General features: G+C 64.0%; 47 protein-coding genes and 2 pseudogenes (2 of these 49 running past the window's edge). 19 read left to right on the top strand and 30 right to left on the bottom strand.

All coding sequences use genetic code 11. The annotated features are described in order from the left end of the window. A protein-coding gene (locus DAD99_RS15315) for a glycosyltransferase family A protein (protein WP_193342194.1) crosses the window boundary here: on the top strand, positions 1-173 show its 3' portion. It extends 688 nt beyond the left edge of the window; 173 of the gene's 861 nt are visible here — the last part of the coding sequence; its start codon lies beyond the left edge, outside the window; it ends in the stop codon at positions 171-173. A gap of 125 nt (positions 174-298) precedes the next feature. Then, positions 299-472 (top strand): annotated as a pseudogene (locus tag DAD99_RS15310) (integrase core domain-containing protein); the annotation flags it as partial. Between the two features lie 598 nt (positions 473-1,070). Here DAD99_RS15310 and DAD99_RS15305 read toward each other — a convergent pair. Then, positions 1,071-2,312, bottom strand: a complete 1,242-nt coding sequence (locus DAD99_RS15305; RefSeq protein ID WP_193342193.1) for an acyltransferase — start codon at positions 2,310-2,312, stop codon at positions 1,071-1,073. A 158-nt stretch (positions 2,313-2,470) separates the two neighbouring features. On the opposite strand from DAD99_RS15305, the gene DAD99_RS15300 reads away from it, so the two are divergent. Continuing rightward, entirely contained in the window at positions 2,471-3,604 is a 1,134-nt protein-coding gene (locus DAD99_RS15300; RefSeq protein ID WP_193342192.1) for a polysaccharide pyruvyl transferase family protein, read from the top strand. 57 nt (positions 3,605-3,661) lie between these two features. Here the strand turns inward: DAD99_RS15300 and DAD99_RS15295 are convergent, their stop codons facing one another. The 6 genes and pseudogenes from DAD99_RS15295 to DAD99_RS15270 all read right to left on the bottom strand — a co-directional run. Then, positions 3,662-4,564 carry a glycosyltransferase family 2 protein gene (locus DAD99_RS15295; protein WP_227008045.1) on the bottom strand — a complete coding sequence of 301 codons (903 nt, stop codon included), beginning with the start codon at positions 4,562-4,564 and terminating at the stop codon, positions 3,662-3,664. Beyond that, positions 4,561-6,204, bottom strand: coding sequence for a glycosyltransferase (locus tag DAD99_RS15290; protein ID WP_193342191.1), 1,644 nt, complete (start codon positions 6,202-6,204; stop codon positions 4,561-4,563). The genes DAD99_RS15295 and DAD99_RS15290 overlap by 4 nt, the downstream gene beginning before the upstream one ends. A 27-nt stretch (positions 6,205-6,231) precedes the next feature. Next, positions 6,232-6,963, bottom strand: coding sequence for an ABC transporter ATP-binding protein (locus DAD99_RS15285; RefSeq protein WP_193342190.1), 732 nt, complete (start codon positions 6,961-6,963; stop codon positions 6,232-6,234). Next, the gene (locus tag DAD99_RS15280; protein ID WP_193342189.1) at positions 6,963-7,829 is read right to left on the bottom strand and encodes an ABC transporter permease; all 867 of its coding nucleotides are present in this window, start codon (positions 7,827-7,829) and stop codon (positions 6,963-6,965) included. The genes DAD99_RS15285 and DAD99_RS15280 overlap by 1 nt, the downstream gene beginning before the upstream one ends. Then, entirely contained in the window at positions 7,826-9,013 is a 1,188-nt protein-coding gene (gene glf / locus DAD99_RS15275; protein WP_193342263.1) for a UDP-galactopyranose mutase, read from the bottom strand. Before glf ends, DAD99_RS15280 begins: the two co-directional genes overlap by 4 nt. A gap of 147 nt (positions 9,014-9,160) precedes the next feature. Continuing rightward, positions 9,161-9,528, bottom strand: a pseudogene (locus DAD99_RS15270) (acyltransferase); the annotation flags it as partial. Positions 9,529-9,845: 317 nt separating this feature from the next. On the opposite strand from DAD99_RS15270, the gene DAD99_RS15265 reads away from it, so the two are divergent. Then, positions 9,846-13,850, top strand: coding sequence for an FtsK/SpoIIIE domain-containing protein (locus DAD99_RS15265; protein ID WP_309233300.1), 4,005 nt, complete (start codon positions 9,846-9,848; stop codon positions 13,848-13,850). Positions 13,851-13,864: 14 nt separating this feature from the next. On the opposite strand, the gene DAD99_RS15260 is transcribed toward DAD99_RS15265, so the two are convergent. Continuing rightward, positions 13,865-14,302: a hypothetical protein gene (locus tag DAD99_RS15260; protein WP_375372246.1), complete on the bottom strand. Its 438-nt coding sequence runs from the start codon at positions 14,300-14,302 to the stop codon at positions 13,865-13,867. A 231-nt stretch (positions 14,303-14,533) separates the two neighbouring features. On the opposite strand from DAD99_RS15260, the gene DAD99_RS15255 reads away from it, so the two are divergent. Beyond that, positions 14,534-14,782: a WhiB family transcriptional regulator gene (locus DAD99_RS15255; RefSeq protein WP_003804966.1), complete on the top strand. Its 249-nt coding sequence runs from the start codon at positions 14,534-14,536 to the stop codon at positions 14,780-14,782. 162 nt (positions 14,783-14,944) lie between these two features. On the opposite strand, the gene DAD99_RS15250 is transcribed toward DAD99_RS15255, so the two are convergent. The 4 genes from DAD99_RS15250 to DAD99_RS15235 all read right to left on the bottom strand — a co-directional run bounded on the left by DAD99_RS15250 (position 14,945) and on the right by DAD99_RS15235 (position 23,302). Beyond that, a complete protein-coding gene (locus DAD99_RS15250) occupies positions 14,945-16,414 on the bottom strand; it encodes a sensor histidine kinase (protein ID WP_193342187.1) in 1,470 nt (489 codons plus the stop codon). A 28-nt stretch (positions 16,415-16,442) separates the two neighbouring features. Next, positions 16,443-21,296 (bottom strand): NAD-glutamate dehydrogenase, encoded by a 4,854-nt coding sequence (locus DAD99_RS15245; RefSeq protein ID WP_193342186.1) that lies wholly within the window; start codon positions 21,294-21,296, stop codon positions 16,443-16,445. 69 nt (positions 21,297-21,365) lie between these two features. Further along, entirely contained in the window at positions 21,366-22,661 is a 1,296-nt protein-coding gene (locus DAD99_RS15240; protein ID WP_193342185.1) for a chromosome partitioning protein, read from the bottom strand. Then, on the bottom strand, positions 22,658-23,302 hold the full coding sequence (locus DAD99_RS15235) for a hypothetical protein (RefSeq protein WP_193342184.1): 645 nt from the start codon (positions 23,300-23,302) through the stop codon (positions 22,658-22,660). The genes DAD99_RS15240 and DAD99_RS15235 overlap by 4 nt, the downstream gene beginning before the upstream one ends. A gap of 152 nt (positions 23,303-23,454) precedes the next feature. On the opposite strand from DAD99_RS15235, the gene DAD99_RS15230 reads away from it, so the two are divergent. Next, on the top strand, positions 23,455-23,670 hold the full coding sequence (locus tag DAD99_RS15230; protein ID WP_104062208.1) for a helix-turn-helix domain-containing protein: 216 nt from the start codon (positions 23,455-23,457) through the stop codon (positions 23,668-23,670). Positions 23,671-23,681: 11 nt separating this feature from the next. Here DAD99_RS15230 and DAD99_RS15225 read toward each other — a convergent pair whose 3' ends face one another. Next, positions 23,682-24,254 (bottom strand): hypothetical protein, encoded by a 573-nt coding sequence (locus DAD99_RS15225; RefSeq protein WP_193342183.1) that lies wholly within the window; start codon positions 24,252-24,254, stop codon positions 23,682-23,684. Between the two features lie 149 nt (positions 24,255-24,403). Between DAD99_RS15225 and DAD99_RS15220 the strand changes: the two genes are divergently transcribed. Continuing rightward, on the top strand, positions 24,404-25,237 hold the full coding sequence (locus tag DAD99_RS15220) for a LysM peptidoglycan-binding domain-containing protein (protein ID WP_193342182.1): 834 nt from the start codon (positions 24,404-24,406) through the stop codon (positions 25,235-25,237). A 43-nt stretch (positions 25,238-25,280) separates the two neighbouring features. Beyond that, a complete protein-coding gene (locus DAD99_RS21810) occupies positions 25,281-25,748 on the top strand; it encodes an Rv3235 family protein (RefSeq protein WP_227008044.1) in 468 nt (155 codons plus the stop codon). Between the two features lie 123 nt (positions 25,749-25,871). Here the strand turns inward: DAD99_RS21810 and secA are convergent, their stop codons facing one another. The 7 genes from secA to mtrA form a co-directional block, all read right to left on the bottom strand. Continuing rightward, the gene (gene secA, locus DAD99_RS15210; RefSeq protein ID WP_193342181.1) at positions 25,872-28,610 is read right to left on the bottom strand and encodes a preprotein translocase subunit SecA; all 2,739 of its coding nucleotides are present in this window, start codon (positions 28,608-28,610) and stop codon (positions 25,872-25,874) included. 47 nt (positions 28,611-28,657) lie between these two features. Then, positions 28,658-29,923 (bottom strand): winged helix-turn-helix domain-containing protein, encoded by a 1,266-nt coding sequence (locus DAD99_RS15205; RefSeq protein ID WP_193342180.1) that lies wholly within the window; start codon positions 29,921-29,923, stop codon positions 28,658-28,660. 32 nt (positions 29,924-29,955) lie between these two features. After that, positions 29,956-30,681: a ribosome hibernation-promoting factor, HPF/YfiA family gene (gene hpf, locus DAD99_RS15200; RefSeq protein ID WP_193342179.1), complete on the bottom strand. Its 726-nt coding sequence runs from the start codon at positions 30,679-30,681 to the stop codon at positions 29,956-29,958. A gap of 145 nt (positions 30,682-30,826) precedes the next feature. Next, positions 30,827-31,645 (bottom strand): ComF family protein, encoded by an 819-nt coding sequence (locus DAD99_RS15195; protein ID WP_227008043.1) that lies wholly within the window; start codon positions 31,643-31,645, stop codon positions 30,827-30,829. A gap of 255 nt (positions 31,646-31,900) precedes the next feature. Further along, positions 31,901-33,595, bottom strand: coding sequence for an LpqB family beta-propeller domain-containing protein (locus DAD99_RS15190; protein WP_193342178.1), 1,695 nt, complete (start codon positions 33,593-33,595; stop codon positions 31,901-31,903). Between the two features lie 20 nt (positions 33,596-33,615). Further along, complete coding sequence (mtrB, locus tag DAD99_RS15185) at positions 33,616-35,463, bottom strand: MtrAB system histidine kinase MtrB (protein WP_193342177.1); 1,848 nt, start codon at positions 35,461-35,463, stop codon at positions 33,616-33,618. Further along, a complete protein-coding gene (gene mtrA, locus DAD99_RS15180; protein WP_056343773.1) occupies positions 35,435-36,109 on the bottom strand; it encodes an MtrAB system response regulator MtrA in 675 nt (224 codons plus the stop codon). Before mtrA ends, mtrB begins: the two co-directional genes overlap by 29 nt. 329 nt (positions 36,110-36,438) lie before the next feature. Between mtrA and DAD99_RS15175 the strand changes: the two genes are divergently transcribed. From DAD99_RS15175 to DAD99_RS15150, 6 genes are read left to right on the top strand one after another with little or no spacing between them, the layout of a single operon-like run. Beyond that, on the top strand, positions 36,439-37,521 hold the full coding sequence (locus DAD99_RS15175) for a hypothetical protein (RefSeq protein ID WP_193342176.1): 1,083 nt from the start codon (positions 36,439-36,441) through the stop codon (positions 37,519-37,521). Beyond that, positions 37,511-38,167, top strand: a complete 657-nt coding sequence (locus tag DAD99_RS15170; protein ID WP_193342175.1) for a DUF4129 domain-containing protein — start codon at positions 37,511-37,513, stop codon at positions 38,165-38,167. Before DAD99_RS15175 ends, DAD99_RS15170 begins: the two co-directional genes overlap by 11 nt. Continuing rightward, the gene (locus DAD99_RS15165) at positions 38,164-39,429 is read left to right on the top strand and encodes a DUF4350 domain-containing protein (protein ID WP_227008042.1); all 1,266 of its coding nucleotides are present in this window, start codon (positions 38,164-38,166) and stop codon (positions 39,427-39,429) included. The genes DAD99_RS15170 and DAD99_RS15165 overlap by 4 nt, the downstream gene beginning before the upstream one ends. Then, on the top strand, positions 39,426-40,427 hold the full coding sequence (locus DAD99_RS15160; RefSeq protein WP_185261035.1) for a MoxR family ATPase: 1,002 nt from the start codon (positions 39,426-39,428) through the stop codon (positions 40,425-40,427). The genes DAD99_RS15165 and DAD99_RS15160 overlap by 4 nt, the downstream gene beginning before the upstream one ends. A gap of 11 nt (positions 40,428-40,438) precedes the next feature. Beyond that, positions 40,439-41,731, top strand: coding sequence for a DUF58 domain-containing protein (locus tag DAD99_RS15155; RefSeq protein ID WP_193342174.1), 1,293 nt, complete (start codon positions 40,439-40,441; stop codon positions 41,729-41,731). A gap of 41 nt (positions 41,732-41,772) precedes the next feature. Beyond that, the gene (locus DAD99_RS15150) at positions 41,773-42,486 is read left to right on the top strand and encodes a DUF4166 domain-containing protein (RefSeq protein WP_193342173.1); all 714 of its coding nucleotides are present in this window, start codon (positions 41,773-41,775) and stop codon (positions 42,484-42,486) included. 35 nt (positions 42,487-42,521) lie between these two features. Here DAD99_RS15150 and DAD99_RS15145 read toward each other — a convergent pair whose 3' ends face one another. From DAD99_RS15145 to mnmA, 7 genes are all read right to left on the bottom strand, one after another. After that, positions 42,522-43,532 (bottom strand): hypothetical protein, encoded by a 1,011-nt coding sequence (locus DAD99_RS15145; protein ID WP_193342172.1) that lies wholly within the window; start codon positions 43,530-43,532, stop codon positions 42,522-42,524. Next, complete coding sequence (locus tag DAD99_RS15140) at positions 43,523-43,909, bottom strand: chorismate mutase (RefSeq protein ID WP_185261039.1); 387 nt, start codon at positions 43,907-43,909, stop codon at positions 43,523-43,525. The genes DAD99_RS15145 and DAD99_RS15140 overlap by 10 nt, the downstream gene beginning before the upstream one ends. Before the next feature lie 121 nt (positions 43,910-44,030). Next, on the bottom strand, positions 44,031-45,746 hold the full coding sequence (locus DAD99_RS15135; RefSeq protein WP_193342171.1) for an ABC transporter ATP-binding protein: 1,716 nt from the start codon (positions 45,744-45,746) through the stop codon (positions 44,031-44,033). Further along, complete coding sequence (locus DAD99_RS15130; RefSeq protein WP_193342170.1) at positions 45,743-46,756, bottom strand: ABC transporter permease; 1,014 nt, start codon at positions 46,754-46,756, stop codon at positions 45,743-45,745. The genes DAD99_RS15135 and DAD99_RS15130 overlap by 4 nt, the downstream gene beginning before the upstream one ends. Beyond that, positions 46,756-47,838, bottom strand: a complete 1,083-nt coding sequence (locus tag DAD99_RS15125) for an ABC transporter permease (protein WP_185261042.1) — start codon at positions 47,836-47,838, stop codon at positions 46,756-46,758. Before DAD99_RS15125 ends, DAD99_RS15130 begins: the two co-directional genes overlap by 1 nt. Positions 47,839-47,933: 95 nt before the next feature. Then, on the bottom strand, positions 47,934-49,571 hold the full coding sequence (locus DAD99_RS15120) for an ABC transporter substrate-binding protein (protein ID WP_193342169.1): 1,638 nt from the start codon (positions 49,569-49,571) through the stop codon (positions 47,934-47,936). A gap of 174 nt (positions 49,572-49,745) precedes the next feature. Further along, positions 49,746-50,870 carry a tRNA 2-thiouridine(34) synthase MnmA gene (mnmA, locus tag DAD99_RS15115; RefSeq protein WP_185261044.1) on the bottom strand — a complete coding sequence of 375 codons (1,125 nt, stop codon included), beginning with the start codon at positions 50,868-50,870 and terminating at the stop codon, positions 49,746-49,748. A 207-nt stretch (positions 50,871-51,077) separates the two neighbouring features. Between mnmA and DAD99_RS15110 the strand changes: the two genes are divergently transcribed. Continuing rightward, a complete protein-coding gene (locus DAD99_RS15110) occupies positions 51,078-52,349 on the top strand; it encodes an NAD(P)/FAD-dependent oxidoreductase (protein ID WP_193342168.1) in 1,272 nt (423 codons plus the stop codon). Here DAD99_RS15110 and DAD99_RS15105 read toward each other — a convergent pair. After that, a complete protein-coding gene (locus DAD99_RS15105; protein WP_193342167.1) occupies positions 52,325-53,557 on the bottom strand; it encodes a cysteine desulfurase family protein in 1,233 nt (410 codons plus the stop codon). The genes DAD99_RS15110 and DAD99_RS15105 overlap by 25 nt on opposite strands. 55 nt (positions 53,558-53,612) lie before the next feature. Further along, a complete protein-coding gene (locus tag DAD99_RS15100; RefSeq protein WP_193342166.1) occupies positions 53,613-54,275 on the bottom strand; it encodes a metalloregulator ArsR/SmtB family transcription factor in 663 nt (220 codons plus the stop codon). A gap of 90 nt (positions 54,276-54,365) precedes the next feature. Here DAD99_RS15100 and DAD99_RS15095 point away from each other — a divergent pair, with 90 nt between their 5' ends. Beyond that, on the top strand, positions 54,366-54,791 hold the full coding sequence (locus DAD99_RS15095) for a hypothetical protein (RefSeq protein WP_193342165.1): 426 nt from the start codon (positions 54,366-54,368) through the stop codon (positions 54,789-54,791). A 9-nt stretch (positions 54,792-54,800) separates the two neighbouring features. Here DAD99_RS15095 and DAD99_RS15090 read toward each other — a convergent pair whose 3' ends face one another. Next, positions 54,801-55,511 (bottom strand): hypothetical protein, encoded by a 711-nt coding sequence (locus DAD99_RS15090; protein ID WP_309233297.1) that lies wholly within the window; start codon positions 55,509-55,511, stop codon positions 54,801-54,803. A 129-nt stretch (positions 55,512-55,640) separates the two neighbouring features. Between DAD99_RS15090 and DAD99_RS15085 the strand changes: the two genes are divergently transcribed. From DAD99_RS15085 to sigK, 3 genes are all read left to right on the top strand, one after another. Then, positions 55,641-56,606: a J domain-containing protein gene (locus tag DAD99_RS15085; protein WP_193342164.1), complete on the top strand. Its 966-nt coding sequence runs from the start codon at positions 55,641-55,643 to the stop codon at positions 56,604-56,606. A 15-nt stretch (positions 56,607-56,621) separates the two neighbouring features. After that, complete coding sequence (locus DAD99_RS15080) at positions 56,622-57,089, top strand: tRNA (cytidine(34)-2'-O)-methyltransferase (protein ID WP_193342163.1); 468 nt, start codon at positions 56,622-56,624, stop codon at positions 57,087-57,089. Between the two features lie 192 nt (positions 57,090-57,281). Continuing rightward, positions 57,282-57,671 carry the 5' portion of an ECF RNA polymerase sigma factor SigK gene (sigK, locus tag DAD99_RS15075; RefSeq protein ID WP_193342162.1) on the top strand. Its footprint extends 219 nt past the window's final position, so only the first 390 of its 609 coding nucleotides appear in the window; the start codon lies at positions 57,282-57,284; its stop codon lies off the right edge, out of view.

Raw genomic sequence — 57,671 nt, 5'->3', positions numbered from 1 at the left:
AGGCCATCGCCTTTCACGCGGAAATTGCGCGCAATCACCCAGGCCTCCTTAGTCACTTCGACTTGCTAGTCGGCAATGCCAAAGCAGTAGCAATGTCTTATGCTCGCAGGCTCGCTTACATACGGCTGCGGAAGCGTATGGGTCACGAGCACGCAGTCGAAAGCACCGTTTAGGGTCCTTCGTAGTTGTGCGTGGCAAGACGGTCTGTATCCCAGCGGAGGCGTTGGCGTTATTCGCGGGCGTGGTGCAGCGGGAAACAGGCCAGGGCCTCTTGAATTGGTCGCGACCAAGAAACCGAGTCGTGGTGAAAGGTGTGTTGACGGACAATGGGTCCTGCTACCGCTCCTACGCGTTTAAGGACGCCCTGGGTCCGGACAGCAAACACAAGCGAACCCGCCCGTACAGGCCCCAGACCAACGGCAAAGTCGAGCGCTACAACCGCACCCTGCTCGATGAATGGGCCTACGCCAAATGCTGACCACCACGGCGTTCTCGGGCGGTGACATGTAGAGGCCGACCACGTCCCGGAGCTTGGTCTCCAACTGCGGGTCTGTGGAGAACTTGAACGTCTCGAACCGGTGCGGCTGGACTTTCCATCTGCGCCAGATCCGGGCCACGGAGGAAAGAAAATCCCGAACCGCTCAGCCATGATGCGCGCGGACCAAAGCGAGATCCCCAGCTCCGCCGGCGGCTTCCCATCATTGACGAGGGTCTCGGCGATGAGCGCCAACTCATCGATCTCCGGCTCGCGGCCCGGACGCGGCGCATCACGCAGCCCCTCAACACCCTCGAGGAGATAACGCTCGGGCCACTTCAAAACCGTCGGCGCACAGAACCCCGTAGATTTCTCAATCTGGATATTCGGCAGCCCATCGGCGGCCAGCAACACCGTCCTGGCGCACAATGCCACCGTCGCCGAAGATGATTTCCCCCGCGTCAACAGCTCCAACCGCTCCCGATCGCCCTCACGCAACTCCAACGCCTTCGCCAGATAAACCATGAGTCAATTCTGGAATACAAACAAACCCAAAGGAATAACCGACACACTACACTGGATATGACGGGTCCGTTTAGGGCGTTTTAGAATCAGCCACGCCACGCTTCTGGGCATGGCCGACCGCAGGATCGTCTACGGCCCGCTCGGGGATGTGTTGCGTCGACATGACGCGCATTTTGCGGCGTGCAGGTTCCTCGAAGAACCGCCACAGGCAGTAGCCAAGCACGGACACTACCGCCGGCATCAGGATGAAACCAACCTTGGCCCCCAGCGTTCCCGCTCCAAGGGTTCCCGGAAAGGTCATCTGCAGTTTCCAGAAAATCTCAATCAGCGGCATGTGCACCAGGTAGATGCTGTATGAGGCCATTCCGCCGATGACGAGGGCCTTGCTTCCAAGAAGCTTCGCCACGTGCCGGTCAGCCATTCCAAGGGCCCCGACGATAACTACGAGCGCCGGTATCAGAAGGCCGACATATCGGGGCCGGGCGGTCAGATCCATCCAGTAGCAACCGGCGATAATCACAGATGTCGCAAGGACTATTACGTGACTGGCCATCAGTCGGTTGCGCCCCGTGTCGGGAACGCGCAGGACAATGTAGTACATCAGGGCGCCGGCCATAAAAGCGCACAGGATCCGGAGCAGCCACATCCATGGTCCGTAAAGGCCGAGCACGTAAGAGAAGAAAACGACCGGAAACAGCAGCACGCCAGCCATGACAACCAGGGAACGGGTGCTGAGGGACCTGTTCAGGCGGAAGATAAGGAGGACCATAACCGGAAACAAAAGATACGCGAAGGCCTCGGCCGAAACCGACCAAGCGGCACCATTCCAGGTCAATCGCTCAAAGCCGGGCTCTGTCCATTGCACCACCAGCGTGAGTTGGCGTACAAAGCTCCCGACACTGTAATCGCGCACCGCCACCGGATCATCACCTTGCCGTGCGAGCAGCAGCCCGTGCCATACCGCGGCGACCACAAGCATGAATACGTAGGCTGGCCACACTCTGGCTAGGCGCGCCCACCAGAATTTGACGGTTGCGTCACGATCCAGCCGCAGTCCCATGCGCTCACCGTAGTTGAGAGCCAGAACGTAGCCACTCAGGGCGAAGAATAGGTCGACACCAAGTTCACCGTGCGCCAGCACGGGTCCGATTGCCTCACCCAACCAGGGGAACTCGGAGGCAATGTTACCGCGAACGTGGAACAGCACCACCCACATTGCTGCCACAATGCGCACACCGGTCAATGCATGGACCTGTTGCACTACACGGGCAGCCCTCAGGGGCGGCGGCTGGAGCGTCACAATTTCTGGCATGCAGTTCCTCTGCGTCGTCAAGGCGGGTTCCCTTGGCACTCTCTCGGGGCGCGCTCGTAAAGGGCACTCTTTCTAGACTACCGGATTATGGCGGAGACGGTTTCCTCCGTGCCTACGACAGCCGCCAGACGCAGTCCCCACCGTGATAGTTTCGATTGATGGGAAATAGCATCTATCTCATTGCCTCAGGCGGAAATCCAAACTACGGTGATGACCTGGTCGTGGCTTCATGGCTCCGGTTCCTTGCCCGCGTACGGCCGGACGCATCTGTGTGGCTGGACTGCCCTCAGCCTGGCACGGCAAGCGCCCTCTTCGCCGGAATACACCCCGGCTTTCGTGCTACAAACACACTTTGGCGTGCGTGCGCCGACGCGCCGGACCAATCGGCTCACGCGGTCTGGGACCACGTGGCAGATAGAGTCGATCGTGGGGGCACTCCTATGTACGACATCGGTCTATTGGCTTTGGGGAACGCCGACTCCATACATATTCTGGGCGGTGGCTATGTCAACGGCGTCTGGCCTGACCATGTTGGTCTTGTTGCGGGCATGGCAGCCGTGCAAAAGCTAAACAGCTGCAGGCTAACAGCTTCCGGGCTGGGCCTGACGCCCCTGACCGAAAATGCCGAACAGTTGGCAAAAACGTTCGCAGAATTTTCGGCGATCAGCGTCCGCGACGATGCCAGCGCCGAATTTCTCGGCCTCAAAACGGGGTTGGATGATGTCTTTCTAGGCCTTCTCTCTGAGCTGCGCCGCAGCGTGGATTCGTATCGCGTTCAATCCCGCGCGCAGGATGTCATGTTGTGTATCCAAAGCGATATGACAGATGAAACGACATGGTCGGGGCTCAGAGACAAACTGCGGTATGTTGTCGAGATGTCACTCGCTAACGACCTCTCAGTCGGGTATGTCGAGGCGATTCCGGGATCGGATCGTCGAATGTTCGAGGCCCTTGAAGGGCTGATCCCGGAGAAGAACTTCGTCCCGTTCACACAGGTTTGGACTGACGGGTTGCCCGTCCGTCGGGGGCAGACTTGGTACACGACCAGATTCCACCCGCACATGATTGCCGCAGCCGCGGGCGCAAAGGGTGTCGCCATCGGCGTCCTCGACGGTTACTACGACATCAAGCACCGTTCCCTGCTGGATCTTGGGACCGGCTGGACCTATACATCCGCAGGCAGCGCCTCCGAACTGCCGGAGCCAACAGGCTCGCCCGACTTTGAACTCGCTGCGGCGCGATTGGCGGGCCGCAAGCGGGCCGAAGCATTAGCGTTATATCCGGTTCGGTGATTCTGGACATCACAGACAGGCCCAGCTTTTGGCGCGTATTGCCATAATGTCAAAGGATTAGCGAACGCTGCGGGCCATTTTCGGCTTCGGATCGAACTTGATGCCGGTAAGTATTTCCTTGGCAACTCGAAGCTGAAGACGTCGGCCCACCCCGCCCTTTACCATCCACGCATACGTAGTCACGACAAACTGCAACCAGGCCAGCTTGTCATCGTGGTGCCATCGATACGAAGATTCGTTGCGCGCTCCATAGAAGAACTTCCATGCATTCCCGGGGTTTAGGTCACCGAAGTTCACACCGCGGTTTTCCGGCATATCGTGCGTCACCACGCTGTCGAGAATCTGGACGCCGGGTCCTTCCGAGCTGATTCTAAGTGTGTACTCCATGTCGTCGAACCAAATGAAGTACTCAACCAGGGGCAACCCAAACTTGGCGATAGAGCGGCGGGGAATCAGTACGGACACGAATGAACAGTTGGTAATGAGAACCGCCCTCTGGCCCTGGGCGATCAACCGTCCCCAATCCCACGTGGGTACGGCGTTGTTCATTTCGCAAATGGCGCCGTCGGTATACCGGACCAGAGAACAGCTGTAAGGGACCTTGCGGCCCAGCTCCTTCTCCGCTTCTGCATGACCGACAAGGAGCCTTTCCAGGGCGCTCTCCTCGGTGTAGCAGTCATCATCCATTATCCACACCCAATCGGCACCGCGTTCATACGCACGCTCCATGCCGGCCGCAAAACCACCGGCACCACCTGTGTTCGATTCCAGGCGAACAATTTCGACGCGAGGATCGTCGTCGTAAGCAGACAGTAGCTGGGGTGTCGCGTCACTACTGGCGTTGTCAATAACAATCAAACGATCCACCGGACGAGTCTGAGCAAGGATCGAATCCAGCACTCTTCCAAGTTTATCCACTCGGTTATACGTAACTACTACAGCTGCGACATGATCGATCATACTTTCCATCCTTCATAGAGCTCTTTTGTCCACTCCCGCGCTTCCGGGAGTTCCTTGAGCGCAGCAATTTTCTGCCTTTGTTCTTCGACGATCTGCTCGCGCAACTCCTCCGATTCCATGATCGCCTTTGTGCACATGACGGCTTCCCTGATGAACGCAAGGGGTTGCCTCGGTACCAGGGCCCTGCCAGCCACTAGGGAGGCCTGAGAACCAACGTCGGTTGAAAGAACTGCGACATTGTGTGCAGTTGCCTCAAATGTCGTGAGCGTGAGCCCCTCGTTATCCGACGAAATTACCAACAGATCCGATTCCGCCAATGTGTCATCAACAGACCGTGGTGGCCTCCTTAATTCCAGGCAGTCAGACAATCCGTAACGGGCGACGAGGCGATTGACTTCGTCAATCAGGGCTCCTGATCCGTGAAGGATGAACCTTACCTCCTGGTCCGTGGACCGCCTAAGTTGCGCCGCATAACGGAGGAATAGGTAGGGACGCTTTTGCTGACTAAGCCGCCCCACAAATGAGACCGTGAAAGGTTCCGCACGGACAGGTTTAACTTTCGCGTTCATTTCGACGTCATTCAAGCCATAGAGCGGGGCAAGAGCTACGCGTTCCTTGGGCACGTCACGCTGCAGAACCATGTAGTCCCGAAGTTGGGGAGATATGACATGGTGCACATCAATTGCGTTCGACAATTTGACGGCAACTTCGACGAAACCGCCGGTTCTCCACTCAATGACATGCAAAGAATCTACGATTTTGATTCTATGGTCCATCGCCTTGAACCACGGGAGGCAATGATATAGCCAATCATTGTGGTGGACGTGGATGCCACGAATGGAGAACTTCAAAAACAATGCGAGTAAAAGATCGGATTCTTCCTTATCCGAAATCGGCAGGTTCATTGGCAGGACGAGTGCTCCGTCCAGCTCGGGCCGGGCAATCCAAGGATGGGCGGATTCCCTGTCGGTCAAAACGATTGGGAGGAAGCCTGCCTCACGGGCGAGCGCAATCGATTCGATGGCCCAACGCTCTGCACCACCCATCTCCAGCCAGTGCAGCCCAAAAATGATGGCTTGTTCGTTCTGTTCAGACGATGGGCGCGATGTCGGAGTGGATTCGAATGGAGCCATTCGGGGCGTGCGCCGCTTCGGCACGACACGCTTCTCGTAGTAATCGGTTAATCCCTGACGAAGTACGTCAAATGCGATCGGTGCCCCAAAGCGCGCAATGCTGAGGACCTTAGCTTTGCGTCCCGGCCGGTCGTAGAACGTTTTCCCACCTTCCGACCGCTCGCCCCCAAGATCGATAACGAGGGGAAGCAGAGCTGAATCGCCGATTATCGTCTGCGCGACTGTGCTCCGTACATCAACGGTACAGACAACGGTTCGATCTGGCTTCCACTCGTGGCGATGGCATTCATACCCGGTCAGCCGAGGAAACTCACCGGCAGGCGCTCGGAGTACGATGACTTTGAATTCGCGGCCTGGGTGCACGAGCGAGTGATAATTCATAGCACCCGCGAGCAGGCCCAACTCCCTGTCTGAGAGCCGACCTTCTCCGCCTAAAAGGCCGGAGCCGCCGTCGTCCACGACTTCGAATAGCTGTCGTGCCTTAATCATCAAAGCTGCCTTTTGCATTCATATTCAGTCTTCCCAGCATCATCTTCAGCCTTCCCGGAGAAGCCTGACAGCTTCTTCTATCGGCCCATCTGCAACTTTCTTTCCCTGGCGCAGCACGACGCCTCTGTTACATACCTTGCTCACCATGTCGAGGTCATGACTGACGACAACGAGGGTACAACCGGACTCTCTCAGTTCCTGGATGCGTGCCAAGCACTTCTTCTGGAAAGGCTCGTCTCCCACGGAGAGGATTTCGTCGATCAGGAAGACATCCGGGTTGGTGTGGACAGCGACAGAAAAAGCCAGGCGCAGGAACATGCCGGATGAGTAGAACTTGACCTCAGTGTCGATGAACTTTCCGATTTCGGAAAACTCGACGATTTCGTCAAAACGCGCTTCTGTTTCCTTCTCGGTCATTCCAAGAAGCACGCCGTTGAGGAACACGTTCTCGCGGCCTGTCAGGTCGGGGTGGAAACCGGCGCCCACCTCAATGAGGCCGGCGACCTTGCCGCGGGTCCTGATGCTCCCGCTGTCCGTACTCATGACGCCGGAAATGAGTTTGAGCAGCGTCGATTTGCCCGACCCGTTGAAACCGAGCAGCGCAACCGACTCCCCGACCCCAACAGTAACGTCCACACCGTCCAGCGCCATGAACGTCGAGGAGAGATCCCCGCGGCGTCCCTTGAACAGCCAAACAACGGTCTCCTTTAGGGACCGAGTGTGCCGAAGGTTAAAGCGTTTCGATACCTTTTCAACAATGATTGCTTCTGCAGCCATCACAACTCCTGCGCAAATCTGCCCTCAAGGCGACGGAATACGGTCTGGCCAACTGCGAGGAGCACCAACGAAATCAACAACCCGACCGGCAGCCACAACGAAATGAGGTTATCCGGCATTCTGGCGCCTTCGGCGGCACTCCGCACGGCCCCCGTGGGTGCCCAGAACGCAAAGTGGAACAGTTCGACGGCAATAGTCATCGGGTTGAGTTGGTAGAAAAAGTAGAACGTCTCTCCCAGAGCGTCCCGGACCAGGTACCAAGCGTAAAGGACAGGCGAAAGCCAAGTGGCCATCATGAGCATCAGGTCAACGATATTTTCTGAGTCTCGGAACATCACGTTGGCGGCAGCAAACAGCAGGCCGAGTCCAAGGGACAGCATGGCGACAATGACGAACGCCCCAACGGCACCAAGGATCTGCACGATGCTAGGGGTCCATCCAAAGAAAAAGCAGGCCGTGAGAAGGATTAGGAACTGTGGCAGGAAGTGCACCATGGCCACCCAGACGGACGCCACCGGAAATAGCTCACGCGGCAGGAATATCTTCTTGACAAGGGCCCCATTAGCAACAATGGACCTTGTGGCGTTGCTGAAGGCTTCCGAAAAGAAATTCACCAAAATGATGCCGGAGAACATGTAAATGACGAAGTTGGGCTGCTTGTTCAGGCCAAGGAAGACACCCAGTGCGAAATAGAAAACGATGAATTGAACGCCCGGTTTTACGTAGCTCCAGAGCAGGCCCAGCACCGAGCCCCGGTAGCGGACCTTGAGTTCCTTCCGCACGATAAGCCGGAGCAATTCACGGCGCCGAAACACGTCGAGGAGGCCGCCGCCTTTGTCGGGAGCAGCCAGCAGCTCAGCGCTCACGCGTCTACCCCTCCGCTTTCAAGCTTTGATCCACTCTCGAAATGCGGCCGGATCTGGTTGTCAAACATGGTCAGGGCCGAGCCGATGGCCATGTGCATGTCGAGGTACTTGTAGGTGCCGAGCCGTCCGCCGAAGAGGACGTCCTTCTCGGCAGCCGCGAGGTCACGATACTTGAGCAACCGTTCCCGGTCCGCGCCAGTGTTGATCGGGTAGTAGGGCTCGTCGCCCTTCTCCGCGGCACGGGAGAACTCGCGCATAATGACGGTCTTTTCCGTCTGGTAGTCGCGCTCGGGGTGGAAGTGACGCGGCTCAATAATGCGTGTGTAGGCCACATCGGCGTCGTTGTAGTTGACCACCGACGTTCCCTGGAAATCGGCGACGTCCAGGACCTCTTCTTCGAAGTCGATCGTGCGCCACGAGAGGTCGCCCTCTGCGAAATCGAAGTAGCGGTCAACCGGACCGGTATAGATCACGGGGATGTTCCCAACAACCTTGTTCTTGCTGTACTCGTGCGACTCGTCGAAGAAGTCGGCGTTCAGCCGGACTTCGATGTTCGGGTGTTCCGCCATCTTTTCGATCCAGGCCGTGTAGCCGTTAGTCGGCAGGCCCTCATACTTGTCGTTGAAGTACCGGTTGTCGTAGTTGTAGCGCACCGGGAGGCGGGAGATGATGCCCGCGGGCAGGTCCTTGGGATCGGTCTGCCACTGCTTGCCCGTGTAGTGCTTGATGAACGCCTCATAGAGCGGCCGCCCGATGAGCTGGATGCCCTTGTCGTTCAGGTTCTGCGGATCGGTCCCGGCGAGCTCGCCAGCCTGTTCCTGGATCAGTGCCTGCGCCTGGCCAGGTGTCAGGTTGGCGCGGAAGAACTGGTTGATTGTGGCCAGGTTGATGGGCAGGGAATAGACCTCGCCCTTGTGCACGCCATAAACCTTGTGGACGTAGTTCGTGAAGGTGGTGAACCGGTTCACATACTCCCACACGCGTTCGTTCGAGGTGTGGAACAGGTGAGCGCCGTAACGGTGCACCTCGATCCCGGTCTGCTCTTCTTTTTCGCTGTACGCGTTTCCACCGATGTGGTGGCGGCGGTCGAGGACAACGACCTTCAAGCCGAGCTCAGTGGCGGCCTGTTCTGCGATTGTCAGGCCAAAAAAGCCAGACCCTACGATGACGAGGTCAGCGGTCACAAAATCTCCTGGTTCGAATGCGGGCAGCGCAACGCAGTGCATTGTCTGCTGAATCAGCCTACCTGAGACCCCATCGCGACCTACTAATCCGGGGCGGCCGCCCCCATCCCAGCCGCCACAAACCGCCGCTAATCCCGCAACTCCCCGCAGGCCGCCGTCGTGCTCCTCGTAGCGGTTCCCGGTGCGCGGGCAGACCCACGATCCGTTGTCCTCACGCAGAGGAAGTCCCGCTTGGCCCACCCAGCCAATGCGTTTGGCGGGAACACCCGCCACCAGGGCAAAGTCGGGCACATCGCGCGTGACCACTGCGCTGGCGGCTACCGTGGCCCAGGCACCGATGGTCACCGGCGTAATGCATACAGCACGAGCTCCGATCGCGGCGCCTTCTTTGATGGTGACGCCCACTTTGTCCCAGTCGTCCTCGGTCTTGAGAGACCCGTCGGCGTTGATGGACCGTGGAACACGTCATTCGTCAGCACCACCGCCGGCCCGATGAACACACCCTCGCCAAGCACCCTTCGACCCCTTACCTATGTCCGAGCTGGCTGAAACGTCGGCGCTTGCTTCACTGAACTCAAGGGAATCGCTCCTGCTAATGGAGGGCTCGGACATTGCGTGCGGCGTAGTGCCACTGATCCAGACCGAGGCCCACGGCCTGCGGACAGGAGCCGGCGAAGAAGTCCGGTGCCCTTGTCCACATACGGCACCTCGCCCCGCGACACACCCCTGCCTGACGGCTAGCTTAGAAACAAGCTGACCGTTAGGACTTCACATCATGCCGCTGCACTGCACGCTCGTTCGGAGCCCGGGCGCAGCTCTCCAGGAACCTCCCGTGGAGCTGACCATCACGGGTCCACTCGGGGCTTCTGGCGCGGAACTCCAGGCCGCGCTGACGGCAAAATTCGGGACCGGGATTGTCTCTGTCGACAGCCAGCCTGTAACTGAGCTCACGCTCGGACAGCCTCCGCTGGTCAACGGAGCCACAGTCGTTGATGGAGCGGACCTCACGGGTCGCAGATCCAGGCAGCGCACCTCCGAGCCGCCGGCGTCATTGGCCTTGGCGGTCCACAGTGGTGCCGGTGCGGGGACGGTTGTGCACCTGCGGCGGGGCACGTACATCATCGGCCGCAGCCATGCAGACATACGTATCCCCGACGCCGACCTTTCCCGCGCCCACGCACGCCTGGTGGTTAGTGAGACCGCCATCACGATTGTTGATCTCGACAGTGCCAACGGCACCGACGTGGACGGCGAGCGCGTACGGAATGCGGAGATTTCGACCGGCTCCAGCATTCGTTGCGGCAACTCCACCATGTCGTTGGTGTTTCTCGAGCGTTCCGGTGACGGACTAGCCGACGCGGGGATGGATGTCCACGAGCCGTTGGTTATCGGCCGCCGCGACGATCCAACGAACCGCGCGGCCCTGCTCCTGACTGCTGTGCTTCCATTGGTCATCGGCGTGGGCCTTGCCGTCCTAACCGGAATGTGGATGTTCCTGGCCTTCACCGCCGTCTCCGCAATCTCCATCCTGGTACCGGTGATCGGCGGGCGCCGGCAACGCCGCGAACTCGCTGCCGCCGTCAGTGCCGCTGTCACCCATGACCAGGAACGACGACGGCGGGCCGCGCCGCCGCTCTCGGACCTGACCATCGGGGGCACCACAGTGAAGGACCGGGCCGGGCCGGTCGCCAACGAGGGCATCTGGCTGCGGCTGGGCCAGGCCATTCAGCCAGCCAATCTCCGGTTTCAGCCCACGGATCCGGGCCGGGCCATTCCTTCGGCCGGTACACTGCCGCTCACGCTCAGCCCGGCCAGGCCCCTCACCACCATCAGCGGGCCACGCGCCGCCGTCAACGGGCTGGTGCGCTCACTCCTGATGCAGCTCGCCGGCTATCCGCTGGGCCGGAATACCCGGGTGGTCATCCACGGCAAGGCGGAGCATCTCCCCCTCGCCGCACGCTTTCTGGACGGCGTCACGCTTACCTGTCAGTCCAGTGCCGTTGGGACGCTGCTCGAACAAGGCTTCGGGCCGGTACATGGACACGGGCTGCTCCTTCTCATGGATGGGACGGAGTCCGCGGCCAAGATCACCGCCACCGCCTTGGAACACGGGTGGCAGGTCATTCATGCCCCCGCCGGCGCGACCGTGCCGACAAAAGCAGACGTAGAACTCGGTGAACGCTCGTCCGTGTTCAACGCCGGTGACGAAAGCATCCGGTTCGCTCCTGATCTGGCGCCCATTGATGTCTTCGACAGGTTCTGCCACCGCCTGGCGCGGGATGAGGACCGGACAGGCGGCGCGGGACGGACCATACCCCCAGCCTGCCGGCTCGCAGAGCTGCTCCCCCACTCCGCATCTGAAACATCCAGGCGATGGTCAGCAAACAGGAGCCGTCCCGGGCTTGCCGTTCCCATCGGCCGCGGTCTTGAGGGTGTCCGGACACTCGATCTCCAACGCGACGGACCGCACCTGCTGGTCGCCGGGACCACCGGCTCGGGCAAATCCGAACTCCTGCGCGGCCTGACTGTGGCCCTCGCCCTCAGCTTCGCGCCGGACCGCATCAACTTCCTCTTTGTGGACTTCAAGGGCGGCTCGGGACTCGGACCCCTGACCGGGCTCCCGCACTGCGTGGGAATGCTCACCGACCTGAGCAGCCATGAACTCGATCGCGCCCTCCAGTCCCTTCGCGCCGAGATCAAATTCCGGGAAGAGCGCCTTGCTGCGGTTCAGGCACCGGACCTGACCGCATTGCTGACAACGTCGGCTGGCCGGGCTTCGCCGCTCGCCCACCTGGTGATTGTCATCGACGAATTCCGGATGATGGTGGAGGATGCGCCCGAATCCCTCAGGGAACTCATGAGGATAGCCGCCATCGGCCGTTCCTTGGGCATCCACCTGATCATGGCCACGCAACGGCCCCAGGGAGCACTGACGGCCGACATCCGTGCCAACGTCACCACCAGCATCGCGTTGCGCGTCCAGTCAGAGATGGAATCGGTGGACATCATCAATTCCAAAGCCGCGGCGGGTATAAGCGTCGATACTCCAGGCCGGGCTTACCTGGCCCGCGGAACGGAGGCTCCCCTGGAGTTCCAGGCCGCATCGCTGACAGCCGGAGCCACCCGGAACGAACCGGCCGGAATATCGGTGTGGTTGGCCGCCGAGTACATCGATGCCCCCGCCGTACCGGAGGATTCCGGCTCTCCCGGCAGTGATCCGACTCCTGCCGAGGCAACCGCCCCGTTGATGGCTTCCATGTCCGGGTTGTGGGAGGCTATGAACCGTCCGGCAATTCGGAAGCCGGTTGCTGCACCACTTCCCAGTCAACTCCCCCAGCCGTTCGGCTCGGCAAATCCCGCGGCCGCTGACAGTGCCGGTACCCGCGCCCGTGACCGCACGAAGGCCGATGGCTGTGGTGCCAGCTGGTCCGTAGCGCTCGGCCTGATGGACCTGCCTGCCGAACAACGAACTGCCCCTTTGATCTGGGAACCTGCCGGCCACGGACACCTGGCACTCGTCGGCGGACCGGAATCAGGAGTGCCCGAGGCCATCCGGCTGGCAGTCCTCGGCTTGGCATCCCACGCCCGCGAATCCCACTTGTATGTGCTGGACCCGGACAGTTCGTTCGTGGGGTTGGCTTCCCACTGCAGGGTGGGCGCCACGGCAGGACTGCACGAGCTTCGCCGTGCCGTACGCATCCTGGAGCGTCTGGCACGGGAGCAGTCACTCCGCCTGGGACGTCCCGCCGCTGACAACGACATACCGCTCGTGCTCGTGATCGCTGGCTGGGGATCCTGGCTCTCGGCCTTACGTGCCGGGCCGTTGGCGTGGGCCGAGGACGTTCTCCATGACGTTGTCCGGGACGGAAGCCGGGCCGGCATCACGGTGATCATCTCGGGACAGCGGGAATTGGTTACTTCCAGGTTCTTCGCGGCCATTCCCAACCGCGTGTACTTCCCGACCGGGTCCAGCGACGACAGCCGGATTGCCTGGCCGAAACTCCCTCCGACAGCGCCCGCGGTGGGAAGGAGCGTAGCTGTGGGCGCGCTGTCGGGTGGAAGAACTGCAGTCTGCCAGTTCTACACCGCTGCCGGCGCTGAGGACGCAGATCCGGGGATAGCCCACGCGCCGGAGCTCTCCCTGCGGCGTCGACCATTCCGAGTGGAGCCCCTGCCGGCCGTGGTTTCCGCGGCCCAGATCCTGAACCGGGCGGCCCCTCAGCTCCCGGCTCAACTGAAAGGCAGGATCCCACTGGGGCAGCGCGTCCTCCGCATCGGCGTGGGCGGCGACGAACTTCAACCGATATCCGTCCGGGCGCCTGCAGGTGGAGTGCTGGCCGTGCTGGGCGGCCCTTCGTCTGGCAAGTCGTCTTTTCTCCGGCTCCTGCCAAAGATCAACCCTGAAGCAGGACCGTGGCTTATGCCGGAGCAGGACACCGACCCGGGTGCCTATTGGTCCGGGATCCTGCGCCAAGCGACGGCGGGCGGTCTGGAACGGAACTCGGTGGCATTAGTTGACGATGCGGACCTGTTGCTGCAGGACGTCACCCGTGACCTTGCCGACCTCAACACGTTTGGAATCACGGTGGTGATGACCGCGGGATACAGTCCGATACTCGCCCAGCGGGTTCCACTGGCGCTCCAGGCACGCAACTTGGGCTGCGGCATCCTGATCGCGCCCCGGACCTTCCTGGACGGCGACCTCTTAGGGGTCCGGTTCGAGGCGGAACCCAACCCGCCACCGGGACGGAGCATTCTCATCCAGAACGGCCGCGCCACCGCCGTCCAACTTGGCTGGGTACCGCTTGATCAGTCGAAGGACGGATTGGCCGCCTAAAGTGCCGGTGGCGCCTAGAATGCCGGAGGCGAATCGCCTGTCCGGGATGCGTAGCTGATGACGCGTTTGTCGAAAAGGAGCACTATCGCAGCAAGTGCCGGCACCACCATGGCAATCCCCGCCCAGATAACACCGCCGGTAAGGGTCGGGATGCCGATAGTAAGGACAAACAACTGAGCCACCAGCGCCGCTGCCCGCGTCCACCGGCGCCCGCGGAAGAGGAAGTGCCCCACCGAATAGAGCCAGGCCGAGAACGCGAGCAACAGGCCCAACGTAAAAACGGCTCCCCAAAAAGACAAGACCGGTGCACCGGTCAGGAGTTCGTAGCCGTACCAGGCGGCGGCAACCAACAGCGCGGTGGCCTCGGCGGCAACAACAAGAGCTATCGCCACAATGCCGCGCGGGCGCGTGGATGGCGACGGGTCTGCAGGGTTCATGGGGGGTCTTGACACACTGGCACCCTACCGGAGATAGTCGGACAGTGGCGGGGGTCGGCAATGCCCGTGTGATGTATCGCTCAGCTATCCGGGGATTTCAAGCTCTATTACCCCTTGTTTACACAGCGTTAACATGACAGGCTTGACTGAGATGACCAAGGGGGCCCCTGAGGGCCCTTTTCCTTTGTAGCTACTAGTGAATTATTTCACAAACGGCTTATCCCAGAATTGGAGCAACTGATCAGCATGGATTGGCGTAACCGCGCGGCGTGCCTCGACAAGGACCCGGAACTGTTTTTCCCCGTAGGAAACACAGGGCCTGCCCTCCTCCAGATTGAGGAAGCCAAAAGCGTCTGCCGCCGCTGCCCCGTCGTTGACACGTGCCTCCAGTGGGCGCTCGAGTCCGGCCAGGACGCCGGCGTCTGGGGCGGCATGAGCGAAGACGAACGCCGCGCCCTCAAGCGCCGCGCCGCACGCGCCCGCCGCGCCTCCTAGGTTCGGTCCATCCAGGTTTGGTCCCACGGGCCCAGCCTGACCGGGCCCGGTCCTAATAGGCCAAGCACCAACAGCCTCACATGCCGATGGCCGCGTCCCTTCCGGGTTGCGGCCATCGGCAGTTAAGTCAGTGACGGTCAAGTCACCGGTCAGGTCCCCGGGCTACCTGGGCGCCAGGCTGAGCCGGATCTGGACAGCCGTTCCGCCGCCTTCGCGCGGGTGCCACGCGATGGTGCCGCCCAGCTCACTGGTGACCAGCGTGCGGACAATCTGCAGTCCCAGTCCCTCGACGTGCGGCGTATCCGGGAGTCCCACACCGTCGTCGGCAATGGTGACGGTCAGCAGTTCCTCGCCGTCCTCCTCTTCGGAACGGTCGGCGATGAGCCACACCGTGCCAGTGCGTCCTTCGAGGCCATGCTCGACGGCGTTGGTCACCAGTTCATTGATGACCAGAGCCAGCGGGGTGGCGAAGTCGCTGGGCAGTTCGCCAAACAATCCGGCGCGCTCGGTCTTGACCTGCTGCGACGGCGAAGCGACCTCCGCGGACAGCCTGAACTGGCGGCCGATCAGCTCGTCGAAGTCAACGCTCTGCGCCAGGCCCTGTGACAGTGTCTCGTGCACCAGTGCGATGGTCGCCACGCGCCGCATCGCCTGCTCCAGGCCTTGCTTGGCCTCGTCGCTGACCATGCGGCGGGACTGCATACGCAGCAGGGCTGCAACGGTCTGCAGGTTGTTTTTCACGCGGTGGTGGATCTCGCGGATGGTTGCGTCCTTGGTGACGAGTTCCATCTCCCGGCGCCGCAGTTCGGACACGTCCCGGCACAGCACCAGCGCACCAAAGCGCTGCTGCTCATCCCGCAGCGGGATGGCCCGCAGTGACAGGCTCACACCACGGGATTCGATCTCGCTGCGCCACGGCATCCGTCCGGTCACCACCAGCGGCAGCGTCTCGTCCACGAGCCTCCGGTCCTTCAGCAGGCCGGCGGTCACCTCGGCCAGGGAACGGCCTTCCAGTGACTCGCCGTCGCCCAGCCGCCGGAAGGCCGATACCCCGTTGGGGCTTGCGTACTGCACAATGCCTTCGGCATCGAGCCGGATCAGCCCGTCCCCCACACGAGGCGCGCCGCGGCGCGAACCGGTGGGCGAGGCAAAGTCGGGCCACAGTCCCAGCGTTCCCATCCGGAGGAGATCGTAGGCGCACTGCCGGTACGTCAGCTCCAGGCGGGACGGCATCCTGGAACTGGACAGGTCCATGTGAGTGGTCACCACGGCAAGGGTCCGGCCGTTGCGGACCATCGGCACAGCCTCCACCCGCAACGCCATGTCCGTGCTCCAGTTGGTCTCGCTGGACCGTTCGATGGCGCGGCTGCTCCAGGCCTTGTCGACCAGCGGCTGCAGTTCCTGCCGGATGGGCTCGCCCACAAAGTCGCCGTGGAACACGGTGTGCGTGGTGGACGGCCTGACGTGCGCCAGCGCCACATAGCCGTGATCCGGGTGCGGGAACCACAATGCCAGGTCGGCGAACGCCAAGTCAGCGACCATCTGCCAGTCGCCCACCAGGAGGTGCAGCCATTCGGCATCGCCCGGCCCGAAATCAGCGTGTTCCCTGATGGGGTCCGTAAAGATTGCCACTGCACCTCCAGTTACGACGCCGGGATTCCTAGCGTCGGACGATTGACCTCAAGAGCCTCAATGCTACCGACAGTGACGCCATATCGTCGGCTTCGAGCGAGTTGACCTCGTCAAACATGCTCTTCGCCCTGCCCAGCTGCTCGGCATTCTGGCGTTCCCAGTCCTTCAGCCTGTCCTCCGCAGAGTCCCCGGACGTTGTTGACTCGAGTACCGCCGTCGTCATGTCCGAGACGGTGGAATAAAGGTCATCCCTGAGTGCGGCCCTGGCCAGCGCCTGCCACCTGTCCTGGCGCGGCAGGCTGCTGATCCGTTCCAGCAGCGAGTCAGCGTGGAAGCGGTTGAACACGGTGTAGTAAACCGCCGCAATCTCTTCCACCGGCTCCTTACGGGCATGCACGATCTTGGCGATGTCCAGCAGGGCAAAGCTCTCGAAGAGCTCCGCCCACCTAATGGCAAGCCCCTCCGGAAGGTCCCACCCGCGCGCGGTCTCCAGCCAGTTGTCAACGCGGTCACGGTCATCGCCGCGGAGATAATCCAGCAGCCGCGCGCGCATCGGGTCCAGGAGCGGCTTGAATTCGGCCACGGTCTCCGCGATGGGCCGGGACGTGCCGCCCTGGGCCAGCAGCCACCGGACGGCGCGGTCCAGCAGGCGGCGGATGTCCAGGTGGACGGTGCTCCAGTGTTCGGTGGGGAACGACGCCGGCAGGCTGTTCAGCTCCGCCACCATGGTGGTCAGGTCGAAGATCTCGCGGAGCGCCACGAAGGACTTGGCCACAGCCACCTCCGTGGCCGAGGTTTCCTCCATGGTGCGGAAGGCGAAGGTGATGCCGCCCATGTTGATCATGTCGTTGGCCACCACCGTGGCAATGATCTCGCGCCGCAGCGGATGGGTGTCCAGTTCGGCGTCGAACCGTTCCCGCAGCTGCTGCGGGAAGTACGCTCGCAGCGTCGCTCGGAACCACGGATCGTCGGCGAGGTCGCTGTCACGCAGTGCCGATGCCAGTTCGATCTTCGCGTAAGCCGCCAGCACCGAGAGCTCCGGTGACGTCAGCCCCTGGCCCTGGCTTAAGCGTTCCCGCAGCGTTTCGGTGCTGGGCAGCGCTTCAAGGTCACGCTTCAGGTCAGCCGACTTTTCCAGCCAGTCCATCAGGCGCTCATAGCTGGGGCTCCACTCGGCCACGCGCATCCGGTCGTTCAGAAGCAGGATGTTCTGGTCCACGTTGTCCTCAAGGACCAGCCGCCCCACTTCGTCCGTCATGGAGGCGAGGAACCCTGCCCGTTCCTCCGTGGTCAGTTTGTCCGCAGCCACCATCCGGTCCACAAAGATCTTGATGTTCACTTCATGGTCGGAGCAGTCGACGCCGGCCGAGTTGTCGATCGCGTCGGTGTTCAGGATGACGCCTTGCAGGGCGGCTTCGATGCGGCCGCGCTGCGTCATGCCCAGGTTTCCGCCTTCGCCCACCACCTTGACCCGAAGGTCCTGGCCGTCCACGCGGATGGAGTCATTGGCCTTGTCACCTACGGACGCGTTGGACTCGGTGCTGGCCTTGACGTACGTTCCGATCCCGCCGTTGTACAGCAGGTCGGCGGGGGCGAGCAGAATGGCGCGGAGAAGTTCCGGCGGGCTCAGCTCGGTGATCGCCTCCGGCAGACCCAGCGCCGCCCGGACCTGGCGCGAGACCGGAATGGATTTGGCCTGGCGGGCGTACACGCCGCCGCCTTCGCTTATGAGGGATTTGTCGTAGTCATCCCATGAGGACCGCGGCAGTTCAAACAGCCTCCGCCGTTCCACGAACGACGATTCCGTTTCCGGTGCGGGGTCCAGGAAGATGTGCCGGTGGTCGAAGGCCGCCAGCAGCCGGATGTGCCGGGACAGGAGCATGCCGTTTCCAAACACGTCACCGGACATGTCGCCCACGCCCACCACGCTGAACGGCTGGGTCTGGGTGTCCACGTCGAGCTCGCTGAAGTGGCGTTTTACCGACTCCCAGGCGCCACGGGCCGTGATGCCCATGGCCTTGTGGTCATACCCCACCGAACCTCCGGAGGCGAACGCGTCACCAAGCCAGAACCCGTATTCAGCGGCAAGCCCGTTGGCGATGTCGGAGAACGTGGCCGTCCCCTTGTCCGCCGCCACCACGAGGTAGGAATCGTCGTCGTCGTGCCTTACAACGTCCGACGGCGGCACAACAGTTTCGCCCTCAGCTCCGGCGACCAGGTTGTCAGTGAGGTCCAACAGGCCCCGGATGAACGTCTTGTAGCTTTCAACGCCCTCGGCCATCCACGCCGCACGGTCCGCGGCGGGGTCGGGCAGCCGCTTGGCGAAGAAACCGCCCTTGGCGCCGGTGGGAACAATGACCGCGTTCTTGACGGTCTGCGCCTTCACCAGGCCAAGGATCTCCGTCCGGAAATCCTCGCGCCGGTCAGACCAGCGCAAGCCGCCCCGGGCCACCTTGCCGAAGCGGAGGTGGACGCCCTCGACCCGAGGGGAATAGACCCAGATTTCGAACATCGGCCGCGGGAACGGCAGCCCCTCAATCCCGGCAGGATCGAGCTTGAAGCTCAGGTGCGTCTTGTACTGGTAGTAATTGGTGCGTAGGGTCGCCTCGATCAGGTTCGCCAAGGTCCGCAGCACACGATCGGCGTCGAGCGTTGCCACCTCGTCAATGGCAGCCGACAGCTCGCCGCGGACCTTCTCCTGCGCCGCAAGGCGCTCGGTCCCACTCAGTGCGGGGTCGAACCGGGCCGCGAAAAGAGCCGTCAGGGCCTTGGTGACCTCGGGATTGGCGAGCAGAGTGTCCGCCATGAAGCCCACCGAGTTGGTGTTCCCCATTTGCCGCATGTACCGGGCGTAGGCCCGCAGGACCGTGATCTGGCGCCACTGCATCCCCTCACGCAGAACCAGCCGGTCAAAGCTGTCCGACTCAACGGCGCCGGATACGGCGGCACCGAACGAGTCGGCCAGCAGCTGTCCTGTGGCCAGCGGATCAATGCCGACAGGATATTTCAGCCCGAGGTCATAGAGGAAGAAGTCCCGCTGGTCAGCTGTCTCGATCTCAAAGGGCCGCTCATCCAGCACCTCGAGTCCAAGATTGTGGAAGAACGGCAGGATCTGGCTCAGACTCTTGGGCTCCAACATGTACAGCTTGACGCGGGCATCCTCTTCGAGGACTTCACCGGCACCCTTGGGCAAGTACACGTGGACGCCCGGCCGTTCCTGCTTTGCACCGGCTGTGCGCTCGGCTTCAGCCCCGTATTTCTCGAAACGGGCGATGTCCTCCAGCGCGTCTTCGACTTCGTAATCCACCCGGTAGCCGGCCGGAAAAGCCTCCGACCAGATGGCTGCGAGCTCCTTCGCCTGCTCATCCGCGCCGCGTTCCCGCAGGACTTCAGCGATGCCCTCACTCCACGAACGGGCTGCCCGGACCAGCCGCGCTTCAAGCTCATCGGCGTTAACGTGGCTGATCTCAGCGCCCTTGGGCAGGCGGATCCGGAAGAACAGGCGGGCGAGGGCCGATTCGGTCATCCGCGCCTCGTAGTCGATGGTCTCCGCCTGGAACGTGGTCCGCAGTTCTTCCTCGATGCGGAGGCGGACATTGGTGGTGTACCGGTCACGCGGAAGGTAGACCAACGCGGACATAAAACGGCCGTAGATGTCCGGCCGGAGGAACAGGCGGGTCCGCCGCCGCTCCTGCAATCTCTGGATGCCGGTTGCGGTGGCCGCCAGGTCCTCGGTCTCGATCTGGAACAGTTCGTCGCGGGGGTACGTCTCCAGGATCCCCAAAAGGTCCTTGCCGGAGTGGGAGTCCGGCGGGAAGCCCGCATTGCCCAGCACGGCGTCCACTTTTTCGCGCACGATGGGGATGTTCCGGACGGATCCGGCGTAGGCACTGGTCGCGAACAGGCCGATGAAGCGGCGCTCGCCGTTGACGTTGCCTACGGCGTCAAAACTCTTCACGCCGATGTAGTCAAGGTACGCGGGACGGTGGACCGTGGACCGCGAGTTTGCCTTGGTGATTACCAGCGCCTTCTTTTCCCGCGCCTTTTTTCGGCCGGCGTCGGTGAGGTGCTGCATGTGCGGAGCGCCCGGCTTCGCCCGGAGCAGTCCGAGACCGCTGTCTTCACGCAGCTCCAGCACATCTTCACCGTCGACGGTGACCAGGTCGTACTCGCGGTATCCGAGGAAAGTGAAGTTGCCATCGTCGAGCCAGCGCAAAAGGTCCTGCGCCTGCCGCAGTTCGGCAATCTGGGCCGGGTGGGACACCTGGTCCAGACTCGCGGCAATCTGTTGGGCCTTGTTTCGCATCTTGGGCCAGTCTTCGACGGCGGCGCGCACGTCTCCCAGAATGCGGTCCAGCCCGTCCAGCAACGACGCCTTTGCCTCGTCGGAGACGCGGTTGATTTCCACGGCGATCCACGACTCCATGTGGGAGGCGTTTTCGCCTTGCGCAATGAGGTGCGACAACATGGGCATCGCCGCCGTATCACCGCTGGAGAGACCAATGTGGGACGGGACCCGATCAACCTTAACCAGCTGCCCCGTTTCCCGGTTCCGGGTCACCACGAACAGCGGATGAAGGACAAGTCCGATGGCGGCGTTCTGGCGCACAAGCTCGGCGTTGACCGAGTCAACAAGGAAAGGCATATCGTCCGTGACGACATAGACGACGCTGCTGTCTTCCTCGTTGACGATGGAAACCTGAGCCTGGCCCGGCTGCCGGTTCGCGGCGACACCGCGGTGGGTTTCCGCCCGGCTGGCCAGCACCTCCGGGGAATACGTCCGGGCATCCTCTTCGGCAAGATGCTGGTAATAATCCGCCAGGAACCCCTCCCGGTCACCAATAGCCAAGGCTTGATCCTCCACGCTGGATCCAGACGACATCAACAAACGCCTCCATCACAAGTTTGATGCTGCACCGTTGCAGCTCCTACGGTGAGCCTAGCCCTTTCGCTAAAGCCTCGGTGTGGAAGAAAATACAGAGGATCGGGAAGATCGCTGGACAGGTGCACAAACCAATTCGGCGAGCGCCTGCCTGAGCTTGGAATCCGGCGCCGTTTCGAGCAGCAGCGAGCCGCCCAGCAGCGCCGCATCGGCTGCGGGGCTGTCGGCCGGCAGGAAGGCTGCGATCTGCGACGACGGGCCATACCGCCCCCACGCATCCTTCAGCTGGCGTTCCGGGGATCTCCCCACCGCCGCCGCCCGGACCTTGTTCATCACCACAACAGGCGACACCTGCGGTACTGCCAACTCGAGCTCCGCGAGGCCGCGGACAAGCCGGGGAACCCCCACCGGATCGGCGGCGCCCACGGCATAGACGGTGTCCGCCAGTTCCAGGCTCCGCAGTGTCGCGGCGTTCCGGCGCGGAGCCATCGTGTCGAAGCTGAGTTCCTCGTCCGCCTCCAGGCAGAAGCCGGTGTCCACAACCACGACGTCGGCAACCTCCTTCGCGCGTTCCAACACCAGCGACAGGGCTGCTGCCCGCAATTCCGTCCACCTGTCCGCCCGCGTAATGCCGGTCAGGACCCGGAAAGTACCAAGTTTGGTGGTGACAGGGGTGGCCACCTTCAGCAGCGCATCGGCGTCGAGCAGTCCCTGGTCCGCAAGCCGGCAGGCCTGTGCGATCCCGGCAGATTCATCCAGCAGGCCCAGGACTGCCGCCATGCTGGCCCCGTAACTGTCGGCGTCGACGAGGAGCACGGATTTGCCATCCGCAGCCAACTCCCCCGCGATGTTGGCCGCAACGAAGGTCCGGCCCGGCGAACCGGCGGGACCCCACACGGCAATGATCTTGCCCGCCCCGGAGGCCGGCGGCACATCCGGCTGATCCGCGGGACGTTGACGCAGCGCAGCACTGCTATCCCCCAGCCCGCTCCCGGGCGTCGCAACCGAGGCAGTGCCGGTCAGCTGGGCAACCGCTTCGGCAATCCTGCCGGCCAAGGCGGCAGACTCCACTCCGGTCAGTGCGGACGCCACGCCGATCCCCCGCAGCCTGGCGGCCTCGTCGGCGTCATCCGTGAGGGCGACGATCGCCACGCCCACGGCACCGAGCCGGTCAACGAGCGAGGCAGTCAGGCTCTCGCAACCGTCGGCCACAACCGCAGCCCGTGCCAGGCCGCTCTGGCAGGCGGCCAGCAGTTCGGTCAGTTCGGCGCAGCGACGGACCACAGTGACGGGACCGTGCAGCCGCTCCAACCCGCCCACCACATCCTCGCGGGCCTGTCCCACGGTGACCACGGGGATGCTCATGAGGCCCCGCCGCCCGGGTTCCACACCACTGAAATCTTGGCCTGGTTCGCCTGCGCGCCGAGGAGGGCCGGCATGTGGCTGTCGGCAACCAGCAACATCAGCACCGTGTTGCGGGAGGACCCCAAGGCCGTGGAGCCAGCGGTCACCTGGGCAATTTCCGCGCGAGGCAGCAGGAGCTTTGGCTCACTGAAACCGTTGCGTGCATCCGGCAAGGCAACCCAGACATCCACCCGGGTCCCGGCCACTGCCTGCGGCGGCAGTGCTTCATCAACGGTCACGGCCACGGGCTTGCGGTCCAACGCATCCACAGTGGCCAGGCTTTCCTTCGGCACCAACTGGTTCTTCCCGATTCTCTGGACTGCCACCAGCCCGTCCGGCAGCCCTGCTTCAACGGTGACGTAATGTTGTTCAGTCTCACCCAGGCGGACCTTGGCCCGGACCACATTGTCCGCTGTCAGCTTCTCACCTACCGCAATGGAGTCCCGGGCGGCGTAAACCTCGGTGGTCTGATCGGCGCTGCCAACCAGGGAGATCATTCCCACCACCGATGCCAGGACCAGCAATACGCCAACCAGCAGGCGGGGATCCTTCCACGACGGCGGTTTCAACCTGGCACCCGTAGTAGCTGCATCGTGACTCATGCTTTTCTCCCCCTTGCTCCGGCCCAGTCGGTTGGCTGCGCCCGGACACCTCATTGTTACGGCATGGGCCCCGGAACAAAAGTCAAACGGCTAAACAACATCAAACTGTGGATAACCGCACTAGATGGCACCTTCAATGGCAAAATGGAACCATGCCCAGATTCCTCACTCTTGCCGATGTTGCTGAACAACTGCAGATCAACTCGCCGGCGGCTTATGCCCTGGTTCGCAGCGGAGAATTGAAAGCCATCCAGGTGGGTGGACGGGGGCAGTGGCGCGTTGAGGAAAAGATGCTGGAGCAATACATCGAAGAGCGTTACGCCGAGGCCAGCCGCATGATCCAGGAAGCCAAAGCCAAGCAGGGCTGACCCAGGCCCCGCTAGAGTTCCCCTGCACTCCATGACCGGAGTGCCCCCAGCGCCGCAAACGGAATCGTGGCAACCTGCCGGACCTGCGATGCCCGCCGGGACTCGCCGGGGGTGACCAGTGCCAGGTCCAAAAAGTCACTTCCTACCCTGTCAATGACTCCGGCCAGCCCAGAGCCTCTTTCCGGCGCGTGGCGCAGAGTGACGGCCAGTTCGGCCCGGTCACGCGCGAGGCCCCGCAGCGCATGTGCCAATCCGATCCGGCGCCGTACCTGCGACGTCTCGGCCACGGAGACCCGCCCCAAGCCCGCGTAGCTCGCCACTGCGCCATACGGGATGAGCACCTGGTGACGCGTCTCGTTCAGGACCAGGGCGTCGGCGCCGGCATGACTCAAGGTTCCTTCGAAGACGCGTCCACACACCAGGTGCACTGCCACGTGACTGTCCAAGGAACCGCGCAAGCGGTCAGCCAGGGCTACGGAGGCTGTTTCCGCTCTCGCCCGCTCAGAGATCTCGGCATCAAGCCCCAGCCGCTCGCCCTCGGCGAACTGTGCCTCCATGTCACTGAACAGAGCATCCCAACGCATGGGGCCAAGCGTAGGGCGCGGCTTCATCCGGGGTCAATTCATCGAAGACTTCACTCCAGTCTCTGGACAAACCCGGCACGGTTGCGTAAAACTGGTCCTATCTTTATCAAATGACATCAAACTGCATCAAACCTAAGATAGGAACCACCATGGCGGCAGGTACAGCACGCGGGCTCCGCGCAGACGCCGTTATGGCGGCGTCCATCCTTCTGTTGGGATTCTTCCTCTGCATCGCCGGCGGGGGCATGGTGGATCGGTGGCAAGTATCAACAGCCCGCCGGCAAGGCCCGGAACTCGATGATTTGCTTGGTGCCGTGGCCGTTGCCGCAGGACTGGCCATCGTGGCCTGGTGGATCCTCTCGATGATGGTGGCGGCAACGGCTGCCGTGCTTGAAAAGTGCGGCAGGCGGCGGGCCGCCGACAGGACAGGCAAGTGCTGCCCGGAGTTTATGCGTCGGCTTGCTGTGGCCGTACTGTCGGTGCAACTGCTGTCGGCACCGCTGGCTCACGCGGCCGCACCACCGGCCGGACCTGCCTGGGTACCTACACAGGAAGTGGCCGTCCAGGACGTACCGGTCCACGGCGTAGCCATCCAGGCGCAGTGGTCCCCCACCAGCGGCCACCCGCAGATCCCGGAAGCAGAGGGCACAGCTCCCGGGGACCCAGGAGACCAGACCAGCCAAGCTCCTGCGCCTGCGGTCCGGCCCGACTGGCGTCCCAGCCCGCCGGTTCTGGACCCCGGCCTGATGGCTGCCCAGCCCGTCCGGGCGGAGCAGACCACACTGCCGGCGTTGAGTGAGGTCACGGTGCTGGCCGGCGACACACTGTGGGACATCGCCTCCGGCCACTTGGGCCCGGCTGCGTCGGACGTGGATGTCGCCCTGCACTGGCCCCGCTGGTATGAGGCCAACAAATCCCAGATCGGCGAGAGCCCGCACGTCCTGCTGCCCGGGCAGATATTGAAAGCACCCTCCGCGGCCTGACCCACGTTCCGACATTCATCAGCTCACGACTAAGGGGAATCACATGTACGCAGTTACGCCAATCCGCTCCGCCCCGGTTAACCCGGGCCGCGCGGAAGCAGTCCGCCAGGCACCTCCGCGCACCACTTCCGCGCCGGTCGCGCCCCTGCGTGCTGCAGACGAGACCTCAGAAATCCTGGCAATCACCCGCAGCACCGTCCAGGCGGCCATGGAAGTCCTCGCCGGCATCCGGCCGATCCACCAGCTCGCGCGGCGCCTGGATCCGCGCTGCCTCGCCGTTCTGCAGCACCGCTCGGCCCTGATCCGCCGCGAACAGGGCCGGTCCGCCTCGCCATCCCTGGCCCGGCTGCACAGGAACTCCATCGTGCGCTCGGTCCGCGCCTGCGAGGTCGCCCCGGGCATTTATGAGGCAAGCGCCGTGGTGGTCGACGATGTCCGGGCCCGGGCGGTGGCGGTCCGCCTTGAACGCAGCAAGCAGGTCTGGCGCGTGACCGAGTTTATGGTCGGCTAACCGTTTGCCCACAATCGGCAGCCAAGCGGTCACAGACGAAGAAGTGCCCGGAGCTAAATTGCTCCGGGCACTTCTTTTGTCCGGCTACGGCCTACAGGGTTTTACCTGGAAACCGTGACTGGATCAGCGGCGCTTCTTCTTGGCCGGACGCTTGGTGGCGTCCTGCGCTGCAGCTTTGGCCGGGTTGCCGGACTTGGACGAGGAGCGGGCTTCCACCCGGGTCTCGGATGCGCCGTCTTCACGGGGAGCCGTGTACTGCAGCTGGGCAGGCTTCTCCGGCGCTTCCAGGCCGGCGGCGTGGATCTGCGGCTCAACGTGCTCGGTGTGGCCGCCGGCTGCGTCCGGAACCACCACATCCTGGGCCGGAGTCACCTCAACTTCAAGGTTGAAGAGGAAACCGACGCTTTCCTCGCGGATGGCCTCCATCATGCTCTGGAACATGGTGAAGCCCTCGCGCTGGTATTCCACCAGCGGGTCACGCTGTGCCATGGCACGCAGGCCGATGCCTTCCTTGAGGTAGTCCATCTCGTAGAGGTGTTCCTGCCACTTACGCCCGATGACTGACAGCACCACGCGGCGTTCCAGCTCGCGCATGCTTTCGGAACCGATGGTCTCTTCCCGGGTCTGGTAGACCACGCGGGCATCGGAGAGCAGTTCTTCCTTGAGGAATTCAACAGTGAGCTTGGACTTGCCACCGGCTTCCTCAATGATCTCTTCCGCTGTGACGCTGACAGGGTAGAGCGTTTTGAGGTTGGTCCACAGCTGGGTGTAGTCCCAGTCGTCGCCATTGCCTTCGGCCGTGGCGGAGTCGATCAGGGCGGTGATGGTGTCCTCGACGAAGAACTGGACCTTCTCGTGCAGGTCGTCACCTTCGAGGATCCGGCGGCGGTCACCGTAGATGGCTTCGCGCTGGCGGTTCAGGACGTCGTCGTACTTCAGGACATTCTTGCGCTGCTCGGCGTTGCGGCCTTCAACCTGGCCCTGCGCCGACGCGATGGCCCGGGAAACGAGTTTCGATTCCAAAGCCACATCATCCGGAACGGAACTGTTCATCAACCGCTCGGCTGCGCCGGAGTTGAAGAGCCGCATCAGGTCATCGGTCAGGGAGAGGTAGAAGCGTGATTCGCCGGGGTCGCCCTGGCGGCCGGAACGGCCACGGAGCTGGTTGTCGATGCGGCGGGACTCGTGACGCTCAGTTCCCAGGACATACAGACCGCCGAGGTTCAAGACTTCCTCATGTTCGTCCTTCACGGACTGATTGGCGGCCTCCAGGGCAGCAGGCCAGGCGGTTTCGTACTCTTCGGAATTCTCTTCCGGGTCCAGCCCGCGCTTGGCGAGGTCGGCCACCGCGGTGAATTCGGCGTTGCCGCCCAGCATGATGTCCGTGCCTCGGCCTGCCATGTTGGTGGCCACCGTAACAGCACTCTTGCGTCCGGCCTGCGCAACGATGGCCGCCTCACGGGCGTGGTTCTTGGCGTTCAGGACTTCGTGCCTGATGCCCTCCTTGGCGAGCAGCCCGGAGAGGTATTCACTCTTTTCGACACTTGTGGTGCCCACCAGGATGGGCTGGCCCTCCTCGTGACGCTCGGCGATGTCCTTTACGACGGCGTCGAACTTCACCTTTTCGTTCTTGAACACGAGGTCTGACTGGTCGAGGCGCTGCATGTCCCGGTTGGTGGGGATGGCCACCACGCCGAGCTTGTACGTGCCCATGAACTCGGCGGCCTCAGTCTCGGCCGTCCCGGTCATGCCTGCCAGCTTGGAGTACATCCGGAAGTAGTTCTGCAGCGTCACCGTGGCCAGCGTCTGGTTTTCGGCCTTGATCTCCACGGCTTCCTTGGCCTCGATGGCCTGGTGCATGCCCTCGTTGTAGCGGCGCCCGGCCAGAATACGGCCAGTATGTTCGTCAACGATCAGCACTTCGCCGTCGAGGATGACGTAGTCCTTGTCCCGCTTGAACAGTTCCTTGGCCTTGATGGCGTTGTTCAGGAAGCCGATGAGCGGAGTGTTGGCGGATTCGTAGAGGTTCTGGATGCCCAGGTAGTCCTCCACCTTTTCGATGCCGCTTTCAAGGACGCCGACGGTGCGCTTCTTCTCGTCCGCCTCGTAGTCCTCGCCGGCCTTCAGCCGCTGCACTACCTTGGCAAATTCGCTGTACCACCGGTTGGTGTCGCCCTGTGCCGGGCCGGAAATGATGAGTGGTGTGCGGGCTTCGTCGATGAGGATGGAGTCGACCTCATCAACAATGGCGAAGTTGTGGCCGCGCTGGACGAGTTCTGACTGGTCCCACGCCATGTTGTCGCGCAGGTAGTCAAAACCGAACTCGTTGTTTGTGCCGTAGGTGATGTCCGCGGCGTACTGCTGCCGGCGCACCGCGGGATCCTGGTTGGACAGGATGCAACCGCTGGTCAGGCCAAGGAACCGGTAGACCCGGCCCATGAGGTCAGACTGGTATTCGGCAAGGTAGTCGTTCACCGTGATGACGTGGACGCCATTGCCGGTGAGGGCGTTGAGGTAGGCGGGCGCGGTGGCCACGAGCGTCTTACCTTCGCCGGTCTTCATTTCGGCGATGTTGCCGAGGTGGAGGGCAGCGCCGCCCATGAGCTGGACGTCAAAGTGACGCATGCCCAGGGTCCTGGATGAGGCCTCGCGCACCGCGGCGAAAGCCTCCGGCAGGAGATCGTCCAGCTGCACGCCGTCCTGGTGGCGGGCGCGGAGGTGGTCAGTTTCCTCGCGGAGCTCTGCATCCGTGAAGGTTTTGAACGAGTCTTCGAGCGCATTGATGGAATCGGCATAGTTCCGCAGTTGCCGCAGGGTTTTTTTGTCACCCGTGCGGAGAAGTTTTTCGATAAGTGATGCCACGTGAAGATACTCCCAGTCTTATGCTGCCGAATTCTGGCGTTTTTAGTCTACGGGAGAGACACAGGCCACGCGGCCGGTGTTCCCTGAGAGCGGAGCGGGCCCGCACGGTGGTGCAGGGCCCCCGTGAGGGACTCCGCCAAGTCGCCGACCGGGCTGACCACAATGTCGTCCAGCTCCAGCCATCCGGCCATCAGCTCCAGCTCGGCGGCGAGTTCGACGGCGGTACCTGGCGGTGCGTCCGGCTCACCGTACGCGGACCTGACCATCAGTTTTCCTGCCGCACGGTCCGCTTTAAGGTCCACCCGCGCCACGATCGTCTCGCCCAGCAGGAAGGGCAGGACGTAGTACCCGAAGCGCCGGAGGTGCGAGGGCGTGTAAATCTCGATCCGGTAGTGGAACCCGAAGAGCTCCTCCAGCCGGCGCCGTTCGAAGACAAGGGAGTCAAAGGGGCTGAGCAGGGCCCGCCCATCTGCCCGCCGCGGCCTGGCTGCGGCGGCATGGACATATACCTTTCGGTCCCAGCCCACGACAGCCACCGGCTCCAGCCTCCCCATGCTGACCAGATGGTCCACCGAAGCAGCTGCCGCCTTGACGGGCGTTCGGAAGTAGTCCGCGAAACACTTCACGGTTCCGATGCCATGGGCCTGCGCGGCGGCGTCGATGAGCCGATGCATGGCCTCAACAGGGTTCGGCGTGACTTCGAGGGCAAGCCGGCGCGGCAGTACCTTGGCCGTCAGCGTGTATTTTCGCTCGAATTGTTCGGTTCTGGACGCCGCGGAGATGGTGCCGGCCTCGAACAGGTCTTCAAGCACGCGTTTAACGGCGTTCCAGTTCCATCCCCAGTTGTCGTCCCGCCGGTCCTCCACATGCCCGATGTTCGCCGTCAGTTCCACGGCTGTCATGGGCCGCCCTTTGGCGAGGGCGCCGAGGATCTTTCCGGCCACGGCGTCGCGCAGTTCCGGGTCCATGTCAGATGCCCCCACCCACGTGCGTTTCTGCCACAAGCGGAGGTCCTGGAAGTGCTCGGGCCGGATGAAACTGGCCTCGTGCGCCCAGTACTCCATCATTCGTCTGGGAGGCGAGCTGGCCATCCGCTGAAGTATGTTGCGGTCGTAGTTGCCGAGCCTTGAAAAGAAAGGCAGAAAGTGACTGCGGGACAACACGTTGACGGAATCGATCTGGACGAGCTGGATCCGGGCAAAGGTACGGCCCACCGTCCGTAGGGTCACGGGGCCGGCGGGCCGTCCTTTGTCGAGTCGCTGAGCTGCCAAGGCGATCCGCCGTGCCTGGTTAAGGCTCAGCGTCGCTGGCACATCAGTCCTTTCATTGAGAGGCGTAAAGCGACCTAGATCTTTGCAGCCTCGTCATCGGAGCGGTAGGCGAGGATTTTTTCTTCGACGGCCGTTTCCCCTGGCTCGCATTCGTGGTCCAGGGTAATCACTCCGTAGGTCCAGCCACGGCGCCGGTAGACCACCGAGGGCGTGTTGGTGGCTTTATCCACAAACAGGTAGAAATCGTGGCCCACGAGCTCCATGTTGTCCACAGCATCGTCAAGGGTGAGGGAGGCCGCAGGGAAGACTTTGCGCCGGATCAGTACAGGAGAGTCCCCTGCCGGGATGTCGTTCTCGACCTCGTAGGGCGATCGTTCAACAGGTGCTGCCTGGGGTTCGCTGCGATGGCTCGCCTCGACGTAAATGGGCTCGCTGGTACTTGCGGGTTCCAGTGACGCGGTGGCCTCACGAACTGCCTTGGGTGTGTGACGCCCGTGATGGACCTTTTTGCGGTCCTTGGCGCGGCGGAGACGTTCAAGGAGCTTGGTGTAGGCGAGATCGAACGCAGCGAATTTGTCTGCGGCGCTGGCTTCGGCACGGATTACGGGTCCCCGGCCCAGAACCGTCACTTCAACGGTGAGCTGGTCGCCGGTCTGCCGTGCATTCGTTTCCTTGGAAACCTTCGCATCTACCCGCTGGACCTTGTCGCCAAGTGACTCGATCTTCGAGATCTTTTCACCGGCATATTCGCGGAATCGGTCCGAGACCGTGAGATTTCGTCCGCTGATCATAAACTCCATGGTGCCCTCCAAATGACTTCGGTGACACGACGGCGACACTTCCCATGGGCCGATCTGATTGACAGTCAAGCCCCTTTCCGAGCCGCCATCGAAAGGTACAACTTGTTCTTGGTACCCACAACCGACGTTAGTTCATGGTCACCTGTTATTCATCCTTTCTTCGTTTATTTTTTTCTAAGACGGGCCGCTTTCCGCCGGCTCCCGGGCCGGGCGATTCGCCGCCAGCTGAATCCGGCGGGCGTGTCGCTGCGAGGACCACAGCCCCCACCACCACGGCGCCGCTGAGGTGGAGCGCGCGGGCTGCTTCCGCCACTGTGGCCCCTGTGGTGAGCACGTCGTCGACAATGATGCACATGCGGCCGGACACTCGTGCGCCCTGGCGTCCCGGGACTTTCAGGGACCCCCTGACCCGGCTCGCCCGGGCACCAAGGCCGAGTCTCTTTTGGCCTCCAGGCAGCCGTTCCAGTGCGGCGCGCCGCACTGATTTCCGGATCACGTCAACGACCGGCACCCCCGGAAGGGTGGTCCCCCGCCGCAACTCTGCAAGCAGGAGGTGGACCGGGCTGAAGCCCCTCTTGACGTAGCCCGCCGTACTGCTGGGCACCGGAACCAGGCAGACGCCGTCGACGCCGGCCACGGCCGCGGCGATGCTCCGCCCCAGACCCCGCGCCAGGACAGACGTGAGCTGGAGCTGGCCATGGCTCTTGAACGACAGCACGGCCTGTGCCAACTCCTCGCGGTACACCCCCGCCGCCACTACGGGAAGGATCAGGCCGCCGTCGACCTTCATCAGGGCCGGCGCCTGTTCCTCTGCCCGGAACGGGTGACTGGTCAGCAGGCGCACCTGGCGTTCGCACATGACGCACAAGGCCAGGTCCTCCGCGCCACAGCAGACGCAGTCCACAGGGATGGCAAGTGCCAGCAACTCCGCGGCGGCGGCTCCCATCTGTTCGGCGGCCCGCAACCAACGGCAACTGTAGCCGCCGCGATGTTTGGCGTGCACCGCAGGGGGCAGAAGGTCCGGATCCAGGCTTGCAGCACTTCTGGCAGGACTGTCCTCGGCGCGACTGGCAGCACCGCCCTCGGAGCTGCGCGCAGGAGAGCGCAGGACAGGAAGGTGCCGAGCGGGAGGACGTGCGGGCTGAGCTTCGGTCACACCCCATGGTGGCCTCTCGGCCGCGGCCCCGGAACCCCCAGGCCGCGCTATGTGGACAGCACGCTAGCCGGGGAATGATGGGTCGATGGGACCCTTGAGCTGGGGCGACCAGCCGTTGCCCAGACGCTGGAAAATGCCCTCGGCCGACTGGCCGTAGATTTCCTCCAGCCCGTTGCCGGCGCTGAGCCACACCAGGCCAGGCCAGGGCGCCAGCTGCTGGGGTTGCCCGGAGGTGAGGGACAGCAGCTCCGGCGTAACGTTCGAGCCTGCCGATGACTTCATCACGGCAACTGTGGTGTCGTTCACCCAGACGCCCTGGTCCGGGTCGCCGGAAGCCACCAGGGTGATGGGGGCAGTCAGTTCCCGGGGAGTCCCGTCGGCATTCCGGATGATCCCGGCAATCTGCACCGTCGTTTTGCCGTTCTGTTCCGAAATGACCAGCGCCCGGACACCCTCACGGGAAATCCTCAACTCCTTGACAATTCTTCCGTCCAGCCAGGACGGCGTGAGGGTAACGGTGGGAACAGCGGCGCCTTCGGCCACCCCGATGGGCCGGTAGGCGACCACCTCAGTGCCCCCGGTGGCTCCCGGCCCTGCGGCCCACACCCAGTCATGAAGACTGAAGGAAGGGTGCGTGATGGTGGTGCGAGTTGTCAGCGCCCGGGCCGGCTGTCCCGGCACCATGCTGAAGAGCGTCGTCCGGCTGTCGTTAAGGAAAGCCACGGTCTGGGACACCGGAGATTCCGCCGGGTAGCGCGGCCCGAGCGCGGACACAGGCTGCATACCCGGCAGCGGGGACACCCTGTTGTTCTCGTAGCGAACCAGCTCATTGCCGCTGACGGCGATCTCGCGGACCGGCACGTTTTTGTCCCGCACCGGGGGCAGCACGGAGCCGTTGTCTTCGACCCGGACCAGGTCCTGGTTGGCGTGCAGCTCCACATTAACGACGTCGGGCTGGCTGCGGAATGTGAGTGCAAGCTGTGTCTGCATCCGGAGCCTGTCCTCCGTGGACGCCTCCGTGAGTTCCTTGGCGGTGAGGTCCACCTGCGCGGCTCCTGATACCACCGGAACCGATTCGCGGGCAAGCTTGATGCCGGACGGGAAGGCGCTCACCACGGCACCGCGAAGGTACGGCGCGGGGCCGGCAAGCAGGGCGCTGGTCATGGCTTTGACGGTCTTGTTCTTGATGAACCAGCGGACGTCGGGCACTGCATATGTGAAGCTGGGATCGTAGAAGTAGATGGGGTAGGCCCCGTAGATGACCTTGAAGGTTTCCTCCGGTATCGCGGTTCCGTCCGGGATGGCTGAGATCCGCCATTCGCCGTCCACCTGGGTGAGCGTGGCCGGGATGTTCTCGATGGTGCCTTCGGGCATCTGGGTGGCGATGCCGTCAATATCTACGCTGTAGGACACGTCCAGCTGGTAGTTGTAGACGTTGTCGACGCCGGTGCCCACCACTTTCGCCTCGCGGTAGACCAGTGCGCGCTGGTCCGGTTTCCAAGACACTGACGCTGCCTGCGTCAGGTATTCGCGGGCCACCGCGTAGTCACCCTCGTAACCGGTACCGGCACGGTAGAAGTAATCAATGATGTTTTCCGGAGTAGCGCCGGCCTGGGGCGCGGCCGGGAGGAATACCGGTGCATTGACGTTTCCGGCGCTGCCTTCCGCACTCTTCCCCACCGGCCCGGCAGTGGGAATACGCGCGCACGAAGCCAGCAGCAGCACAACAACGAGCAGCACAACGCTCCTCTTCAGCATTATGCGCACTCCTCGTCCCATCATGAAGACTCCTTCGGCGTTCCTGGTCCCAGGACCAGCACGTTCTTGGCGTGAGGAAGCTCGGGGAGGATGATGTCCTCCGGCTCAAGTTGTACGGGTGACCGGTCGATCTCCTCGCCCTGGCGCAACGGAATGGTCAGCCGGAAGTTAGCCCCTCTGCCCTTGTTTCCCCATGCCTGCAGCCAGCCATTATGGAGCTTGGTGTCCTCCATGGCGATGGACAGGCCCAGGCCGCTGCCTCCGGTGGTGCGGGCCCGGGCCGGATCCGCACGCCAGAACCGGTCAAACACACGGGCGGCCTCGGCAGGAGTCATGCCGATCCCCTGGTCCCGGACAGCTACCCCCACCGCTGACTGGTTGGCCGCCACAGTCACGATAACCGGCCTGCCTTCGCCATGCTCCACAGCATTCAGGATGAGGTTCCGCAGGATCCTGTCGATCCTCCTGGCGTCCATTTCCGCGACAATTCCCTCGGCGGGCGCCCGGAGGATGATCTCAGAGCCGTATTCGGCAGCGACGGGCGCCGCCCCGTCGATGACGTGGGCAATCACCTGCAGGATGTCCTCGGGCTCGGCGTCGAGCATGGCCACGCCGGCGTCGAAGCGGGAGATCTCGAGAAGATCGGCCAGCAGGGATTGGAACCTCTCCACCTGGTTGTACAGGAGTTCGGCGGAGCGCTTGTTGATGGGGTCGAAGTCGTGGCGGGCGTCGTACAACACCTCCGCGGCCATCCGGACGGTGGTCAGGGGCGTGCGGAGTTCATGCGAGACGTCGGAAACAAAGCGCTGCTGCATCTGGGAGAGCATGGCCAGTTGGGTGATCTGCTCCTGGAGACTGGCGGCCATGTGGTTGAACGACGCCCCGAGGCGTGCCACCTCGTCCTCGCCCTTGACCACCATCCGCTCCTGCAACTGGCCGGCCGCGAGCTTCTCCGACACCAGGGCAGCGTGGCTGACCGGGCTGACCACGTTGCGGGTGACGTACCAGGCGATGGCCCCGATCATCAGCACCAGCACCGCGGCGCCGGCCAGGAGGACACCCTGGATTTCGTCGAGCGTCTGCTGAGCCGTGTTGACGTCATAGATCAGGTACAGCTCATACACAGTCCCGTTGAATGTCACAAGGTTGCCCACGGCGATGCCCGGCCTGTCCTCGGTACCTACCGGAATCACGGTGGATGCCCAGTACTGGTCCTTGCCTGATGCCTGGACTGCCGTACGGAGTTCAGGCGGGATGACGCTGACGGTCAGCTGGTCCGACGCCCGCGACTCCACCCAGCGGTTCCTGGGCTTGGTCTGCTCGGGTTTGGCTTCGAAAACGTAGCGGCGCTGGATGACGGAGCCGCGGCCTTCCACGGCGTTCAGAGTGTCATAGACCAGGGTGATGACGCTGGACTGGTCCGTGACCTGGGCGCCGTCGAACGTCTCCTGGACCTGCTTGACGTAGTAACGGGTTTCGGATTCCGCCTGAGTCAGGCGCTCCTGGAAAAGGTTGTTGGCGATCTGGTTGGACAGGTAGGCGCCCACGGCACCAAAGGATGTCACAGCCAGCAGCAGGGTGGTGAGGACGGTCCGGAACTGCAGGGACCGGCGCCAGCGCCGACGCATGGACCGCCCGACAAAACGGACCGCAGGGAAGAAACGGGTCACACCGATCTGGACAAGGCGGCCCACCCGCAGCCCCACGATGACTCCGCGGCGCCGCCAGATCCGTGCCCGGAACGGCAGCGTTGCCAGCTCCGCCGGCAGCGCATCAGTATGCTCCGGGCCCTTCGCAGCGGGAAGGTCCGGGGCGCGGTGCCCTTCTGGTCCTGAGGGCTCAGGAACCTGCTTTGTAGCCGACACCACGAACCGTCAATACAACTTCGGGAGCTTCCGGATCCCGTTCAATTTTTGACCGGAGGCGCTGGACGTGAACGTTGACCAGCCGGGTGTCCGCCGCATGGCGGTAGCCCCAGACCTGCTCCAGGAGCAGCTCGCGGGTGAACACCTGCCATGGCTTCCGGGCCAGTGCTACGAGGAGGTCAAACTCCAGGGGCGTCAGCGAGATCCGCTCATCGGCACGCTTCACGGTGTGGCCGGCCACGTCGATGGTGATGTCTGCGATCCGCAGGGTTTCAGGCGCCTTCTGGTCGCCGGGCCGCAGGCGGGCACGCACCCGCGCCACCAGTTCGGCGGGTTTGAAAGGCTTGGGCACGTAGTCGTCTGCGCCCGATTCAAGGCCGCGGACGACGTCGGACGTATCCGACTTGGCGGTGAGCATCACGATGGGCACGTCCGATTCGGAACGGATCTGCCGGCAGACCTCGATTCCGTCCACGCCGGGAAGCATGAGGTCAAGCAGCACGAGGTCAGGCTTCGATGAGCGGAAAATATCCAGCGCCTGGCTGCCGTCGGCGCAAAAGACCGGCTCAAAGCCGTCATTGCGCAGAACAATCCCAATCATTTCGGCCAGCGCTTCGTCATCGTCAACTACCAGAATGCGTGCCTTCATAGTTATATGTTCCCTTATTGAACAGGGTTTGTCCTGTTCAACGGGCCTTACGGCATGGCGCCACGCTATGACCTCCGACGGCGGAACTATAGGCTGGCAATACGCGGACAGTCCCGCACGGGGGAAGGAACAGGGTGCCCAACCAGGATCCGAACATGCAGCAGCCGAATCCTGCCGGCGAGGCTGGGAGGAGCCAGCCGCCGGGGAGCCTGCCTCCGTGGGGTCCCCCGCCAGGTCCGGAACAGCATTCCTGGGGCGGTCAGCCGGTTTGGGGCACACCTCCGCACAACCCGTACGGCGGCCCGCCGCCCTTCCAACAGCCCCGCTACGTGGCCCCGCCCAAACCCGGCATCGTTCCCCTGCGCCCGCTGATGTTCGGCGAGATCCTGGACGGCTCCTTCCAGGCGATCCGGCGCAATGCCAAGGCCATGCTGGGCGCCGCGCTGCTGGCGCAGACACTCGCCGCAGTGCTGACGGCAGTCCTCACGGCATTTTCCGCCACGTCGGCGGCGTCGCTGGAAACCTGGGCGGAGGGACTGACAGAGCAGGATCTGGTGCCGGTGGTGCTCACCTTCGCGTCCGGCGTCGTGCTGGTCTCGGTGCTGACCGTTTTCCTGTCGGCGGTCCTGCAGGGCGCCATGGTGGTTCCGGTCGCCAGGTCCGTCCTCAACCGCCCCACTGGTTTCAGGCAGATGTGGGCACTCGCGCGGTCCCGCGCGTGGGCACTGATCCGCCTCGCGGCGCTGCTGGTCGGCGCCGGGCTCGTCGTAGCGCTGCTGTTTGCGGCGCTGGCAGTGCTGCTGGTCAGCACGGTGGGTGGAATGGGCGCCCTGATCCTGATCCCGCTGGGTCTCGTGTGCTTTGTGCTGTACGTGTGGGTCTTCATCAAGCTCATGGTGGCTCCCGCTGCCGTGGTGGTGGAGGAGCTCGGGGCGGTGGCCGGCATACGCCGCTCCTGGGAACTCACACGAAACAGCTGGTGGCGGCTCCTGGGCATCACGTTGGTGGTGGGCATCATGGTGGGGGTTATCGCCCAGATCGTCACCATTCCGGTCTCTCTTCTCTCCGGCTTTTACACCGGCGTGGTCTCACCGCATGGTGGTGCCGAGCAGGCTACGACGGCGGCCGTGGTGGCGGGCGTTGCCACCGCGATCGTTGGTGCGATGGTGGGAGCGGTGGGGTTCGCTTTCCAGACATCCGTTATGGCGCTGCTCTACCTTGACCTCAGGATGCGCCGGGATGGACTGGATATCGCCCTGCTCCGGTTGCTGGAATCGGGCGCGGATCCCGACGGCGTCCCGGGCCGCGGCGTCGCGGTCTACAGGGCAGGACCCGGCCAAACTCCGCGGCCGCCCTACGGGGGACCGCCAAACGGAACGCCACCGTTCGGGGCATGGCCCGATGGCCGCTGAACCACCGGTCCTGCCTGGCCGCGACGAGGCCCGCCGCTGGGCCGAAGAAGAACTTGCCAAGCCGGAATACCGTGACGCGGCCCCCGGCTGGCTGGACAGCGTCTGGGCGGACATCCTGGATTGGCTGCGGTCCCTGGACGGCGGGTCCGGCCCGGACAGCACCGTCGCTGCGCCTTGGATCGGCGTGGCCATCGCCGTGCTGATCGGCGCGACGGTCATCCTGGCCCGCCCGCGCCTCAATGCAAAAGCCAAGCGTGCCGCAGACGTGTTCGACGCCGATGCAACAGTCAGTGCCACGGCCTACCGCCAGCGTGCGGAAGCCGCAGCCGCGGCCGGCGCCTGGAGTGCCGCCGTCGTGGACTGTTTCCGTGCGCTGGTGCGCACGGCCGAGGCCAGAACGGTTCTCGACGCGCGGCCCGGCCGGACCGCCGACGAGGTGGCACACGAACTGGCCACGCCGTTTCCGTCAGAGGCCGGCCGCCTGACGGAAACCGCGCGTACCTTCGACGGGATCCGCTACGGCAATGAATACGCAGACCAGGCTGACTATGCCGCCGTGCGCAGGCTGGACGTCACCCTGCAGTCGCTCACGCCGGCGAGCGCGGCCCTGCCCGCTGAACGTGACGAACCGGCGGTTCCGCGATGACGCAGGGTCCCACCACGCAGAACCCTTCGCTGGATCGCCTGACGCCCAACCTTCTGACGCAGAGTGCACCGGAGGCACAGCCGGGTTTCGCCCCTGCACTCCAATCGGATTCCGGGTCGGATTCCGGGTCCGGTACCGCTTCCTGGCTCCGGCGGCACCGCGGCGGGGCAGCGATCGGCGCGGTGTCCGCCGTTGGACTGGCGGTGTTCATTTCCACCCAACTCGCGTCCAAGGGCGATTCCCTGCCCTTGTCCGTCCACAACGCCGGGCCGGCCGGCGCCAGGGCGGTCAGCGAGATACTGGGCCGCCACGGAGTCGAGGTCCAGGATGTTGAATCCTTTGACTCGGCCACCGCGGCACTCGCGGACCGGCCAGGTGCCACCCTGCTCCTGTACGACCGGAGCGGGTTCCTGGACCAATCCCGGCTGGAACAACTGACGGCAGGTGCGGGACGCGTGGTGCTGGTGACGCCGCGGCTCGGCACGCTGAAGGCCCTCGATACCGGCATCAGCCAGGCGGGAGTGGTGCCGGATTCAACGGTGCTCCTGGCACCGGGCTGCGATCTCAGCGATCCCGCCGCGGCCGGTGCTGTGTCCGGAACCGGCGGCTTCCTGTACGACGGCGGCACGGTGTGCTTCAGCCCGCCGGGAAGCACCGCCGGGCTGCTTGCCCGCACGGACGACGGCGGCCTGACCGTCCTGGGCAGCACCGCCCTCCTCAACAACGGCGGGCTTGCCGACCCTGGCCATGCCGCGCTGGCCCTGCGGACGCTGGGCAGCTCAGGGGACCTCGTCTGGTACCTGCCCGGACTGGGCGACGCGGCCGCTGCGGAGTCAACGCAGACACTTGATGATCTTGCCCCTGACTGGGTGGCTTTCCTGGGGCCGTGGCTGGTTTTTGTGGCCGTGCTCGCCGTCGTATGGCGGGGGCGCCGCCTGGGCCCGCTCGTCTTTGAACCGCTGCCTGTGGTGGTCAAGGCCGTGGAGACCGCCGAAGGCCGCGCGCGCCTCTATCAGGATTCCCACGCACTGGACCGGGCGCGGGACAACCTTCGGGCCGGCACCCTGGTTCGTCTGGCACACGCCCTTCGGGTTGGATCCGAGGCCACTGCCGACGACGTGGTGCAGGCAGCGGCCCGGCACCTGGGCCGGCCGGCCACCGGCATCAGCGGCCTGATCCAGGAAAGCCCCAGTACCGCAGCCAGGCTGGTGCAATGGTCACAGGAACTGGACAAACTAGAGAACGAGGTCAGGACCCGATGAACGAACCGTATGGCGCCCCGCAGATCATGGACACTTCCCCGCGGACGCCCGATCCCGCCCGGCAGGCCCTGCTGGATGTCCGCCACGAGGTAGCCAAAGCCGTAGTGGGCCAGGACGCCACCGTCACGGGACTCCTGATCGCGCTGCTGTCCCAAGGGCATGTGCTGCTCGAAGGCGTGCCCGGGGTGGCCAAAACACTCCTGGTACGGGCGCTGTCCGCCGCGCTGAGCCTGGACACCAAACGCGTACAGTTCACCCCTGACCTGATGCCCGGCGACATCACCGGTTCCCTGGTCTACGACTCGCACACCTCGGAATTCAGTTTCCGCGAGGGGCCGGTTTTCACCAACATCCTGCTGGCCGACGAAATTAACCGGACGCCGCCGAAGACGCAGGCCTCCCTGTTGGAGGCCATGGAGGAGCGGCAGGTCTCGGTTGACGGCGTGTCCCGGCAACTGCCGGGGAACTTCCTGGTGGCGGCAACCCAGAACCCCGTGGAGTACGAGGGGACCTATCCCCTCCCCGAAGCCCAGCTGGACCGGTTCCTGCTCAAGCTCACAATGCCGCTGCCCGGCCGGACTGACGAGGTGGAGGTGATCCGGCGGCACGCCGCCGGCTTCAATCCGCGCGACCTTGCTGCCGCCGGTGTCCGTGCGGTTGCCGGCGCTGAGGACCTCGAACGGGCACGGCAGGGTGTGGCCACCGTTGCCGTCGAACCGGAAATCATCGGCTACATCGTGGACCTGGTGCGCGCAACGCGGCAGGCGCCCTCGTTCCAGCTGGGCGTTTCGCCCCGCGGCGCGACTGCGCTGCTGAACACCTCCCGTGCCTGGGCGTGGCTGTCCGGCCGCAGCTTCGTCACCCCCGATGATGTCAAAGCACTGGCGCTGCCGTGCCTGCGCCACCGGGTGGCCCTGCAGCCTGATGCCCAGATGGACGGGGTCCGCGTGGACGATGTCCTGGGCAGCATCCTGGCGTCCGTCCCCGTCCCCCGCTGATCCGCTCGCACATGGCACTCTCCGGACGGTTCGTGTTGCTGGCACTGCTGGGCCTGGTGCCGGTACTGCTGTTCCCCGGCGGGGGAACAGTCCTTGGCGTGATCGGCGCGCTCGCTGCCCTCCTGAGCCTGGACCTTGTACTGGCCGCGTCCCCGCGGGCCATCATCGTCACGCGCGCCGATCCGGGCAACGTAGCCCTGCACGGCATGGCTTCTTCGGTCCTCACCCTGCGCAACGGTGGCCGAAAACGGCTGCGGGCCACCGTCCGGGACGCATGGCAGCCGTCTGCCGGGGCCGTGAATCCAGTCCAGGACCTGGACATCCCCGCACTGGAAAGCCGCCGGATAACCGTCCGGTTGCAGCCGGTCCGCCGTGGCGACATGGCCGCCCGGCACGTCACTGTCCGCTCCCATGGACCCCTTCGGCTTGCGGCACGCCAGCGCACATTTGACTGCAGCGGCCTCCTCCGGGTCCTGCCGCCGTTCCATTCCCGCAGGCACCTGCCGTCGAAGCTCAGGAAACTCCGCGAACTCGACGGCAAGGCCGCCGTACAGATCCGGGGTGCCGGCACCGAATTCGACTCGTTGCGGGACTACGTCCGCGGGGACGACGTCCGGTCCATCGACTGGCGCGCAACCGCCCGCCGGTCCGCCGTCGTCGTCCGCACCTGGCGCCCGGAACGCGACCGGCGTGTGGTGATCATGCTGGATACCTCACGCACGTCAGCCGCGAGGATCGAAGACGAACCCCGGCTGGATACCGGCATCGAAGCGGCACTCCTGCTGGCGGTGCTGGCCGAGCGTGGCGGTGACAGAGTGGATTTCCTGGCCTACGACCGCCGTCCGCGCGCCAGGGCCGGCTCCGCCACCACCGGCAACCTCCTGGGCCAGCTGGTACAGGCCATGGCGCCCCTGGAGGCCGAACTGATTGAGCTTGACTGGTCCAGCCTTCCGGGCCAGATCCGGGCGGTCTCCGCACACCGGTCCCTGGTGGTGCTGCTGACGGCCCTGGACGGCGGGGCACCGGAGGAAGGGCTCATTCCCGTAGCCGCGCAGCTCGCGCAGCAGCACGTTGTGGTGGTGGCCGCTGTCCGTGATCCCAGGCTGGGGCAGATGCTGCGTGAGCGTGAGAACGCCGCCGGCGTATTCCGGGCGGCAGCGGCTGAACGCGTACTCCTGGAACGGGCCGCGGTCAGCGCCGAGCTCCGGCACCACGGGGTGGAAGTGGTGGACGCGGAACCACACCACCTGCCGCCGCAGCTTGCCGACATGTACATCCGGCTCAAGGCTGCCGGTAGATTGTGAATCACCGCAGCGCCGCTGACGGTACCGGCCGGGAGGTCACCATGAACGTCCCTATTTACCGGCAGGCCCTGGGCGAGGACTACCACCGGCTGCAGCCTGAACTGCAGGAGTACTTTTCGCTGGCGCCCGGCTCGGGGCATTACGGCGTCGGAGAGGGCGTGTTCGATGTTGTGGGCTGCCGGCAGGCCTGGTTGCGGCCTCTCCTCAAGCTCACCTCCGGCGAGGACGCGTTTTTCCCGGATTACGGTGAAGGCATCCCCTTCCGGATTGAAAACCATGCGCACCAGGATCCATTCGGCCGCTCCAGCCTGACCGCCCGACGGGAAATCCGTTTCCCAGGGCACGTGCGGATTTTCCAGGACACCACCAGCCTCGTGGATTCCGACGGCGGCCCGCGGCTGGTGGACTACCTGGGCCGTTTCCGGCGCATGGTGACTGACCTCAAGCTCAGTGTGACGGAGGAGGGCAGGCTGCGCGGCGTTTCCGACGCGTCCCGGCTGTTCATGGGACCCCTCCGACTTCCGCTGCCGGCCACCGTTGACGCCAAGGCGTACGCCGAGCAGTGGTGGGACGGCGATGCCGGCGAGCACGGTCAGCACCGGATCCAGGTCAAGGTCATCCAGCCACAGATCGGGCTGGTCCTGGTCTATGCGGGCGGCTTCGACTACCGCCTGCGTCCCTACATTGGCGGCAGTTCGGCGCAGAGTTTCCTGCCCCGCTACGCCCGGCCGGACCGTTGGGAAAACCGGACGTAGCCGTTGGCCGTAGTGCGTTCAAACGGCGGGCCCGCTCAGCCGTGTGCGCGCTGGTTCAGTCCGTCGGCCACCTGGGTGAGCCGGCCCAGCACCGCTGTGGCGGTGACTGGCGTATGTCCGGAAAGTCCCGCCGAGGGGGTGACCCGGATACTGCCCAGGGACGACGCCGGGAGCCCCAGCTCGTGCCATGGCCGCCAGACAGACTCCACCACATCGGCCACCCTGGGCAGTGTGCCGCGGCTAACGTCCAGGGCGCCGGCCCAGATCCGTTTGCCTGCCTCCACCGCTGCGGCCAGCTGCTCCCATTGCCGTGTGGTCAAAGCCCTCAGCGGCACGGCCACGCCGTCGGCACCGGCGGCAATGATCCGGTCGATGGGGGCCTCAATTTCAGGCACGGAGATAACGATTTCGGCGGCCCCCGCGGCGCGCAGTGCCTCGATCACCATCTGCCAGGACTCGGTGACCTCCTGGCCACCCACCGCCCGCAGCGTGCGGTAACCGCTCGACGTCGGAATAGTGCCGGCCAGTACGGCGGCAATGTCAGGCTCATCGACCTGTACCACCAGCCGCGCGCCCGGAACCGCGCTGGAGATCCGGGACAGGTAACCACCAACCCCTGCGGCAAGTGAGTCGGCAATGTCCCGGCGCGCGCCGTAGTCGATCAGTGCCCGTTCACCGTTGTGCAGGTGCAGCCCGGCGGCAAGACCCAGCGGTCCCAGCAGTTGAACCTTTAGTTCGGGGGCCGTGGTGTCCTCGGCGCCCGCAACGTCGGCAAGGACGTTGATGTCCGTGGACAGTGCCGACGCGGCCCGGCGGAAATCCTTGCCGGGACGGTCCACCAGCCGCCAGCCGTACGGCTGGACATCCACGGCCATTTCAACCAGGAGTGCGGCTGTCCGCCCCAGGGCGTCGGAGCCGACTCCACGGTCCGGAAGCTCCGCCAGGAACGGCAGGTGCGGGCTGCCGAGCTCGCCGCGGATAATGCGGGCAGCCTCCACGGGGTCCTCCCCCGGCCAGGGCCCAAGCCCGGTGGCAGTTACTTCCACTCTGCAGCGGCCTGGTGGTCCTCGGCGATGGCTTCATGATGCCGGATGACCTCGCCGATGATGAAGTTCAGGAACTTCTCCGCAAAGGCGGGATCGAGGTTTGCATCCTCTGCCAGCCGCCGGAGACGGGCGATCTGGGCGGATTCCCGGCCGGGGTCCCCTGCGGGGAGCCGGTGCGCGGCCTTGAGGAAGCCCACTTTCTGGGTGGCCTTGAATCGTTCAGCCAGGAGGTACACCAGGGTGGCGTCGATGTTGTCGATGCTGGAGCGGATGGACAGCAGTTCCGCCATCACCGAGTTGTCCACCTGGCCTGCCAGCGAACTCGCGGCGGCATCGTAGGTGTCGGTGTCGGGAACATCGTGGTTTTGCTGCGTCATGGTCCAAGTCTATGGGGCCGCCGCGGAAATCCTTCCGGTGTTAAGCGGCGGACGGACACCCCGCCTGATGGGGCGGGATGTCCGTCTGGTGGTGCCGCGGATGTGGGGCCGCCGGTGGTGCTTACTGCGCCAACAGCGCCCGGTGTGCTTCCCGGCGTCGGGCCTGTTCGTCCGGATCAGGGACCGGCAGGGAGGCAATCAGCCGTTTGGTGTAGTCGTGCTGCGGCGCGCCCATCACCTGGCTGCCGATGCCCTGCTCCACGAGTTTGCCCTTGTAGAGGACGCCCACCCACTGCGACAGAATGTCCACCACCGCGAGGTCGTGGCTGATGAACAGTGCCGCAAACCCGAACTCGGCCTGGATTTCCTTGAAGAGTTCCAGGACCTTGGCCTGCACCGAAACGTCCAGGGCCGACGTCGGCTCGTCAGCGATGAGCAGCCGCGGGTTCAGAATCAGTGCCCGCGCCAAAGACGCCCGCTGGCGCTGCCCGCCGGACAGCTCGTGCGGGTACCGTTCAGCGTACGACGCCGGCAGCTGCACTGATTCGAGCAGTTCAGCAACGCGTTTGCGCGCCTGTGCCGGGCTCGGGTTGGTGTGGATGATCATGGGTTCCGCTACGCAGTCGCCGATGGTCAGCTGCGGGTTGAAGGACGCGGCCGGATCCTGGAAAACAAAGCCGATGTCCTTCCGGAGGGGCTTGAACGTGCGCTCCTTGAGGTTCAGCATCTCGTAGCCGAGTACCTTCAGGCTGCCGCCCGTGGTCCGGTTCAGGCCGGCGATGGCCCGGCCGATGGTGGTCTTCCCTGAGCCGGATTCGCCCACCAGTCCAAAGACTTCGCCCTGGGACACGGTGAAGCTGACCCCGTCCACGGCCTTGAAGGCCGGCGTTCCCAGCCTGCCGGGATACTTGACGGTCAGGTTGGTTGCCTCCACCAGCACCGGCGATTCCTGGTGGGCGCGTTCCAACAGGCCCTCCGAGGCCGAGTTCCGGCCCAGGTGGGGAACGGCGGCCAGCAGCTTCTTGGTGTAGTCCTCTTTGGGTTCGGCAAACAGCACCCGCACCGGCGCTTCCTCCACCACGTCACCCTGGTACATCACCACCACGCGGTCCGCGAGATCGGCCACCACGCCCATGTTGTGGGTGATCAGCACGATCGAGGTGCCGTACGTGTCCCGAAGATCCCGGAGCAGCTCCAGGATTTCGGCCTGGACCGTGACATCCAGGGCCGTGGTGGGTTCATCGGCCACAATCAGTCCCGGGTTCAGGGCAAGCGCGGCGGCGATCACCACGCGCTGCTTCTGGCCGCCGGAGAACTGGTGCGGATAATAGTTGACCCGGTGTTCCGGATCCGGGATCCCCACCTTGCGCAGCGCTTCAATGGCACGGGACTTGGCCTCCTTGGCCGAGACACGCTTCCCGCCGGCACCGCCGATGTGGGCACGGATGCCCTCGGCAATCTGCCAGCCCACGGTGAACACGGGGTTCAGGGCCGTGGAGGGCTCCTGGAACACCATGGCCACATCGCGGCCGCGGATCTGCCTCAGCTTCGCGGCGCTGACGCTGATCACGTTGTTCCCGTTGATCAGCACGGCGCCCCCGCTGGTGGCGGTCTCCGGCAGCAGCCCGAGGATGGTTTTCGCGGTCACGGTCTTCCCCGAGCCGGACTCGCCCACAATGGCCAGGACTTCGCCGGAGCGGACGTCGAGGCTCACATCCTTCACGGCGTAGACGTCTCCGCCGTCCGTGGCGAAGGTGACTTTGAGTCGGTCGATCTCCAGTACGGGCTGGTCTGCCGGCCTGGACCGGTCAGATACCGCATCAATATTGATGGTCACAGTCCTCTCACATCCGCTGCGATGGCAGCCTGCGCGGCCGCGGTTGATGGTCCCGGGGCACCCTTGGCGCCCGCAGCCTTACGCCCGCGCAGTCGCGGATCGTTCAGGTCGTTGATGCTTTCACCCACGAGGGTGAGGCCAACCACCGTCAGTACGATGGCGATGCCGGGGAACACACCGGTCCACCAAATACCGGAGGAGGCATCGGACATCGCCTTGTTCAGGTCAAAGCCCCATTCAGCGGCGGAGCTTGGCTCGATACCAAAACCGAGGAAGCCCAGGCCTGCCAGTGTGAGGATGGCTTCGGAGGCGTTCAGCGTGAAGATCAGCGGCAGGGTCCGGGTCGCGTTGGAGAAGATGTGCCTCCTTATTATCCTGGCGCTGGAGGCGCCAACAACCTGCGCTGATTCCACAAACGGTTCAGCCTTGAGCCGGATGGTTTCAGCGCGGATCACGCGGAAGTACTGAGGCACGAACACTGCAGTGATGGCGAACCCGCAGGCCAGGATTCCGCCCCAGAATCCAGACTGTCCCTTGTTGATGGCAATCGACATCACGATGGCGACGAGGAGCGTCGGGAAAGCGTAGATTGCGTCGGCAATGACCACCAGCACGCGGTCCAACCAGCCGCCGAAGTAGCCGCTCACCAGGCCGAGGAACACCCCCAGGAAGATAGACATCAGCACGGCAGCAACAATCACCGCCAAGGCTGTCTGCGATCCCCAGATCACCCGGGACAGCACATCGTAGCCGCCCACCGTCGTTCCCAACAGATGCTTGCCACCGGGTTCGGCCTGCGCCGGGAACGAACCGGCGTCATCGGAAATCTGGGAATACCCGTAGGGCGCCAACAGCGGCGCAAAGATCGCAGCCACGACAAATACGGTACAAAGAACGACGCCGATGAGCAGCATGGTGCGTTGCAGGCCAACGCTCTGGCGGATGTGGGACGAGACCGGAAGCCGGTCCAGCAAGGACTTCTTTGTTGGTTCCCTTGATGTGGTGCCCATCAGTACCTCACTCGCGGATCAATCAGGGCCGCGGCAATGTCCACTGCGAAGTTGGTGATCGCCACAATGACGGCGAGCAGCATCACGATGCCTTGGACTGCCACAAAGTCACGCGCAGTGAGGTACTGGGCCAACTGATAGCCCAGGCCCTTCCACTCGAACGTGGTTTCCGTCAGCACCGCACCGCCGAGCAGCAAGGCAATCTGCAGACCCATCACCGTGATGATGGGGATCAGTGCAGGCTTGTAGGCATGCTGGGTCACCAGTCGGTATTCGCTGACTCCACGGGACCTGCCCGCCTCAACATAGTCCTTGCCCAGTGTGCCGATCACGTTGGTGCGGACCAGGCGGAGGAAGACGCCAGCGGTCAGAAGGCCCAGCGCGACGGCGGGAAGAACCGCGTGCTGGACGATGTCACCGAAGGCCGACAGGTTGCCGCTGCGCAGTGCGTCCAGCCAGTAGACACCGGATGGCGATGCGAGCCTGCTCATGGCCAATTCCGTTGTGGTGGAGGCGCGTCCGGCCACCGGGAACCAGCCCAGGCCTACAGAGAATGTCAGCTTCAGGAGCAGGCCTGCAAAGAAGACAGGGGTGGCATAGCAAAGGATGGCGAACATGCGCAGAAAAGCATCAGGAACTCTGTCGCGCTTGTGGGCGGCAAACATACCCAGCGGAATTCCTACGAGCAGCGCCACCACAAGGGCGTTGATGCTCAGTTCCAGGGTGGCGGCACCAAATTTGACCAGCATCTCGACCACAGGCCGGCCATCTGAAATGGTCCGGCCGAAGTTGCCGGTGGCGATGTTGCCAAGGTACTCGATGTATTGAATGAAGAGGTTCCGGTCATAGCCGGCCTGGTGAACCAAGGCGTCAATTTGTTCCTGCGGAAGGCGTCCGCCCTGGGCAGCGGTAATGGGATCGCCGGTGATCCGCATAAGAAAGAAAACGAGGGTGACGAGGATGAAGATCGTGGGGAAAATCAACAGGAAGCGAATCAGGATATATCTCCCGAGGCCACCTCCCGCAGATTTGGAGGTGGGGGCCGCTACCGTTGGCGGCGGCGCATCTATCAATGTGGCCATGCTGAACCTGCTTGGTCTGGAAAGCGAAAAGTGTTGAGCCAACACGTAGGAGGCAGGGCCGGCCGGCCCTGCCTCCTACGCAGGTGCAACAGGTGCTACTTGGAAACGGTGCCGAGCCGGAACTTGAACGACGCATCCAGCGTCGAATCCACGCCCTTTACGTTGGTCCCCGAAACAGCCACCTGGGCGCCTTGCAGCAGCGGCAGGGTGGAGATGTCCTTGGCCAGAAGGTTCTGGACCTCCTGTATGGTCTTCTCACGCTCTGCCTTATCAGCTGTCACAAGCTGCTTGGCGATCAGCTTTTCGACCTCGCTGTTGGAGTAGTGGTTGTTCATGAAGCCACCGCCCACAAAGAAAGGTGTCAGATAATTGTCCGCGTCGCTGAAGTCCGGGAACCAGCCCAGCTGGAAAACGGGGTAGCTGTCTTTCTTCGACGCCGCGTTATACGTGACCCACTCGGTGGACTGAAGATCCACAGAGAACAGTCCGCTCTTCTCCAACTGGTCCTTGACCATGGCGTATTCGTCACCGGACGAATTGCCATAGTGGTCAGGGTTGTACTGCAGTTTGATAGTCACGGGGCCCGTGATGCCAGCGTCGGACATGGCCTTCTTGGCTTTGTCGGCGCTGGGATTGCCGGAGCCATCCCCGTACGCCTGCTTGAAGGATTCGTTGGCGCCCACGAAGCCGGACGGGACATTGGACCACATCGGCAAGTACGTGCCCTTGTAGACCTGGTCCGAGATGGCCTGGCGGTCAACGAGGTCAGCGACCGCCTGACGGACGGCAAGCGCCTTCTTCGAATCCGCTTCGGGGGTCTTGGCGCCGAACGGCATGGTGTCAAAGTTGAAGACGATGTACCGCATCTCGCCGCCGGGTCCGACATGGACCGTGACGTTGGAATCCTTCTTGAGGTCATCGATGTCCGTGGCACTCAGGCTGCGGTTGGCAACATCGATCTGGCCACCCTTGACCTCCAACTTCATGTTGGTCTGGTCCGTGTAGTACTTGACCGTGGCCCCTGCGTTGGCAGGCTTGCCAAGAACGCCCTTGTAGTCCGGCCAGGCCTTCAGGCTGACCAGAGAGTTCTTGTTGTAGGAGTCGATGATGTACTGGCCGTAGAAGGCGTTGGCCTTGACAATTTCCTCGTCACTGAGGAGCTTGTCTGCCGGGAAAACTTCATCGTCAACGATCACGGCTGCCGGGCTGGTCAGAATCTGCGGGAACGTTTGGTCGTTGGCCTGCTTCAGCGTGAAGACAACGGTGCTGGCATCGGGGGTGGCAATGGACTCGATGTTGGTCAGCAATGATGCCGGGCCATTGGGATCGTTGATCTTTTTCTGGCGATCAAACGAGAACTTGACGTCTTTGGAATCCAGCACGTGTCCATTGGCCCATTTGAGGTCGCTCTTGAGCTTGACCGTGAATTCGGTGGGCTTCGTGAATGATGACGATTCGGCAAGGTCCGGCACGGGGTCGGCGCCACCGGGCTTGGAATTCAGCAAGAAGGAGTAAATCTGGTTGATCATCATAAACGAACCGTTGTCATACGAGCCTGCCGGGTCCAGTGCTACGACCTTGTCCGTGGTGCCGTACGCAATGACGCTGCTTGCATTCTCCGAGGCTGTGCTGCCACCGCCACCATCTGTGGGGCCGGTGCAGGCCGTCAATGCGAAAGCGGAAACGCCTGCGAGCGCGATAACGCTCCGCAAGGCTTTGGTGCTCTTGGTCATCTGTGAACTTTCTGTTCGATGAGTACGCGCTCGCCGCCCGCAAATGGGTGTCTTGGCTTGAGCGGGCAGCGCGCTGTCCTGATGCCTAGATTCAACCAGACGCCGGACTCATCAACCGGCATTTTTGTGAGTTGAGACACAAAATTTACCTGACCAGGGTAATTTTGCTCTGCCTCAGAGCTCCGCGCGCTGCAAAGACCGGGCAGCGTCAATGGTGGCCTGGCCCAGGACGCGGCTGCCCTGGTAGAGAACCACCGTCTGGCCGGGCGCCACACCGCGCAGCGGATCGGTCAAGGTGACCAGGAGCTGAGGCGTATCTTCGCCGGACAGCATGCGCGCGGTTGCCGGCACGGGGTCACCGTGCGCACGGACCTGGGCATAGCAGTCAAACTCGGCACCGGTTTCGATTTCCGCGATGGGCAGGCCGGCCCACGAGACCTTAATACCGCGGATCTCGTCAATGGCCAGGAGCGCCTGCGGCCCCACCACTACCTTGTTTTCCTTGGGCCGGATCTCCAGGACAAACCTGGGCTTGCCATCCGCTGCGGGCGTCCCTAGCTTCAGGCCGCGGCGCTGGCCCACCGTGAACGCGTTGGCTCCCGGGTGCTCCCCCACCTTCGAGCCGGTCTCGTCAACGATGTCACCGGTGGTCATGTCGATCTTTTCGGCGAGCCAGCCCGCGGTGTCACCGTCCGGAATGAAGCAGATGTCGTGACTGTCGGGCTTGTTGGCCACCGACAGCCCCCGGCGTTCAGCTTCGGCCCGCACCTCAGCCTTCGAAGGCGTATCCGCCAGCGGGAACATGGAGTGCTTGAGCTGCTCATGGGTCAGGACACCCAGGACGTAGCTCTGGTCCTTGGCCCAGTCGGCGGCGCGGTGCAGCTCCGGATTACCGTCAGCGTCCTGGATGACCTTGGCATAGTGGCCGGTACAGACGGCATCGAACCCGAGGGCAATAGCCTTCTCCAGCAAGGCTGCGAACTTGATCCGCTCGTTGCAGCGCATGCAGGGGTTGGGCGTCCGCCCGGCAGCGTACTCATCGATGAAGTCCTGGACCACGTCTTCCTTGAAGCGCTCCGAGAAATCCCAGACGTAGTACGGAATGCCCAGCACATCGCAAGCCCTCCACGCATCGCGCGAGTCCTCGATGGTGCAGCAGCCGCGGCTGCCCGTCCGCAGGGTGCCGGGCATCCTGGACAGCGCAAGGTGAACGCCGACGACGTCGTGCCCGGCTTCGACGGCACGTGCTGCGGCAACGGCGGAGTCGACTCCACCGCTCATGGCTGCTAGAACTCGCATGCTGGCTTTCTTTAGGGTTCGGGGGATGCCGGCAGAGGGCGGCTGCCGATCAACCAGTGGCCGCGGGGTTAGCACAATGCCTGCCGCACCAGTCTATCGCCACGCCGAATCCTCCCCAAAAGACCCTTGACCGGGCGCGCCTTCACTTCTAAAGTCAGAATATACAGTTTTAGATTTCGAGCACGCTCCAGCAGGAATCGGGTCCACATGGCTGAAGACATTGCGACCGCGGGGGGCATTGTGATTGCCGGCGGCGGACTGGCCGGGGCCACCGCGGCCAAGACCCTGCGGGCGGAAGGGTTCGACGGCCCGGTGACCATCATCGGCGCCGAGAGCCACCATCCCTACCTGCGTCCGCCCTTATCCAAGGAGTATCTGCTTGGGACGGCCGGCGAGGAGGCCGTCCCGGTGGTGCCGCCAGGCTGGTACGCGGAGAACGACGTCGGCCTCCGCCTGGGTGCCCGCGTCACGGGCATCAGGCCGGAGACCCGGACAGTGGAGCTGGACGACGGAAGCACACTGGCCTACGGCTCTCTGCTGCTCGCCACCGGAGCGACGCCCCGCACGCTGCACCTGCCCGGCAGCGACCTTGCCGACGTTTCCACCTTCCGCACCCTGGATGACAGCCGGCGGCTGCGCAGCCGCCTCGCGACGGGCGGCCTGAAGGTGGTGATGATCGGCTCCGGCTGGATCGGCATGGAATTGGCTGCGGCTGCCGCCACGTACGGCAACACGGTCACCCTGCTCGGGCTGGAAGCGATCCCCCTGGCCTCGGCCATCGGTCCTGACCTCGGACGGTTCTTCCGCAGACTCCACGAAGCCAACGGCGTGATCTTCCGGCTTCCTGCCTCTGTACGGGAGATTACCGGTGACAGCGGGGCTGTCACCGGAGTAATCACCGATTCCGGAGAGGTGCTCCCGGCCGACATCGTGGTCATCGCCGTCGGCGTGGTTCCCGAGACGGGACTCGCGCAGGCGGCCGGCCTCGCCCTGGACAACGGGATCCTTACGGACGCCTCCCTGCGGACCAGTGCGCCTGGCGTCTTTGCCGCGGGGGACATCGCCAACGCCCTGCACCCATTCACCGGCCAGCACCACCGCAGCGAGCACTGGTCCAACGCCCTGAACGGCGGAAAGGTGGCCGCCAGGGCCATGCTCGGCCAGGACGCCGTCCTGAGCACCATCCCTTACTTCTACACCGATCAGTACGACGTCAGCATGGAGTACTCCGGCTTCACGGTCCTGGCTGCCGGCACTGAGCCGGTGATCCGGGGATCGCTGGAGGACAAGGAGTTCATCGCGTTCTGGCAGCAGGATTCCAGGGTGGTGGCCGGCATGAGCGTCAACTGGCCGCGAAAGCCACAGCCCGGCGCGCAGAAGACCATCAAGGCCCTCATCTCGGCCAGAACGCCCGTCTCAGCGGAGCGTCTGGCCGACATCTCCGCCGGACTTGATCAGCTCCTGCCGGAGGACGCCTGACGCGCCACCGTTCCCGCAGTCTGGATCGAGGATTCATGGCCGGCCATCCCTGCCTGGCGGGCGCGCTGGTATGCGCCGGGGAGGGCCGTCAACAAGACATCCACGTCCGCTTCGGCTGAGGCGTGCCCCAACGTGAAGCGCTGCGCACCGCGGGCCGTCGCCTCGTCCAGCCCCATGGCCAGCAGCACATGGGACGGTCGTGGGACACCGGCCGTGCAGGCTGATCCCGTGGAGGATTCCACCCCCGCCAGATCCAGCAGGAACAGCAGGGAGTCTCCTTCGCAGCCAGGGAACGTGAAGTGTGCGTTGCCGGGCAGCCGCCCCTCCCCCGGTGCGCCACGGAGCACAGCGTCGGGCACCTGCTCAAGAACGCCGTCGATGAGCCTGTCCCGCAGGGCAGCAATCCTCGCAGACTCCGCAGCGAGCTGCGCGGCGGCGGTTTCGGCGGCAGCAGCGAAGGCGGCGATGGACGCCGTGTCCAGCGTCCCGGAGCGCACGTCACGTTCCTGGCCGCCACCGTGCTGCACCGGGGTCAGCTTGACGGCCCGTCCCAACAGGAGTGCGCCGACTCCCACCGGTCCGCCGATCTTGTGCCCGGAAACCGACATGGCGTCCAGTCCAGAGGCCTTGAAATCCACCGGCAGCGAGCCGAAAGCCTGCACGGCATCCGAATGAACCGGCACCCCGGCGGCATGCGCCAGCTCCACAATCCTGTGGACCGGCTGGATGGTGCCCACCTCGTTGTTGGCCCACATAACCGTGACGAGCGCAATGGTCCCGGGGTCCCGGGCCAGCTCGGCGGCGAGGACATCCAGGTCCACCACGCCTTCGCTGTCGACCGGAAGCCAGGTGACACTGGCGCCCTCGTGCCGCTCCAGCCATTCAACGGTGTCCAGGACGGCATGATGCTCGACGGCGGAGCACAGGATGCGCCGCCGTGCCGGGTCCTCGCCGGAACGGGCCCAGTACAGGCCCTTGACGGCGAGGTTGTCCGACTCAGTGCCTCCGGACGTAAAGATGACCTCTGAGGGGTGGGCGCCTGCCGCCGTCGCGATGGCTTCCCTGGCGTCCTCCACGGAGCGGCGGGCCCGGCGGCCCGAGCCGTGCAGGGACGAAGGATTGCCCGTACGGGAAAGTTCCCGGGTCAGGGCCGCCAGCGCCGCGGCAGAAAGTGGCGTGGTGGCTGCATGATCGAGGTAGACGGGCACGCCTCAATTCTAGCGGCGCCCATGACGCGCATCCGCGGCCCTGGCCGATCAGGCGTCAGGGCGGGGTGATTCTGGCACAGCACTGGCCCGGCTCACTGTTGGGCGCCACCCGCTCCTCCGGCTCCCCACACGCTGCTGCCGCTCCTTGCAGAAACGACCCGTTCATGGCGCAGACCACGTCCGGGTGCCCGTCCGCCAGCCGATGGAACGGGCAGTTCACCAGGACGAAACCACCCGCACCGTCAGCCCGCGGCCCGTAGCCTTCCCCTTCAAGGAAGTCCGCCAGGCTGGCTGCGCCGGAGGCCATTGCCTGACCCTTGCCGAACGACGCGGCCAGCAGGGAACCGCCCACCGGGCCGCCGGTCGCTGTGGAATGCTCGATCGCCGCGACCAACAGCTCAGCGGCGAGATCATAATTGCGGTCAGGCACGGAGGCACCCACCTCGCCCGTTGCCTGCCGGTACATTTTCGCCGGCCGTCCGGAGCCGGGACCAGACTTCCCCGCAGCCTTGTGGAATTCCACTGCCAGCAGTCCGTCCTGGACCAGCCTGTCGAGGTGGAAGGCTGCCGTGCTCCTCGGCAGCCCAAGGGCCAGCGCTGCGTCATCGCGCCCGACTGCGGCATCCGAGGCGGCGATCAGCTCAAAAAGCTGCCGGCGCTTCTCGTCGCCCAATGATGCGACGGCCGCCATGCGGCGGCCCCACGGAAGTCTGCGCACGCTGTGCCCCTCAGTCTAAAAACAACATCCATTGCTTAATCAAGCCCATGTTTCTAAAATAATGATACCTACTTTTAGAAGGAGTCCACCATGACAACCAACGCGAAAATCAACGCAGGCGGTCGGCTTCAGGCGATGTCACCCGACAGGCAGGCGTTCTTCCTGCTGCGCACCGTCTTCACCATCGCACCGATTCTCTTCGGTCTGGACAAGTTCACCAACATCCTGACCGACTGGACCATCTACCTCGCGCCGGTTGCCACCGCCGTGGTGCCGGTGTCGGCGCAGACCTTTATGTACATCGTCGGTGTCGTGGAGATCATCGCCGGTATCGCGGTGGCAGTCCATCCCCGGTTCGGCTCCCTGCTGGTTGCCGTCTGGCTGCTGGGCATCATCATCAACCTGCTGGTCCTGGGCAGCTTCTACGACGTTGCATTGAGGGACTTCGGCCTGCTCGTGGGCGCGCTCGCCCTGAACCGCCTGTCCCCCGGGTCCTGGCGCAGGCACGGCAAGTAACCGGCACGGCTAATTCGACGGCGGCACCAAAAGGAGGCGTTCTGCGACGTCGGCCCGGGCGGCTGCCAGTGTGGCGTCGTCCGGGCAGGCCACGGAAATGTAGACCGACGATGCGGCGGCACCGAACACCCTCGCCATCACCGCCGTCGACCTGACGCCTGGCTGGCCGGGCGTCTCCAGCACCAGCACCTCGGCCGCTGGCCCCGGCTTGCCAACCTCACCGCCCCACCGGAGCGACTGGGTCTTCAGGTAACCGGGCAGGATGCTCGGATCAAGGTACGTGAAGAGGCCAATGGTTGACTCCTTATCGTCCTGGCGCGCCAGCGGCACCTGGTTGGTGCGGACCTTGGCCGCCACCAGACAGCCATCGGCCTTCAGATACTGGCTCTCGCCGGCCACATTCTCCTTAACCTGCTGCCAGCCGGGCGCCGCCTTCATTCCGTCGGAGATGCCCACGGGAACCCCGGCGGCCAGTGAACCGCCGGCGGAGAACGGCATGTCCTTGGCCGCAACTGCTTCTGCGTCATGGCCTGGAGTAATGGTGGGGGTGGCCAGGGCGGTAACAGTTGCCAGCACTTTCGGGGCGGCCGGATCGGGCACGCCAACACTGCAGCCTCCCAGGGCTGTCACGCCAAGCAGCGCCCCCGCCACGAGTACAGCCGCTGCTTGTGCCTTCACGCCCACCCCAATATGTTCGCCGGACGGCCAGCCTGCCGTCATCCTCAAAGAGTCTAGACGCCGGCCGAGGGAACCACTGAGGCCTGCGCAGACGTTGTGTGGGCAGGCCGTAAACTGGGGCGAACCGGGCTGCCCGCGGCGGACTGGCCAGACGAAGAAGAGGATGAGTGTTTGACCGAGAGCAGCAGCTCCCACTACGAGGTGCTCCGAGTGGCTGTGACGGCCACCGACAAGGAGATCAAAGTGGCCTACCGTCGGGCCGCGCGAAAGGCCCATCCGGACCATGGCGGGGATGCCGCAGCCTTCCGGCAGGTGACGGCAGCCTACGAAACCCTGATGGACCCCACGCGCCGGAAGGCCTACGACCGCTCCTATGCCGCGGGCACGGCCGGCAATGCTGCCGGCGCAGGCGCCGCGGAAGCGCACTTTGATGCGCCGGCGGCGGGCAGCCATGCCTCGGCCACCGTGCACAGGACCACCACGCCCCGCAATACAGCGGGTGACCCGCCCGTGTACGTCCCGCCCTACGATGCTGCGGCTTTCGAGGCGTCCGGCACGGTGCCGCTGATCCCGTTCGCCCAGGCCAGCCGGCAGGTACACGGGACGCCACGGAAACGGGGCATTTTTGGCGCTGAGGCCAGAATCCAGCGCGAACTGCGCACCGTGCAGCTCATCACCCGCCAGGTCCTGCCCGCGGTCCCTGCGGCCCGGCTGGTGAACGGCCTGCAGTCCCCGGCCGACAACAGCCACATCGACCACGCGCTCCTGTCCGGCTACCGGCTGGCGCTGATCGGGTCCATGCTGCTGCCAAAGGGGGCCTATGCCTGGGACGGGCTGACGCTGAAGCACGGCGGACGCTCCATCGCGCCGCCGCAGCTTGCCCATGTTGTCCGGGCCATGCAGGACATCTTCCCGGAGCTGAACGTCACGGGCTGGACAGTCATCCACAGCGCCGACGGCAACCTCCACGAACCCGTCATCGACCGCCACCGGCGAACAGCCAGCACCTCCGAAGCCATTCAGGTGGTCAACGCAGCAGGCCTGGTCCGCGGCCTCAAACAATTTCTCTCCTCCGGCCCCACGCCCAACACAGTCAATGTGTCCGTGCTCGCCAGGCTGCTTCGCGGGATGCACTGAGACTAGGATTGGACCGTGTTCCGAATCCTCTTCCATGCCCCCGAAATCCCCGGCAACACCGGCAACGCAATAAGGCTGGCAGCCATTACCGGCGCCCAACTGCACCTGGTGGAACCCCTCGGCTTTGATTTCTCGGACGCCAAGCTACGCCGCGCCGGACTGGACTACCATGACCTCGCCGTCGTCACCGTCCACAAAAACATCGAGGACGCCTGGCGCGAACTGCAGCCGGACCGTGTGTACGCCTTCACCTCGGACGGCACCGCCAGCTATGCGGACATCGCCTACTGTCCAGGCGATGTGCTGATGTTCGGCCAGGAATCAGTAGGCCTGCCTGAAAACCTCAAGAGCGATCCACATGTCACGGCCACCGTGCGGCTCCCCATGCTGCCGTCCCTGCGTTCCCTGAACCTGGCAAATGCGGCGTCCATTGCGGTCTACGAGGCCTGGCGGCAACAGGGATTTTCCGGCGCCCAGATTTGAGCGCCCTCGGCCCATCCCCCGGGCCGCCCGCACCGAATTACTCATGACAGCAATTCCGGGGCGAGGAGGAAGGATAGGCAGGTGACACTGTTGGAGACGAGGCGGGCTAAGCCGCCGGCTTTCCCCTTTCCCAGGGGCAGCACCGGCCGGGATGCTCAGGTTTTGCCGCCGGGCGACCTATGCTGGGTAGTGATGGAAACTCCGAACGCGCCAAACTACGAGGCCCCGGCCGCAGTAACAGACTCACCGGCGGATCTCAGCAACCGCTTGGCCGGGCTGCTGGCACGCATAGCCGGCGGCGACCAGGCCGCTTTTGCCGAGTTCTACCAGTTGACATCCCGCCGGGTTTTCGGCATGGCCCGGCGAGTACTCATCGATCCCGAACTCAGCGAAGACAGCACGCAGGAGGTTTTCCTCCAGGTATGGCAAAACGCCGCGAAGTTCAACCCGGAAGCAGGCAGTCCGCTCTCCTGGCTGATGACCATTTCGCACCGCCGGGCCGTGGACAAGGTCCGTTCCTCGCAGTCCGCCACCGACCGTGAGGCCAAGTACGGTGCCAGCAGCCAGGACGTGGACCACGAC

The organism is Pseudarthrobacter sp. AB1 (genome assembly GCF_014926485.1).
GTDB lineage: Bacteria > Actinomycetota > Actinomycetes > Actinomycetales > Micrococcaceae > Arthrobacter.
This window is presented reverse-complemented; position numbering and strand designations above follow the sequence as displayed.

What these genes read in the sequence shown, in the direction of transcription:
- DAD99_RS15170 (WP_193342175.1), top strand. Translation starts at nt 37,511, where the DNA reads ATGGCCGCTGAACCACCGGTCCTGCCTGGCCGCGACGAGGCCCGCCGC.
- DAD99_RS15290 (WP_193342191.1), bottom strand. Translation starts at nt 6,204, where the DNA reads ATGCAAAAGGCAGCTTTGATGATTAAGGCACGACAGCTATTCGAAGTC.
- DAD99_RS15090 (WP_309233297.1), bottom strand. Translation starts at nt 55,511, where the DNA reads ATGACGGCAGGCTGGCCGTCCGGCGAACATATTGGGGTGGGCGTGAAG.
- DAD99_RS15235 (WP_193342184.1), bottom strand. Translation starts at nt 23,302, where the DNA reads ATGAGTCACGATGCAGCTACTACGGGTGCCAGGTTGAAACCGCCGTCG.
- DAD99_RS15305 (WP_193342193.1), bottom strand. Translation starts at nt 2,312, where the DNA reads ATGCCAGAAATTGTGACGCTCCAGCCGCCGCCCCTGAGGGCTGCCCGT.
- DAD99_RS15165 (WP_227008042.1), top strand. Translation starts at nt 38,164, where the DNA reads ATGACGCAGGGTCCCACCACGCAGAACCCTTCGCTGGATCGCCTGACG.
- hpf (WP_193342179.1), bottom strand. Translation starts at nt 30,681, where the DNA reads ATGGAGTTTATGATCAGCGGACGAAATCTCACGGTCTCGGACCGATTC.
- DAD99_RS15245 (WP_193342186.1), bottom strand. Translation starts at nt 21,296, where the DNA reads ATGTCGTCTGGATCCAGCGTGGAGGATCAAGCCTTGGCTATTGGTGAC.
- DAD99_RS15300 (WP_193342192.1), top strand. Translation starts at nt 2,471, where the DNA reads ATGGGAAATAGCATCTATCTCATTGCCTCAGGCGGAAATCCAAACTAC.
- DAD99_RS15095 (WP_193342165.1), top strand. Translation starts at nt 54,366, where the DNA reads ATGACAACCAACGCGAAAATCAACGCAGGCGGTCGGCTTCAGGCGATG.
- DAD99_RS15160 (WP_185261035.1), top strand. Translation starts at nt 39,426, where the DNA reads ATGAACGAACCGTATGGCGCCCCGCAGATCATGGACACTTCCCCGCGG.
- mtrA (WP_056343773.1), bottom strand. Translation starts at nt 36,109, where the DNA reads ATGAAGGCACGCATTCTGGTAGTTGACGATGACGAAGCGCTGGCCGAA.
- DAD99_RS15285 (WP_193342190.1), bottom strand. Translation starts at nt 6,963, where the DNA reads ATGGCTGCAGAAGCAATCATTGTTGAAAAGGTATCGAAACGCTTTAAC.
- DAD99_RS15255 (WP_003804966.1), top strand. Translation starts at nt 14,534, where the DNA reads ATGGATTGGCGTAACCGCGCGGCGTGCCTCGACAAGGACCCGGAACTG.
- DAD99_RS15150 (WP_193342173.1), top strand. Translation starts at nt 41,773, where the DNA reads ATGAACGTCCCTATTTACCGGCAGGCCCTGGGCGAGGACTACCACCGG.
- DAD99_RS15110 (WP_193342168.1), top strand. Translation starts at nt 51,078, where the DNA reads ATGGCTGAAGACATTGCGACCGCGGGGGGCATTGTGATTGCCGGCGGC.
- DAD99_RS15295 (WP_227008045.1), bottom strand. Translation starts at nt 4,564, where the DNA reads ATGATCGATCATGTCGCAGCTGTAGTAGTTACGTATAACCGAGTGGAT.
- DAD99_RS21810 (WP_227008044.1), top strand. Translation starts at nt 25,281, where the DNA reads ATGTACGCAGTTACGCCAATCCGCTCCGCCCCGGTTAACCCGGGCCGC.
- DAD99_RS15220 (WP_193342182.1), top strand. Translation starts at nt 24,404, where the DNA reads ATGGCGGCAGGTACAGCACGCGGGCTCCGCGCAGACGCCGTTATGGCG.
- DAD99_RS15190 (WP_193342178.1), bottom strand. Translation starts at nt 33,595, where the DNA reads ATGCTGAAGAGGAGCGTTGTGCTGCTCGTTGTTGTGCTGCTGCTGGCT.
- DAD99_RS15225 (WP_193342183.1), bottom strand. Translation starts at nt 24,254, where the DNA reads ATGCGTTGGGATGCTCTGTTCAGTGACATGGAGGCACAGTTCGCCGAG.
- DAD99_RS15125 (WP_185261042.1), bottom strand. Translation starts at nt 47,838, where the DNA reads ATGGCCACATTGATAGATGCGCCGCCGCCAACGGTAGCGGCCCCCACC.
- DAD99_RS15120 (WP_193342169.1), bottom strand. Translation starts at nt 49,571, where the DNA reads ATGACCAAGAGCACCAAAGCCTTGCGGAGCGTTATCGCGCTCGCAGGC.
- DAD99_RS15155 (WP_193342174.1), top strand. Translation starts at nt 40,439, where the DNA reads ATGGCACTCTCCGGACGGTTCGTGTTGCTGGCACTGCTGGGCCTGGTG.
- DAD99_RS15140 (WP_185261039.1), bottom strand. Translation starts at nt 43,909, where the DNA reads ATGACGCAGCAAAACCACGATGTTCCCGACACCGACACCTACGATGCC.
- DAD99_RS15240 (WP_193342185.1), bottom strand. Translation starts at nt 22,661, where the DNA reads ATGAGCATCCCCGTGGTCACCGTGGGACAGGCCCGCGAGGATGTGGTG.
- DAD99_RS15230 (WP_104062208.1), top strand. Translation starts at nt 23,455, where the DNA reads ATGCCCAGATTCCTCACTCTTGCCGATGTTGCTGAACAACTGCAGATC.
- DAD99_RS15130 (WP_193342170.1), bottom strand. Translation starts at nt 46,756, where the DNA reads ATGGGCACCACATCAAGGGAACCAACAAAGAAGTCCTTGCTGGACCGG.
- mnmA (WP_185261044.1), bottom strand. Translation starts at nt 50,870, where the DNA reads ATGCGAGTTCTAGCAGCCATGAGCGGTGGAGTCGACTCCGCCGTTGCC.